General features: G+C 62.4%; 53 protein-coding genes (2 of these 53 cut by a window edge). 26 read left to right on the forward strand and 27 right to left on the reverse strand.

The genetic code is table 11. The features are described 5' to 3' along the window. The 9 genes from glyS to HY30_RS00310 form a co-directional block, all read right to left on the reverse strand. Positions 1–607 carry the start of a glycine--tRNA ligase subunit beta gene (gene glyS / locus HY30_RS00275; protein ID WP_034735785.1) on the reverse strand. 1,664 nt of this gene lie to the left of the window's left edge, so the window shows 607 of its 2,271 coding nt (coding positions 1–607); the start codon lies at positions 605–607; the stop codon falls past the left edge of the window. Between the two features lie 95 nt (positions 608–702). Then, the gene (locus HY30_RS00280) at positions 703–1,230 is read right to left on the reverse strand and encodes a hypothetical protein (protein ID WP_034735787.1); all 528 of its coding nucleotides are present in this window, start codon (positions 1,228–1,230) and stop codon (positions 703–705) included. A 95-nt stretch (positions 1,231–1,325) separates the two neighbouring features. Further along, on the reverse strand, positions 1,326–1,691 hold the full coding sequence (locus HY30_RS00285; protein WP_034735790.1) for a hypothetical protein: 366 nt from the start codon (positions 1,689–1,691) through the stop codon (positions 1,326–1,328). Between the two features lie 84 nt (positions 1,692–1,775). Further along, the gene (locus tag HY30_RS00290) at positions 1,776–2,672 is read right to left on the reverse strand and encodes a glycine--tRNA ligase subunit alpha (protein WP_034735792.1); all 897 of its coding nucleotides are present in this window, start codon (positions 2,670–2,672) and stop codon (positions 1,776–1,778) included. A 62-nt stretch (positions 2,673–2,734) separates the two neighbouring features. After that, positions 2,735–2,869 carry a hypothetical protein gene (locus HY30_RS20560; protein WP_277812943.1) on the reverse strand — a complete coding sequence of 45 codons (135 nt, stop codon included), beginning with the start codon at positions 2,867–2,869 and terminating at the stop codon, positions 2,735–2,737. 192 nt (positions 2,870–3,061) lie between these two features. Next, complete coding sequence (locus HY30_RS00295; protein ID WP_034735794.1) at positions 3,062–3,832, reverse strand: hypothetical protein; 771 nt, start codon at positions 3,830–3,832, stop codon at positions 3,062–3,064. 280 nt (positions 3,833–4,112) lie between these two features. Beyond that, entirely contained in the window at positions 4,113–4,841 is a 729-nt protein-coding gene (locus HY30_RS00300; protein WP_034735796.1) for a tRNA1(Val) (adenine(37)-N6)-methyltransferase, read from the reverse strand. Beyond that, positions 4,838–5,044, reverse strand: a complete 207-nt coding sequence (locus HY30_RS00305; RefSeq protein ID WP_034735797.1) for a putative signal transducing protein — start codon at positions 5,042–5,044, stop codon at positions 4,838–4,840. Before HY30_RS00305 ends, HY30_RS00300 begins: the two co-directional genes overlap by 4 nt. Then, the gene (locus tag HY30_RS00310; protein ID WP_051614543.1) at positions 5,044–5,511 is read right to left on the reverse strand and encodes a CC0125/CC1285 family lipoprotein; all 468 of its coding nucleotides are present in this window, start codon (positions 5,509–5,511) and stop codon (positions 5,044–5,046) included. Before HY30_RS00310 ends, HY30_RS00305 begins: the two co-directional genes overlap by 1 nt. Positions 5,512–5,694: 183 nt before the next feature. Between HY30_RS00310 and HY30_RS00315 the strand changes: the two genes are divergently transcribed. After that, positions 5,695–6,708, forward strand: coding sequence for a polyprenyl synthetase family protein (locus HY30_RS00315; protein ID WP_034735801.1), 1,014 nt, complete (start codon positions 5,695–5,697; stop codon positions 6,706–6,708). Here the strand turns inward: HY30_RS00315 and HY30_RS00320 are convergent. The 4 genes from HY30_RS00320 to HY30_RS00335 form a co-directional block, all read right to left on the reverse strand. Beyond that, complete coding sequence (locus HY30_RS00320; protein WP_034735802.1) at positions 6,705–7,739, reverse strand: glycosyltransferase family 4 protein; 1,035 nt, start codon at positions 7,737–7,739, stop codon at positions 6,705–6,707. The two genes, HY30_RS00315 and HY30_RS00320, sit on opposite strands and share 4 nt — an antisense overlap. Continuing rightward, positions 7,739–8,623 (reverse strand): 4-(cytidine 5'-diphospho)-2-C-methyl-D-erythritol kinase, encoded by an 885-nt coding sequence (locus tag HY30_RS00325; protein ID WP_034735804.1) that lies wholly within the window; start codon positions 8,621–8,623, stop codon positions 7,739–7,741. The genes HY30_RS00320 and HY30_RS00325 overlap by 1 nt, the downstream gene beginning before the upstream one ends. Before the next feature lie 9 nt (positions 8,624–8,632). Then, positions 8,633–10,393, reverse strand: coding sequence for a tetratricopeptide repeat protein (locus tag HY30_RS00330; protein ID WP_034735806.1), 1,761 nt, complete (start codon positions 10,391–10,393; stop codon positions 8,633–8,635). A gap of 64 nt (positions 10,394–10,457) precedes the next feature. Further along, complete coding sequence (locus HY30_RS00335; RefSeq protein ID WP_034736662.1) at positions 10,458–11,660, reverse strand: N-acetylmuramoyl-L-alanine amidase family protein; 1,203 nt, start codon at positions 11,658–11,660, stop codon at positions 10,458–10,460. Positions 11,661–12,088: 428 nt separating this feature from the next. Between HY30_RS00335 and HY30_RS00340 the strand changes: the two genes are divergently transcribed. Next, positions 12,089–14,755, forward strand: coding sequence for an Rne/Rng family ribonuclease (locus tag HY30_RS00340; RefSeq protein ID WP_034735808.1), 2,667 nt, complete (start codon positions 12,089–12,091; stop codon positions 14,753–14,755). Between the two features lie 79 nt (positions 14,756–14,834). On the opposite strand, the gene HY30_RS00345 is transcribed toward HY30_RS00340, so the two are convergent. From HY30_RS00345 to HY30_RS00370, 6 genes are all read right to left on the reverse strand, one after another. Continuing rightward, a complete protein-coding gene (locus HY30_RS00345) occupies positions 14,835–17,069 on the reverse strand; it encodes a 3-hydroxyacyl-CoA dehydrogenase NAD-binding domain-containing protein (RefSeq protein WP_034735809.1) in 2,235 nt (744 codons plus the stop codon). 28 nt (positions 17,070–17,097) lie between these two features. Further along, positions 17,098–18,303 (reverse strand): acetyl-CoA C-acetyltransferase, encoded by a 1,206-nt coding sequence (locus tag HY30_RS00350; RefSeq protein WP_034735811.1) that lies wholly within the window; start codon positions 18,301–18,303, stop codon positions 17,098–17,100. 27 nt (positions 18,304–18,330) lie between these two features. Next, positions 18,331–18,759: a PaaI family thioesterase gene (locus tag HY30_RS00355; protein ID WP_034735812.1), complete on the reverse strand. Its 429-nt coding sequence runs from the start codon at positions 18,757–18,759 to the stop codon at positions 18,331–18,333. A gap of 6 nt (positions 18,760–18,765) precedes the next feature. Further along, a complete protein-coding gene (locus HY30_RS00360; protein WP_034735814.1) occupies positions 18,766–19,932 on the reverse strand; it encodes an acyl-CoA dehydrogenase family protein in 1,167 nt (388 codons plus the stop codon). A 136-nt stretch (positions 19,933–20,068) separates the two neighbouring features. Further along, a complete protein-coding gene (locus HY30_RS00365; RefSeq protein WP_034735815.1) occupies positions 20,069–21,853 on the reverse strand; it encodes an acyl-CoA dehydrogenase C-terminal domain-containing protein in 1,785 nt (594 codons plus the stop codon). Positions 21,854–21,953: 100 nt separating this feature from the next. Further along, positions 21,954–22,433 (reverse strand): MerR family transcriptional regulator, encoded by a 480-nt coding sequence (locus tag HY30_RS00370; protein WP_051614547.1) that lies wholly within the window; start codon positions 22,431–22,433, stop codon positions 21,954–21,956. A gap of 224 nt (positions 22,434–22,657) precedes the next feature. On the opposite strand from HY30_RS00370, the gene HY30_RS00375 reads away from it, so the two are divergent. From HY30_RS00375 to truA, 6 genes are all read left to right on the forward strand, one after another. Next, on the forward strand, positions 22,658–26,155 hold the full coding sequence (locus HY30_RS00375) for a peptidoglycan-binding protein (RefSeq protein ID WP_034735818.1): 3,498 nt from the start codon (positions 22,658–22,660) through the stop codon (positions 26,153–26,155). 79 nt (positions 26,156–26,234) lie between these two features. Further along, on the forward strand, positions 26,235–27,530 hold the full coding sequence (locus HY30_RS00380; protein ID WP_034735819.1) for a DNA recombination protein RmuC: 1,296 nt from the start codon (positions 26,235–26,237) through the stop codon (positions 27,528–27,530). A 45-nt stretch (positions 27,531–27,575) separates the two neighbouring features. Beyond that, the gene (gene def / locus HY30_RS00385) at positions 27,576–28,106 is read left to right on the forward strand and encodes a peptide deformylase (RefSeq protein WP_034735821.1); all 531 of its coding nucleotides are present in this window, start codon (positions 27,576–27,578) and stop codon (positions 28,104–28,106) included. 58 nt (positions 28,107–28,164) lie between these two features. Then, entirely contained in the window at positions 28,165–29,118 is a 954-nt protein-coding gene (gene fmt, locus HY30_RS00390; protein ID WP_034735823.1) for a methionyl-tRNA formyltransferase, read from the forward strand. Continuing rightward, a complete protein-coding gene (locus HY30_RS00395; RefSeq protein ID WP_034735825.1) occupies positions 29,118–29,609 on the forward strand; it encodes a GNAT family N-acetyltransferase in 492 nt (163 codons plus the stop codon). Before fmt ends, HY30_RS00395 begins: the two co-directional genes overlap by 1 nt. A 2-nt stretch (positions 29,610–29,611) precedes the next feature. Further along, complete coding sequence (truA, locus tag HY30_RS00400; protein ID WP_034735827.1) at positions 29,612–30,349, forward strand: tRNA pseudouridine(38-40) synthase TruA; 738 nt, start codon at positions 29,612–29,614, stop codon at positions 30,347–30,349. Positions 30,350–30,475: 126 nt separating this feature from the next. On the opposite strand, the gene HY30_RS00405 is transcribed toward truA, so the two are convergent. From HY30_RS00405 to HY30_RS00415, 3 genes are all read right to left on the reverse strand, one after another. Next, on the reverse strand, positions 30,476–30,769 hold the full coding sequence (locus HY30_RS00405; protein WP_155839195.1) for a hypothetical protein: 294 nt from the start codon (positions 30,767–30,769) through the stop codon (positions 30,476–30,478). A gap of 100 nt (positions 30,770–30,869) precedes the next feature. Beyond that, positions 30,870–31,742 (reverse strand): hypothetical protein, encoded by an 873-nt coding sequence (locus HY30_RS00410; protein ID WP_034735831.1) that lies wholly within the window; start codon positions 31,740–31,742, stop codon positions 30,870–30,872. A 47-nt stretch (positions 31,743–31,789) separates the two neighbouring features. After that, positions 31,790–32,017, reverse strand: a complete 228-nt coding sequence (locus tag HY30_RS00415; protein ID WP_034735833.1) for a DUF6471 domain-containing protein — start codon at positions 32,015–32,017, stop codon at positions 31,790–31,792. Positions 32,018–32,120: 103 nt separating this feature from the next. On the opposite strand from HY30_RS00415, the gene HY30_RS00420 reads away from it, so the two are divergent. From HY30_RS00420 to HY30_RS00440, 4 genes are all read left to right on the forward strand, one after another. Beyond that, complete coding sequence (locus tag HY30_RS00420) at positions 32,121–33,077, forward strand: IS1595 family transposase (protein ID WP_034735835.1); 957 nt, start codon at positions 32,121–32,123, stop codon at positions 33,075–33,077. Between the two features lie 84 nt (positions 33,078–33,161). Beyond that, the gene (locus HY30_RS18900) at positions 33,162–33,710 is read left to right on the forward strand and encodes a type II toxin-antitoxin system antitoxin SocA domain-containing protein (RefSeq protein WP_051614549.1); all 549 of its coding nucleotides are present in this window, start codon (positions 33,162–33,164) and stop codon (positions 33,708–33,710) included. A 1,074-nt stretch (positions 33,711–34,784) separates the two neighbouring features. Then, positions 34,785–36,209, forward strand: coding sequence for a tetratricopeptide repeat protein (locus HY30_RS00435; RefSeq protein ID WP_034735837.1), 1,425 nt, complete (start codon positions 34,785–34,787; stop codon positions 36,207–36,209). Positions 36,210–36,375: 166 nt separating this feature from the next. After that, on the forward strand, positions 36,376–37,491 hold the full coding sequence (locus HY30_RS00440; protein ID WP_241765601.1) for an NADH:flavin oxidoreductase: 1,116 nt from the start codon (positions 36,376–36,378) through the stop codon (positions 37,489–37,491). Positions 37,492–37,500: 9 nt separating this feature from the next. On the opposite strand, the gene HY30_RS00445 is transcribed toward HY30_RS00440, so the two are convergent. Further along, the gene (locus tag HY30_RS00445) at positions 37,501–37,989 is read right to left on the reverse strand and encodes an SRPBCC family protein (RefSeq protein WP_034735839.1); all 489 of its coding nucleotides are present in this window, start codon (positions 37,987–37,989) and stop codon (positions 37,501–37,503) included. A gap of 151 nt (positions 37,990–38,140) precedes the next feature. Between HY30_RS00445 and HY30_RS00450 the strand changes: the two genes are divergently transcribed. The 11 genes from HY30_RS00450 (at position 38,141) to HY30_RS00500 (ending at position 48,775) form a co-directional block, all read left to right on the forward strand. Next, positions 38,141–38,506: an EthD domain-containing protein gene (locus tag HY30_RS00450; protein ID WP_034735841.1), complete on the forward strand. Its 366-nt coding sequence runs from the start codon at positions 38,141–38,143 to the stop codon at positions 38,504–38,506. A 131-nt stretch (positions 38,507–38,637) separates the two neighbouring features. Next, positions 38,638–41,487, forward strand: coding sequence for a [protein-PII] uridylyltransferase (locus HY30_RS00455; protein ID WP_081811983.1), 2,850 nt, complete (start codon positions 38,638–38,640; stop codon positions 41,485–41,487). 22 nt (positions 41,488–41,509) lie between these two features. Next, entirely contained in the window at positions 41,510–43,066 is a 1,557-nt protein-coding gene (murJ, locus tag HY30_RS00460; RefSeq protein ID WP_034735843.1) for a murein biosynthesis integral membrane protein MurJ, read from the forward strand. Positions 43,067–43,090: 24 nt separating this feature from the next. Then, on the forward strand, positions 43,091–44,128 hold the full coding sequence (gene trpS, locus HY30_RS00465) for a tryptophan--tRNA ligase (RefSeq protein WP_034735845.1): 1,038 nt from the start codon (positions 43,091–43,093) through the stop codon (positions 44,126–44,128). A gap of 87 nt (positions 44,129–44,215) precedes the next feature. Then, positions 44,216–44,674 (forward strand): copper chaperone PCu(A)C, encoded by a 459-nt coding sequence (locus tag HY30_RS18910; RefSeq protein ID WP_051614553.1) that lies wholly within the window; start codon positions 44,216–44,218, stop codon positions 44,672–44,674. Between the two features lie 178 nt (positions 44,675–44,852). Beyond that, the gene (locus HY30_RS00475; RefSeq protein ID WP_034735846.1) at positions 44,853–45,911 is read left to right on the forward strand and encodes a hypothetical protein; all 1,059 of its coding nucleotides are present in this window, start codon (positions 44,853–44,855) and stop codon (positions 45,909–45,911) included. Positions 45,912–45,991: 80 nt separating this feature from the next. Beyond that, on the forward strand, positions 45,992–46,573 hold the full coding sequence (locus HY30_RS20615; RefSeq protein WP_034735848.1) for a NifU family protein: 582 nt from the start codon (positions 45,992–45,994) through the stop codon (positions 46,571–46,573). A gap of 33 nt (positions 46,574–46,606) precedes the next feature. Further along, positions 46,607–47,206, forward strand: a complete 600-nt coding sequence (locus tag HY30_RS00485; RefSeq protein WP_034735850.1) for a malonic semialdehyde reductase — start codon at positions 46,607–46,609, stop codon at positions 47,204–47,206. Between the two features lie 12 nt (positions 47,207–47,218). Then, positions 47,219–47,863 (forward strand): tRNA (adenosine(37)-N6)-threonylcarbamoyltransferase complex dimerization subunit type 1 TsaB, encoded by a 645-nt coding sequence (gene tsaB / locus HY30_RS00490; RefSeq protein ID WP_034735852.1) that lies wholly within the window; start codon positions 47,219–47,221, stop codon positions 47,861–47,863. Then, entirely contained in the window at positions 47,860–48,315 is a 456-nt protein-coding gene (gene rimI / locus HY30_RS00495) for a ribosomal protein S18-alanine N-acetyltransferase (RefSeq protein WP_034735853.1), read from the forward strand. The genes tsaB and rimI overlap by 4 nt, the downstream gene beginning before the upstream one ends. 46 nt (positions 48,316–48,361) lie before the next feature. Continuing rightward, complete coding sequence (locus tag HY30_RS00500) at positions 48,362–48,775, forward strand: Fur family transcriptional regulator (RefSeq protein WP_034735856.1); 414 nt, start codon at positions 48,362–48,364, stop codon at positions 48,773–48,775. 44 nt (positions 48,776–48,819) lie between these two features. On the opposite strand, the gene HY30_RS00505 is transcribed toward HY30_RS00500, so the two are convergent. Further along, complete coding sequence (locus tag HY30_RS00505; protein ID WP_034735858.1) at positions 48,820–49,797, reverse strand: NAD(P)H-dependent flavin oxidoreductase; 978 nt, start codon at positions 49,795–49,797, stop codon at positions 48,820–48,822. A gap of 99 nt (positions 49,798–49,896) precedes the next feature. Next, complete coding sequence (locus tag HY30_RS00510; RefSeq protein ID WP_034735860.1) at positions 49,897–51,315, reverse strand: DEAD/DEAH box helicase; 1,419 nt, start codon at positions 51,313–51,315, stop codon at positions 49,897–49,899. Positions 51,316–51,567: 252 nt separating this feature from the next. Here HY30_RS00510 and treA point away from each other — a divergent pair, with 252 nt between their 5' ends. Continuing rightward, positions 51,568–53,202, forward strand: a complete 1,635-nt coding sequence (gene treA / locus HY30_RS00515) for an alpha,alpha-trehalase TreA (RefSeq protein WP_081811984.1) — start codon at positions 51,568–51,570, stop codon at positions 53,200–53,202. A gap of 133 nt (positions 53,203–53,335) precedes the next feature. After that, positions 53,336–54,841 (forward strand): flavin-containing monooxygenase, encoded by a 1,506-nt coding sequence (locus HY30_RS00520; protein ID WP_034735861.1) that lies wholly within the window; start codon positions 53,336–53,338, stop codon positions 54,839–54,841. A gap of 18 nt (positions 54,842–54,859) precedes the next feature. Here the strand turns inward: HY30_RS00520 and HY30_RS00525 are convergent, their stop codons facing one another. Both HY30_RS00525 and HY30_RS00530 read right to left on the reverse strand, forming a co-directional pair. After that, positions 54,860–55,315 (reverse strand): c-type cytochrome, encoded by a 456-nt coding sequence (locus HY30_RS00525; RefSeq protein ID WP_206741386.1) that lies wholly within the window; start codon positions 55,313–55,315, stop codon positions 54,860–54,862. Between the two features lie 57 nt (positions 55,316–55,372). Next, positions 55,373–56,290 (reverse strand): fatty acid desaturase family protein, encoded by a 918-nt coding sequence (locus HY30_RS00530; protein ID WP_034735863.1) that lies wholly within the window; start codon positions 56,288–56,290, stop codon positions 55,373–55,375. 69 nt (positions 56,291–56,359) lie between these two features. Here HY30_RS00530 and HY30_RS00535 point away from each other — a divergent pair, with 69 nt between their 5' ends. Continuing rightward, positions 56,360–57,089, forward strand: partial view of a hypothetical protein gene (locus HY30_RS00535; protein ID WP_034735865.1) — the 5' portion only. The gene runs 74 nt beyond the window's last position; only the first 730 of its 804 coding nucleotides appear in the window; the start codon lies at positions 56,360–56,362; its stop codon lies off the right edge, out of view.

Below are 57,089 nucleotides of genomic sequence, written 5' to 3' on the forward strand. Positions count from 1 at the left end.
CCAGCTGTTTTGAATAGTCCTCCCAGCCCGTCACGGTGAACGGCCCGCGCCCGTGGACACGGTGGCCCTCGGTCTCGTTGCCGCTGGCAAGGCCATCGACGTCAAACGGCACAATCGCGCCATCCAGAACGCAGAGAATCCGCTGCAGCGGGCGCACCCAGCGCAGCTCGCCTGTGCCCCAGCGCATGCTCTTCGGCCAATGGAAGCCACGAATGATCGCCGGCACAGCCTCGGCCACAACGTCCGCTGTCAGGCGGCCCGGCTTGTCCAGCATGGCAACATAGAAGTCGCCCTTCTTGGGGTCGCTGCGCACTTCTGCCTGGTCAATCGAGGTAAGCCCCGCGCCCTTCAGGAAGCCCGCAATCGCCTGCTCCGGTGAGCCGACCTTCGGACCTTTACGCTCTTCGGCCACATCAGCCGATTTCACCGGCAGGCCTGTCACATGAACAGATAGCCGACGCGGCCCGCTGGCCGTCTCCAGCGCGTCAAAGCCGAGGCCGGCCGCCTTCAGCGCGTCGCCTAGCGCCTTGCCAAGGTCAGCCTCGGCCTTGGCCTGCATGCGCGCAGGGATTTCCTCGCAAAAGATCTCGAGCAGAAGGTCAGCCATGGGGAGTCCAGCCGTTGGAAAGTGAGACTGCACGGCATAGACGCGCCTGCGCCGGGGTCAAGACTTGCGCGCCAGATCACATGGCCTGTGGCAATCTAAACGCCGCACGTTCCGGTAAAGGGCACCGCGGTCCCGCTTTCCGGCTGGGTCACCTGGATCGTGCCTTCATAGCTCTTGTACTCGAACCCGTCGCCGACCTCCGTTACTTCCAGTTGGACCATCAGGCCTCGCGCCTCATTGGCATAAAGCCATGTGCTGGTGCCTTCAGTGTCCGTCTTGGAAACTTCTTTCAGCGCCACGGGTTCGCCCTCAAGGCCCACGGCGGCGGGCGCCGGTACGCCGGCAATCTCGGTCATGAACAGCAGCGGTCCCGGTTCGCTGTCGGCGTTCACAGCGCGGAAGCTGCAATAGATTTCATTGGTGGCAGGCGTGAAGTCCGTAAGCTCCCAGGCAGAGGCCTCGTCGGCCTTCTCGATCGGCACGGGCTCCTGCGTCACACTCGGCATCTCGGCCGCTTCGGTTTCGGTCACGCTGGCGCCGGGCTCAGGCGCAGCTGTTTGCGGGCCGCACGCAGCAAGTCCGGCAGCGAGCGCAAGGGCGGATAAGGCAGATGTGAATTTCATGGGCAGGTCTCCTCTGCCCATACCTACGCTTGGACGCCCAATCCGTTTCAATCAGGAAGGGCGGGCCTCTTCCTGCGCGGCCAGATCCCGTCTCGCTAGCAATTGCCTATGGTGTCGGGGTTCCAGACATCCGATTCTATCTCAAACTGCGCCGGGGCGTAGACATAGCCCACACCTTTGGTCTGTCCGGGCGATATATAGTGCTTGCCTTCGAAACTATGCCCGCTCGTCGAGGCATTCGGCGCGAGGGTCAGGCCAAGGCAGATCGGATAGGTGTTGTTGTTCTGCGCCCAGAAGTTCCAGTAGCGGTCACCTTCGAAACTCTCTTCAAAGTCGCTGTAAATAAAGATGTTCTGGTCGTTGTATAGCGTCTCGCGCTCGAGCAAAGTCGGCTCGTACATGGTCTCGCAGCCGCCAAGGGAGAGCAGGCCAAGCGAGGCGACGAAAAGGCTGATTTTCATAAAGGTCTCCGCAGATAAGACCTGTAACGTTACTAGCAGTTTCAGGATTTGCCAATCTGAGCAAAACGTGCCGTTTCAGCCTGATTACCCTCTCGCATCTTCCTGCTCTGCCCACTGGGCCGCCGCGCCGCGCGCAAGGTCGCGCACGCGGGCAATATAGGCCTGACGCTCGGTCGGGCTGATGGCGCCGCGCGCATCAATCAGGTTGAATGTGTGGCTGGCTTTCAGCGCATAATCATAGGCTGGCAGCGGCTTGCCCGCATCGCGCAGCGCGTTCGACTGGCTCTCGCAATCAGCAAACCAGCGTTTCAGCATCTCGACATCGGAATGTTCGAAATTGAAGGCGCTCTGCTGGCGCTCATTCTCGAGGAACACGTCGCCATAGGTCAGCGGCACGGCGCTGTCCGGATCGTTGAACGGCAGGTCGTACACATTGTCGACACCGAACACATACATCGCGAGGCGCTCAAGCCCGTAGGTCAGCTCGCCGGAGACCGGGAACACGTCGAGCCCGCCGACCTGCTGGAAATAGGTGTACTGGCTGACTTCCATCCCGTCGCACCAGACTTCCCAGCCGAGCCCCCACGCGCCGACGGTCGGGTTCTCCCAATCGTCTTCCACAAAGCGGATATCGTGCACCATCGGATCGATGCCGATCTTGTAGAGGCTTGTCAGGTAAAGGTCCTGCAGATTGGCCGGGTTCGGCTTCAGGATCACCTGGAACTGGTAATAATGGCCAAGCCGGTTCGGGTTTTCGCCGTAGCGCCCGTCCTTCGGTCGCCGCGACGGCTGCACATAGGCGGCGCGCCAGTTCTTCGGCCCGAGGGCCCGCAGCACCGTGCCCGGGTGCAGCGTGCCGGCGCCGACTTCCATATCATAGGGCTGCAGGATCGCGCAGCCCTGCTCGGCCCAATAGGCCTGCAGCGTCAGGATCAGGTCCTGGAAGGATTTCGGTTTCGGTTGGGCTTTGGGCGCAGGCATGGGGCATGTCCGGAAATTGTGTATCGCCCGGACCTACAAGGCAGCGCCTTGGCGCGCAAGCGTCAGAGGCCTTTGGAGTCCGAGTGATCGGCCGATCCGGTCTTGCGTCCGGTCAGCGCCCGGTAAAACGCCGGATGCCCCAGCAGGGCGATACCGAAGCCGAAAATGACAGATCCGAATAGGAGAACGCCGAACATGATACAACGAGCCTTTCCTTGCCCTCATCCTCTACCTGAGGTGGGTAAGTGGCAAGTGTTTCCAAGTTGAATTCGGATGATGGGTCCGGGAATGGACTCGGAATACCCACGGAATTCCCGCTACTGGGCGATCGAATACCCTTCCATGACCCGTCGACGGGCCTCGGAAGGGTCACCCAAGGGCATTAGTGTTTATTGCGCCGCAGCGACCTCCGCGTCGAACTGGCCGACCTGCGCCCGCGCATTTGCCAGCGCGTTTTCCAGAAAATCACGCTGCTTCGCACTCGGTTCTGCAGCAAGCCCTACGAGGCTGACATCGATGATCCCGTTGAGATGCGAATAGATCGCCGTCGTGCCCCTATCCCAATCTCTCAGGACGTTCCGGGTCATGCCGACCAACTGGTTGTCCACTTTCGTCTTCTCCACGGCCGCCGCGACCAGGCCCCGATCGGCCGCCTGCCCGAACACGGCCGATACCGCCTTCAGGTGTTCATACCTGCCGCCGAAGAAGGGTTTATAGCTGCCCGCCTTGAAGATTTCGCCGAACGCCACCGCCTGTACATTCGCAGGCAGGCAATCGTCCCGCATGCAATCGCCCACCTGGTACAGGCCCTGCGGAGACCCGAGCAGGGCGGCTTGGGCGAAGTAGGCCATGCCCTTCCTTTTCTGGGCCGCACCAAAGGCTTCCTTGCTCCAGTACAACCAGCCGAGATTGGTGGCCGCTGCGGCGCCGCGCCAGGTGACATCGGAATAGGCCGGGCAGCGATAAGTGTCCGCGCAATTGCGGGCCGCGTCTTGCAGGGCCTTCAGGGCCGCTGCGTCACCGGCAAGCGCCTTGTCGCCCAGCGCATTCATCTCCTTTCGGGCAGCCGAATAGCCATCCGGAAACCTATCGGCCTGCGCCGCCTGCGGCAGGCACATGGCCGCGATCATGCCGAATGACACCAATATCCGCTTCATCATCTGTGCGTCCTCTTCGATCCCATAGGGTCAGGAAGGATAGAGCGACATGATTCAAAAGTAAAAATCGGGCCAAAAAGGCTCAGAAAGGGCCGCGATTACGGCGCTGCCGCTCAGAGCCCCGCCTGCGTTTCATTATCTGCCCTGAGGCGGCCGGATGCCCCATTATGGCGATCCAGCACCCCATCATGATCATCAGCCAGAACAGGACCGTAAGCATCGCAGCCTCCCAATTTGCGCGTCGATGGAACCGGATCAGTGTAGCAGAAGGCTACGCGGCGTCCTACCAGTCGATTGCCTCGCCCCGACGAATAGCTTCCAGCGCGGGGCTGGCGGTGCCATCCTCCAGGTGCGTCACCAGCGGCGTAAGCAGGCGCACGGGCCCACGTTTCAGGCCCTTGCGCCCGCGCACCAGCACCCGCCGTGCCTCCTCGCCCGGCTTGGATGCGACAGGCAGCACGGCGATGTCGCCTGTCTGACGGTCAAACCCGCTCAGAATGCGGGCCAGCTCAGCAGCGCGGTGAATCATGACGACCGGCGCCCGCGGTTTGGCGGCGAAGACCATTGCCTTGATCCAACCGGTCAGATCGAGGGATTCGAGATAGGCCTCCGCCTTGCCTTCGCCGGGAGCCGAGATCCGGCCCGGCTCGAAATAGGGTGGGTTGGCGAAAATAAGGTCGAACCGGTTCTCATGATCGCGGACCCACGCAGATGCCTCTCCTTCGGCGACCTCAACCCGCCCGTCAAAGCCGTTGAGGGTCACACCACGACGCGCCAAGATCACTGTCGCCGGCACCATTTCCACACCGGTCAGGCGCATATCGGGCATCCGGAAAGCGGCTGGCAACAAAGCGCCACCGCATCCACACCCCAACTCAAGTGCTTCACTGCCTGGCCGCTCCTGCAAGGCTGCAGCCAGCAGCAGAGAGTCGCTGCCGGCCCGGAATCCCTTCAATGGCTGAACCAGTTTTACGCGGCCCTGGTAGACCGTGTCCTGCGTCGTCGCGATCACCCGCGGTCGACTCCGGACAGGGCGTTCTCTGCCGCCCGCAATACGCCTTCGCGCACCATCACGCGGCGCGGAAAGGCGCCTATATTGCCCTCAATTGCAGACATGTGCTGGTCCGCCACGAAATATTCGATGCCCGCTTCCTGCAGCAAATGCTCAATGTACGAGAGTTTCACCAGATCATTGGTGCGGAAGACTTCCTCCATCAGGGCGCATTGCCCCGGAGATTTATATCGACCGACCGCGCATCATAGACCGATGGCCGGTCCGGCTTCTCGCCCTTCCCTGTGACGATGTCGATAACGGTGGTCACGTCCGCCCCGCTTGATCCAAGCGGGATACCAATGCCGACGCCCATGCCAACACCGCTGCCATATGATCCCCGCGATCCGCCGACACTGACCGACGAGCGCGGCCCGGAGCTGCCGGGATCCTGATCGGTGTAACCTCCAGTGATCTCGAACCAGTCACCACCTTCCTGAAGGGTGATCTCGGCCGCACGCAGCAACGCCATGTCATGCGAGCGGGCTGCATCCTTGTCGGTATAGGAAACGCGATAGCGCCCCTGTTCGATTTTCTGCGATGCATAGCCCGCTGCGCCATCGGAACGCGCAGGTCCGTAAGGCGTATGCGTTGTGCAGGCAGCGAGCAGGGCGAGAGCGGAGACGGCCATGAGTGTTTTCATGAGAGATATAAAGCGCAGAACCGGCATCTGTTCCAGCCCCACGCGCACAGCGCCTATGGCGACATGTGCAAACCTGCGCCATATAGCTGCGGCCCGGTGCCGCGTCGTCCTTGGCGCTTGCATCGCCTAAGTCTAGATAACAGCTTTGGCTGACCCAACAGGAGTAACTTCTTGACCCTCGCGCCGAGACCCAGATCCAAGGCGGCTATCGGTTCGATCGTCGAACGCATGCAGGAACTCGTTGCAGACGACCTCGCTGCGGTTGAAGTCCTGCTGGCCGAGCGCGCTGCAAGCCCTGTTGCCGTCATCCCCGATCTTTCCGGTTACATCGTCTCGGCCGGTGGCAAACGCCTGCGCCCCATGATCACGCTGATCTCTGCCCAGGCCGTCGGCAAGACGAGCCGTGCCACCCATGCGCTCGCAGCAGCTGTCGAATTTATCCACACGGCCACACTTCTTCACGATGATGTGGTTGACGAAAGCGATCTGCGGCGCGGCAAGCCCGCCGCCAAGGCGATCTGGGGCAACAAGGCCTCGATTCTCGTGGGTGACTTCCTGTTTGCCCGCGCCTTCAATCTTCTGGTCGAAACCAACAGTTTGGAAATCCTGAACCGGCTCGCCACCGCCTCAACCACGATTGCCGAAGGCGAAGTGCGCCAGCTCGCCGCCATGCAGGCGCGCGACCTGCCGACCGAAGACTATCTCGCCATCGTCGAAGCCAAGACCGGCGCCCTGTTCGAAGCGGCCGCCGAGACCGGCGCCATGTCGACAGGCAGCTCTGAACATGCCGCAGCGCTCGCCACCTATGGCAAGAATCTGGGGCTCGCCTTCCAGATCATTGATGATGTGCTCGACTATGGCGGCACAACAACGGTGATCGGCAAGTCGGTCGGCGACGATTTCCGCGAGTGCAAGATCACGCTTCCGGTCATCATTGCCCGCCGTCGCGGCTCGGATGAAGACCGCGCCTTCTGGGAACGCGCGCTGCATCCGGACACCCAGTCCGAGCAGGATCTCGCCCATGCCGTCCACCTGATCCGCGCAACGGGCGCGGCTGAGGCAACGGTGCAGGAAGCGGAAGCCTATGCGGCGCTGGCCAAGGGCGCGCTGCGCAGCCTGCCCCAGAGCGTCTACCGCGATGCGCTGGAAGATCTGGCTGATTTCTGCGTGGAACGCGCCTACTAGCGGCCTTCTTCAGCCAGTTTCCGGCCGAGCGTCAGCCGCTGCCAGATCCACAGGCCAATGCCTCCGATCCCGAGCAGGATGATGATGCGCGCGCCGATAATCGGCCCTAGGCCCAGAAGGCCCGCGCCGCACGCAAAGCTCATCGCCGCCCACAGGGCCGAGACCTTCCAGTGTGGCCACCCGTCCCGCAGCAATAGCTGATAGGCATGATCCCGGTGCGCCTCGAAGAGGTGTTTGCCAGCGCGGGCGCGCCAGATAAGGGTCAGGAACACGTCCACCAGGAAGGGCAGGATCAGGGTCACAGGCTCCCACACGGTCATCCGGCAGGCCACCATGAGGCCAGCCGCGCCCAGCAAGGCCCCCATCCCGAGCGCCCCTGTGTCGCCGGCAAACAACTTGCCGGCCATGTTCCAGGCAAGGAAGCCGAGGATCGCGGCAGCGGCGAGGGCCGCCAGATGGCTCATGATGGCTTCGTCAGCGGTATCGGGGTCGGTAATATCCAGCAATTTCAGCAGGATGGCGAAGGCGACGAGCATGATGGCCGCGCTGCCCATGGCGAGGCCATTGGCGCCGTCCATGAAGTTCGTGGCGTTCATAACGACAAACAGCCAGAGCCCGACGCCCAGTATCGAAAACCAGACCGGCAGCGGATAGCCTGCGCCCGGCCCGAACGGCATGTGGAAGTGACCGAGCCGCGGACCGAAGGCCGCCGCGAGTAGAGAAATCCCCCCCAGCAGCACGAGCTTACGCTTCGATTCCAGGCCCTTTATATCGTCATAAACACCAATGATAACAGCGAGAAGGATGAAAATCAGGAGCGACGCCAGCTCTATGCTGTAGATGGCGATCAGGTCTCCCGTCAGGCCAAGGCCAAAGGCGACCGTGGCGAAAATGGCGATGCCGCCGGAGGTCGGGACGGGGGCTTTCTGGGTCTTGCGTCCGCCGTCCGGCGCGTCCGTTACGCCGAGCCGGATCACCAGCCAGCAAAACAGGACCGAGATGATCGGCATGCCCAGAAGCACCAGGGTCATCACAGGATCGCGCCTCCCAGCAGCGTTGCGCGCACCCATGCTTCGGGTTGCTGCGCTTTCAGGAATTCGGCAGATTCCCGGGCGGCATCAAGGGTCTCGTACAGGCAGACAAAGGTGGCTCCTGAACCACTCATGCGGGTCATCAGGGGGCTTTTCGGACCGTTCAAGGTCCGTTCCGGGGACTTCAGGGCGGGATGAAGGGCAAGCGCGGGGGCTTCAAGGTCGTTTCGCTGGCCAGCCAGCCAGCCGACCAATCCGCCAAGATCGGCAAAGTCCGGCAAGGGCCCGCATTCCGTAAAATCGGCCCCACCACCTGCCGCGTCGAACGCGGCAAAGACCGGTCCGGTCGGACAGGCAATGCCGGGATTGAAAAGAATAGCGGGAATGGGTGCAGGCAGGCGCACTGGCGTGACCCGCTCCCCTTCCCCGCGCATGAAGGCAGGCTGACCGAGGAGGGCCACCGGCACATCACCGCCGAGCTGCGGCGCGACGGTGTGGGCATGGCGAGGGTTAATGTCCCAGAGGCGGGTCAGCAGGCGAAGGGCCGCCGCAGCGTCCGCAGAGCCGCCGCCAATGCCGGCTGCGACCGGCAGCGACTTTTCGAGATGAAGCGCCGCGCCGTGCCTGATGCCGGCTTCGGCCTGCAGCGCACGGGCCGCCTTGAGGACGAGATTGTCGGCTCCGGTGCCAGCTTCATCGGCGCCGGGGCCGGTGACAGACAGGGTCAGACTGTCGGAGGGCTCGACTGTCAGCCGGTCGGCGGCTTCCGGCCCGGCGAAGACGACGAGAGAGTCGAGCTCATGGCGCCCATTGGGTTTCACCGGGCCGACATGCAGGAAGAGGTTCACCTTGGCCGGCGCATATGTGCTGAATGAGGTCGGCATCGGCGGGGGTCAGTTCTGCCGGGCGACAGGCAGTGCAGACTGTGTCTCGGACTCGGCCTTCTTGAGAAGCATAGCTTCCGGGCCCGACGTCATCTTGGCCTCGATCCGCGCCCTGTCTTCCGGGCTCGGGTCAAGCTTCAGGGCCCGCTGCCACTGGAAGCGGGCTTCGGTCTTGCGGCCCATCTGCCAATAGGCATCGCCGAGATGATCGTTGAGCAGCGAGACGCCGGGCGACAGTTCCACAGCGCGCTCGAGGAACCGCGTGGCCAGCTCGTAGCGGCCCATCCGGTAGTGTGCCCAGCCAAGGCTGTCGACGATATAGCCCGATTGTGGCTCAAGCTCGACGGCGCGGCTGATCATGTTCAGCGCGGCATCGTAATTGAGGCCCCGATCAATATAGGCATAGCCGAGATAGTTCAGGATCGATGCATTCTCGGGCTGCAGGGCAAGCGCGGTCTTGAGATCGGATTCCGCCTGCGGCCAGCGATCGGTCTGTTCCAGCGTCGTGCCGCGCGCATAGATGACGCGCCAGTCCTGACGGCCTGCGGCGGCATCTTCGGCGATGACCTCGCTGAGCAGGTGTTCAGCTTCGTCATCCCGGTCGAGCGAGCGGAAGAGATCGGCCAGCTGGATCTTGAGGCCCCGGTCGGGGGAATGCTGGAGCGCTTCGCCCGCGACGGCGATGGCTTCCTGGTTGCGCCCTTCCCGGCGCAGGGCCCAGGCCATCTGACCGCGTGCCGTGGCGTAGAATTCGGATTTGTCCGGGATGCGGGAGAGGACGGCGACGGCCTCCTCGCGCCGGCCCGCATTGTCCAGAGACTGGCCCCAGAGCGACCGGGCCACCTGCAGGTTAGGGTCGAGCGCGAGGGCGAGCACGAAATAGACGCCGGAGAGGTCGTCATCAGTCTGCATCATCAGCGCCGCTGCAGGCACGTAGACGGCAAGGGCCGCACCTTCACGCGTGCTCAGGCGCGTCGGCTTGATCTTGCGACCGGCCATTATATCGGCGGACAAGCCATCAAGGCCGGCATTCTGGCCGATCTCGTCGCGAAAGACCTGAAGGATTTCAAGGGCACGGTCGCGCTGGCCATTGGCCATGAGAAGCTGTGCATGGGCATGGACCCCCACAGCCAGACGCGCGCCGGACTCCCACAGCGTTTCAAACGTGGCGAGCGCGGAGGCATCGTCCTTCTCGGCCATCTGCAAGAGGCCCATCATGTAGAGCGTTGCGCTGTCGAGGTTCGCATCACCCGAAAGACCGCTGCGCAGATAGGCCTCGGCCGCATCGGCGCCATCACTGTCAGCGATTCGCCAGGCCGACAGGCCGCGCGCGATGACCTCATTGAACGGGCCGTATTTGGTTTCGTCGAGATAGGGCGTCGCTTCGTCTTCCTTGCCGCGCACCATGGCATCCACGCCGAGGGTAAGACGCACAAGCGTTGCCTCGCTGCCAACCTGGCTGGCCCGCCTCGCAAGGCCGACGGCGGTTTCATAATCGCCTGCGAGCAGGGCCGAAAACACCGCCCGCTCGGCAATGCCGGACTTTTCAGGCGCCGTATCTATCGCGGCGGCGTAATATTCAGCGGCCGTTTCGGGATCATTGGTCATCGCGGCAAAGCGGGCGACGAGAAAGTCTCCATAGGCCTGCGCCTCGGCCGGACGGCCATTCGAGAAGAGCGCGTTGCGCAAGTCGCTCTCGGACGGCCCGCTGACGCACGACCCGGCCAGCAGGATCGCGGAAAGGGCTGAAAGGGGCCGAAAAACGTTCATATGCACAATCTCTCAGCAACCGGGCGCTGCCGCAAGGGGTTAGAACAACGCGGCAGCCCGCAATTTAGTCAGATGCGACAAGGACTTCCTGCCTGTCGAAGAACTTGTCGATACCGCGTTTGACCGCCTGCATGGATTTTTCGCGGCCGGACGAGGACTGCAGCCGCTTGGCGTCCGCCGCATTGGTCAGGAAGCCCATCTCGAGCAGGACCGCCGGCACATCCGGCGCCAGCAGGACATAGAAGCCTGCATTGCGATGCGTACTGCGCAGGACAGGACCCGCCGCCTTCAGTTCGGGCAGCAGATCCTCGGCAAAGGCAGCCGAATGGCTCTTGGTCTCGCGCTTCACGAGGTCTTCGAGGATGCTACCGACCACTTTGGAGCCGCTGGTCTCGATCGGGATCTTCCAGTCATTCTTGGAGGCCTCCTTGTCGATGCGGCGCTCGCCGCGCTCCGAGATGGTGTAAACCGAGGCACCGGAGACGTCCGGCGAGCCGGCGGCATCGGCATGCAGCGAGATGAAGAGGTCAGCGCCCCATTTGCGGGCAAGCGTGACGCGGTCTTCCAGTTCGATGAACCGGTCGTCGTCGCGCGTCAGGCGAACCGTGTAGCGCGGGTCCTTGTCCAGCAATTCCTTCAGGTAGAGCGCCGCCTTGAGGGTCACCTCGCGCTCGAGCAGGCCCTTGGCCGACTGGGTGCCGGGATCCTTGCCGCCATGGCCGGCATCGACCACGATGACATATTGCCCGTGGCCCTTGCGATTGCGCGGGCTCAGCGGCTCTGTCGGGGCCACCTCGGCGGAGGCCAGCGTGATACTGGCCTTGCGGGCATCGGATTCAGCCCGGGCGAGGCGCTGCATGTCGCGCTTGGCGATGCTGGCAAAGCGCGCCGGGGAGACGGTTTCAAGGTCGATAATGATGCGCCAGGCCGTCTCCTTGCCCGTCGGCGGCAGGGACAGGACCCGGGAAACAACCAGCGGACGGTCGAGCAGGAAGCTCAGGCGACCGCCCGAGAGGGCCCAGCTGGCCACCCCGCCCATGCCATTGCCGGCGCGCGACTGCGTTTCACCCTGAAGCGGCAGGACCAGGCTGCGTTCGCCGCCCGATTCGGCCAGAAAAGCCTGTGCATCGTGGGAAATATCGCTCCAGACCGTAATCCGCGTGGGCGCCCCGTCGCCAATCACGCGCACATCACGGATATCGGCCCCGGCATAAAAACCGAAGATAATACAGGTGCATAGCAGGATAAGAGGGCGAAAAAGGGTCATTTGGTCTGTCTGGCCGGACAAGCCGCTTGGAATGGGGATTGGTTTCCACCCTCCCTAACAGACCGAAGATTAACCCAGCATTGACTGCACATGCGTCATGTTAATGGCGCTGGCGGATATTCGCCCTTTCAATTCCCCCTGAAATTGGGCAGTATCCTGAAAGTAGCCGCATATCAGGCTATTCAACAAGTTTCCCAATGACGCGTCAGCGATCGCGCTTCACCGAAAAGGCAAGCGGGCGCCGCGCTCCGGAAAGCAGAGCAATATGTGCACGGGTGCCGTGGCCATCGTCAATTCTACCATGCCGCCTTTGGGTGCATGGGACAGGCATGGCTGCACCCTTTCCCAACAAACACAGACCGGCCTGACCGCTCGCACGAGGCGCCTTGCGCCCATGGCGGCGTCGCCGGATCATAAGGTTATGTTCCATGAGCAAACTCATGCTAATCGACGCCGCCCACCCGGAAGAGACCCGTGTGGCCATCGTCAATGGCGGCCAAGTCGATGATTTCGACTTCGAAACAACCGGTAACGAACAGCTTCGCGGCAATATCTACCTCGCAAAGGTAACCCGCGTAGAGCCATCGCTGCAGGCTGCTTTCGTTGAATATGGCGGCAATCGCCACGGTTTCCTCGCCTTCAGCGAGATCCACCCCGACTATTACCAGCTTCCGGCCGAAGACCGTGAAGCCCTCCTCAAGGAAGCCGCCGAAGAGGCCGCTGCCCAGATCGAGGATGAAGACGACGACGATATCGAGGGCGACGACGAAGCCCATGCCGACTCTGATGACAGCGACGATGGCGATGATGATTCCTCCGATGATGACGAGGATGATGGCGACGACGAGAGCGAAGACGGCGAGTCCAAGGCTTCGGCCAAGCCCGCCCGTGGCCGCCGTCCGGCCCGCAAGGAATCGCCGCGCTCGTCGATCTCCAAGCGCTACAAGATCCAGGAAGTGATCCGGCGCCGGCAGGTGATGCTGGTGCAGGTCGTCAAGGAAGAACGCGGCAACAAGGGCGCAGCGCTCACCACGTTCCTGTCGCTGGCAGGCCGCTATTCGGTTCTGATGCCCAACACGCCACGCGGCGGCGGCATTTCCCGCAAGATCGTCAATGGCGCTGACCGCAAGCGCCTGAAATCCATCGTCGCCGAGCTGGATGTGCCCGATGGCATGGGCCTGATCGTGCGCACGGCCGGCGCCAAGCGCACCAAGGCCGAAATCAAGCGCGACTATGAATACCTCTCGAAACTCTGGGAAACCATTGTCGAGAAGACGCTGACCTCCGAAGCGCCGATGCTGATCAATGCCGAAGGCGGCCTTGTGCACCGCGCCATGCGCGACATGTTCGACAAGGAGATCGAGGAAGTCTGGGTGCAGGGCGACGAGGCCTATCGCGAAGCGAAAGATCTCGCCAAGCTGATCATGCCGAGCCAGGCCAAGAAGGTTCAGCAGTGGAAGGAAGACGATCCGCTGTTCGTATCCGAAGCGGTCGAAGACCAGCTGGATTCCATCTATTCGCCGACCGTTCAGCTGAAATCCGGTGGCTATCTGGTGATCAACCAGACCGAGGCGCTGGTGGCGATCGACGTCAATTCCGGCAAGTCCACCAAGGAACGCAATATCGAGCAGACCGCCGTGCGCACCAACCTGGAAGCAGCTGAAGAAGCCTGCCGCCAGATGCGCCTGCGCGACCTGGCCGGTCTCGTCGTGATCGACTTCATCGACATGGACGAGAACAAGAACAATCGCGCCGTCGAGAAGAAGCTGAAGGAATGCCTCAAGGTTGACCGCGCCCGCGTCCAGCATGGCCGCATCTCACAGTTCGGCCTGATGGAAATCTCCCGCCAGCGTCGCCGCCAGGGCGTGCTGCAGGCGACATCCGACCCGTGTGAAGCGTGCAACGGCACAGGGCGTCGCCGCTCCATCCCTTCGGCAGCCCTGCAGCTGATCCGCGCCATCGAGGCCCGCGCCTCGACGGGCGGCCTGAAAAGCATTTCGGTGAAGGCGCCGACCGATGTTGCGCTCTACATCCTGAACCAGAAACGCGAAGCGCTGATCGAGATCGAGCGGATGGCCGGCTTTGCCGTGTCGATCCATTCCTCCGAAGACCTGCTGCCCGGCGACTTCATGATCGATGCCGAGCGCGACCCGAACTCGAAACCGAAGAAAAAATCGCCGCCGCGTTCGCTGTCCAAATCCACCAAGCCCGCCGTCTCCGACGAGGATGATGACGAGGATATCGAGGACGAGGATGACGAGGCCGTCGCCGAAACGGATGACGAAGCCGAGGACAAGGCTGAAGACACGCAAGGCAAGCCGCGCAAGCGTCGCCGTCGCCGGGGTGGCCGCGGCCGCAACCGCGACAGCCGCGACACGGGCCTCGAAGTGATCGATGGCGAGACCCCGCCTGCCGCCGCAGCTTCGGATGAAGACAGCGACGATGACGAGGATGAAGACGGCGAAACCGGCACGACGCCGGAAGCCCGCTCGGACGATAGCGAAGAAGCCGGCCGCAAGCGCCGTCGTCGCGGCCGCCGCGGTGGACGTCGCCGTCGCCGTTCGGGTGGTGAGGACCGTGCCGAGGGCGTACAGGAAGGCGCGCCAACCGATGGCGGCGCCTATCTCGATGGCCTCTCGGCCAGCGCCCCGGAAATGCTGGACGCCGAAGCGCCAAGCGAAGCCAAGCCTGAAGAAGCCCCTGCGCCCAAGGCCAGCGAGCCGGAGCCAGCCAAGGCCGCCGAAACCGAGCAGGACTCCGCTGAAGCAGAGACCGACGAAGACGTGAAGGCCGAGAAGCCGAAGCGCGCCCGTCGTTCGCGCGCCAAGCCGAAGCCAGAGGCCGAGGCCCTTGCGGCCGAGGCCGCCCCGGCGCCTGTCGAGACCAAGGCTGCGCCCGAGCCAAAGCCGGAACCCAAGCCTGCACCGGACGTGACGCCTGCGCCTGTGGCCGAAGCGGTGAAGGAAACCGTCGCGGCTGAAGCCGCCCGGGCACCTGAACCAAAGCCGGAACCCAAGCCCGAACCGGCGAACGCAGAGGCCAAGGATACCGGCACCAAGCGCAAAGGCTGGTGGGCCCGCGCCCGCGGCGAATAAGGCCCCACCAACGCGCAGAAACAAAAAGGCCGGAGCATCATTGCTCCGGCCTTTTCCTTTTGGTGCTTAGCTGGCGCCCTTAGGCGGCGGCTTTGGCTTTCTCGCCGCCGGGAGGGAAGCGGTCGTAGAAGCCTTCGCCCTTGGCGGCCATGTCGCGCAGGAGGTCGTTTGGACGGAAGCGTTCGCCATATTTGTCGGCAAGGCGGTCAGCCTCTTCGACGAATGGCTTGATGCCCCAGATCAGGTCCATGTAGCTGGCGCAGCCGCCCGTGTACGGCGCAAAGCCCCAGGCCAAGATTGAACCAATGTCGGCATCGCGTGCGTCGGTGATGACGCCTTCTTCGAAGCAGCGGGCGACTTCAATGGCCTGACGCACGAGGAAGCGATGGGTCAGCTCTTTCTTCAGCGCAGGCGGGCACTCGTCCACCTTGACCTCGATCATCTTGTTGATGTCGGGCCAGAGGCGTTCCGGCTTGCCCTTCTCGTTATAGTCGTAGAAGCCCTTGCCGGCCTTGCGGCCGACGCGGCCCTGGTCTTCGACCAGCCAGGCGAGGAACTGCGTGCGCTCGTCGCCCTGGACGTCAGCGCCCATGGCTTCCGCCGTGGCGCGCGTGACCTTGAGGGCCGTGTCGATGCCGACAGAGTCGGTCACCTCGAGGGCGCCCATCGGCATGCCGCACTGACGGCCGACATTCTCGATGATCGCAGGCTTGATGCCTTCGGCCAGCATTTCCATGCCTTCGCGCGTGTATGTGCCGAAGCAGCGCGAAGTGTAGAAACCGCGGCTGTCATTGACGACGATTGGCGTCTTGCGGATGGCCAGAACGTAATCGATCGTCTTGGCGAGCGTCGCTTCGCTGGTTTCCTTGCCCGAGATGATTTCGACAAGACCCATACGCTCGACCGGCGAGAAGAAGTGGATGCCGATGAAGTTGGCAGGACGCTTGGATGCCTTGGCAAGGCCGGTGATCGGCAGCGTGGACGTGTTGGAGCCCATGACGGCTTCCTCGCCAAGCTGCTCTTCGGCCATCTTGGTGATCTTGGCTTTCAGCTCTTCGTTCTCGAACACGGCTTCGACGACAAGGTCAGCGCCTTTCACATCGTCATAGGACGTAGTTGGCGTGATCAGCGCGAGCAGGGCATCGCCCTTCTCCTGCGTGAGCTTGCCGCGCGAGACATCCTTCTCGACGAGCTTGCGGGAATAGTCCTTGCCCTTCTCGGCATTCTCCATGGAGACATCGACCAGCACAGTCGGAATGCCAGCCTTGGCCTGGACATAGGCAATACCTGCGCCCATCAGGCCAGCGCCGATGACGGCGACCTTCTTGAGCTCGTATTTCGGATAGCCCGCCGGGCGGTTGCCACCCTTGGAGAGGGCCTGTGTCGACAGGAAGAGCGAGCGAATCATGGCTTTCGCCTCGGGCCGCTGCTGCGTGTTGATGAAGTAGCGCGTCTCGATGCGCAGACCGGCGTCGATCGGCACCATGATGCCTTCATAGACACAGGACAGGATGTTGAGCTGGGCCGGATAATTGCCATAGGTCTTGGCGTGGAGCATAGCGTTGGCCATGGTCATCACCTGACCGGCGCCGGGAGCGCGGTGCGGAACGCCGCCCGGAACCTTGAAGCCTTTTTCATCCCAAGGGGCTTTCGCTTTCGGATTGGCCTTCACCCAGGCCTTGGCCTTGGCGACGGTTTCCGACGATGGCGCGAGTTCATTGACAACGCCCATGGCGAGCGCCTTCTCGGCATCGAAGCTTTCGCCCTGGAGGATCAGCGGCAGGGCCGTCTGCACACCAACGAGGCGTGGCAGGCGCTGCGTGCCACCAGCGCCCGGCAGGAGACCGATCTTGGCTTCCGGCAGGCCGAACTGCAGCTTCGGATTGTCATTGGCCGCAACGCGGTAATGACCGGCCAGCGCCACTTCGAGACCGCCGCCAAGGGCGAGGCCGTTGAGCGCAACCGCGACAGGCTTGCCGCAGGTTTCGAGCTGGCGAAGCGTCTTGTTCAGCGAGAAGCCCGCATCGAACTGGGCCTTCTTGGTTTCGGCCTCGCTCTTGGGCTCGGACGATCCGCCGCTGCCGGCGCGGTCGCCCATTTCGCCGAGGTCGGCCCCGGCACAGAAGCCGCTGGCCTTGCCCGAGGAAATGACCAAGCCCTTGATCGCGTCATTGGTCGCGACTTCCTGCGTGAAGGCGATGATGTCGGCAACGGCCTTGCCGGTCAGCGTGTTCATGCTGCGGCCGGGCACGTCGAACACGGCATGGGCAATGCCGTCCGCGTCGATGTCGAATGAGAATGTTTCGAGTTTCATGTCTGTCTTCCAGTAATTCGGGTAAGGATTAAACGCGCTCGATGATGGTAGCGGTGCCCATGCCGGCGCCGACGCAGAGCGTGATGAGGGCGGTTTCCTTGCCGCTGCGCTCAAGCTCGTCGACCATGGTGCCCATCAGCATGCCGCCAGTTGCGCCGAGCGGGTGGCCCATGGCGATGGCGCCGCCGTTCACGTTCATCTTGTCGTGCGGGATATTGAGGTTGTGCATCATCAGTAGGACGACCGACGCGAAGGCTTCGTTCAGTTCATAGAGATCAATGTCTTCCGGGTTCATGCCGGCCTTTTTCAGGGCCTTGAGCGACACGTCCGTCGGGCCGGTCAGCATGATGCCGGGCTCGGAACCGATGGAAGCCATGGCGCGGATGCGGGCGCGCGGCTTCATGCCGAAACGCTCGCCCATTTCCTTCGTGCCGAACAGGACGGCCGAGGCGCCATCCACGATGCCCGACGAGTTGCCGGCGTGGTGGACGTGGTTGATCTTCTCAAGCTCGGGGTAGCGCTGCTTGATGACTTCATCGAAGCCCATGGCGCCCATGCCGAGGAAGGATGGCTGCAGCGCGGCGAGCGACTGCATGTCGGCTTCCGGGCGCATGTGCTCGTCATGGTCGAGGCGAATGCCGCCCATCTGGTCCTTCACGGGAACGATGGACTTGGCAAAGCGGCCCTCTTTCCAGGCGCGGGCGGCGCGCTTCTGGCTCTCGACGGCGAAGGCATCGACGTCATCGCGGGAGAAGCCCCACTTGGTGGCGATCGTGTCGGCCCCGACGCCCTGCGGCGAGAAGTAGGACTTGATGGCGATTTGCGGGTCGGACGACCAGGCACCGCCAGCAGCGCCCATCGGCACACGGCTCATGCTTTCAACACCGCCGCCGATGGCCATGTCGGCCTCGCCGGTCATGACTTTCGAGGCGGCCATGTTGCAGGCTTCAAGGCCGGAAGCACAGAAGCGGTCGACCTGCACGCCGGCCGTCGTGTCGGCATAGTCGGCGTTCAGCACCGCGATGCGGGCGATGTCGCCGCCCTGCTCGCCCACCGGCGAGACGCAGCCGAAGACGACATCGTCGACCATGGCGGTGTCGAGTTCGTTCCGGTCACGGATCGCCTGCAGGACTTGCGTGCCGAGGCTGAGCGCGGTGATTTCGTGGAGGGAGCCGGAGGACTTCCCTTTGCCGCGCGGGGTGCGGACGGCGTCATAGACATAGGCTTCATTCATGGGAGAGGCTCCTTGTAAAACGTGGGATCATGGGGCCGGTGAATTCACCGGGTTAAGCGTGAGGCTCGCGGCGCAGCGGGCTGCTTCCTTGCCGCGGGAATCGAAAAGTTCGGCCTCGGCGAAAACCATCGCGCGGCCGATATTGCGCAGGCGTGCGACCACTTCGATGACGCCGACACGCACGGGTCGCAGGAAATGCGTGTGGAGATCGACGGTAGACGGCAGGGCGCGCTTGCCCGCCTTCATGCCGGTCAACATGCCAATCGTATCATCCATCATGGCGACGAGATACCCGCCCTGGATCACACCTGCGGGATTGGTGAATTCCTGCCGGCCTTCAAAGCGCACACGCGTCTCCCACTTCTTCATGTCGAGCGACAGGAGCTTGAAGCCGAGAGACGTCGAGGACGGGCTCGGCTGCGGGAAGACTTCCGTGATGCGTTTGCTATCGGGCATATGTGGCTAGAGCGTCCTCGCGATGAGCATTTTCATGACTTCGTTGGCGCCGCCATAGATGCGCTGGACGCGGGCGTCGGCATACATCTGGGCGATCGGATATTCGTCCATATAGCCGAAGCCGCCATGCAGCTGGAGGCACTCGTCGATGATCTTGCACTGGAGATCGGAGATCCAGTATTTCGACATGGAGGCTGTTGCGGCATCAAGTTCGCCCTTCAGCAGCAATTCTGTACAATGATCTGCAAACACTTTTGCGACAGTCGCTTCGGTCTTGGCTTCGGCGAGCTTGAACTGCGTATTCTGGAAATCGAAGATCGTCTTGCCGAACGCCTTGCGCCCTTTGACATATTCGACGGTCTCGTGGATCGCGCGCTCGATCATGCCGATGCCCTGAAGGCCGATGATGTGGCGCTCCTGCGGCAGTTTCTGCATGAGCTGGATGAAGCCCTTGCCCTCTTCCTCGCTGAGCAGGGCAGACGCCGGCACGCGCACATCATTGAAGAACAGCTCGGACGTGTCAGCTGCATGCTGGCCGACTTTCTCAAGGTTGCGGCCGCGCTCGAAGCCTTCAAGGCCATCGGTCTCGACGCAGAGGATCGAAATGCCCTTGGCGCCCTGTGTCGGGTCGGTCTTGCAGCAGACCAGGATCAGGTTGGCCGTCTGGCCATTCGAGATGAAGGTCTTCGAGCCATTGATGATATAGCTGTCGCCGTCTTTCTTCGCCGTGGTCTTCATGCCCTGAAGGTCAGAGCCTGCGCCCGGCTCGGTCATCGCGATGGCGGTGACGAGTTCGCCGGTGCAGATTTTCGGCAGCCAGCGCTGCTTCTGGTCTTCGGTGCCATAGGCGGTGATGTAAGGCGCGATGATCGCGTTGTGGAGCGTGATGCCGAAGCCGTCGACGCCCTTCCATTGCTGCTGTTCAATGATGATGGCCTCGTGGCGGAAATCACCGCCCGCGCCGCCGTATTCTTCCGGCACAGACGCGCCGAGCAGACCCATTTCGCCCGCCTTGGTCCATATCTCGCGCGGCACGATACCGGCCTTGCGCCATGCCGGCACGTGCGGCGCACATTCCTTTTCGAAGAATTGCGCGACGGCATCGGAGAAAATGTCCATTTCCTCGTCATTGCGCCAATTCGACTTCGGCACATTCAATGGACTCTCGCGCATCACTTATTCTTCCCTTTGATTTTGGTGCGGCAGTTGCCGCTTACGTTCACGTAAACATGTAAGAAGCAGACCACCGCTTGCACAGTGGTCACGCTGCGTCAGGGACGTGCACATTGCTGCGCACGTCCCGTCAGAATCAGAACTGGTCGGCCGACAGGGCCATCATCGACTTGGCGCCGGTCTTGACCTTGGCGAGATGCGCGGCGGCATCGGGCAGCATGCGGTCGAGGAAGTATTGGCCCGTCATCAGCTTCTCGGCATAGAACGGATCGCCTTCGGCCTTCTTCTCAAGCGCGACCTTGGCCATGCGGGCCCACATGTAAGCCAGCGCCGTGAGGCCGAAGAGGTGCAGATAGTCATGGCTGGACGCGCCGGCATTGTTGAAGTCCGACATGCCGTTCTGCATCAGCCAGTTCGTGCCTTCCTGCAGCTGGGCGCGCACGGTGGAGAGGCCCTCGATGAAGGGTTTCAGTTCGGCATCGTCGCCCGCCGTGCCGATGAAATCGTCAAGCTCGGCAAAGAAGCTGAACACGGCCCGACCGCCATTGCTGGCAAGCTTGCGGCCGACCAGGTCGAGCGCCTGAATGCCGTTGGTGCCTTCATAGATCATGGTAATGCGGCAATCGCGGACATATTGCTCAAGGCCCCACTCGCGGGTGAAGCCCGAACCGCCATGCACCTGCAGGCCGACATTGGCGCTCTCGAACCCTTTGTGGGTCAGGTAGGCTTTCACGACCGGCGTCAGCAGGGCCATATAGTCCCCTGCCCTCTCGCGGACTTTTTCGTCATTTGACTTGTGCTGCAGGTCGCCCTGGAAAGCAGTCCAGTAGGCGAAGGCACGGGCGCCCTCGATAAAGGCTTTCTGGTCGAGCAGCATGCGGCGCACGTCGGGGTGGACGATGATCGGGTCAGCCACTTTTTCCGGCGCCTTGGCACCATTGAGCGAGCGGCCCTGAACGCGGTCCTTCGCGAAATCGACGGCATTCTGGTAGGCAATCTCGGCTTGCGAGAGGCCTTGCAGGCCGACACCGAGGCGCGCTTCGTTCATCATGACGAACATGGTGCGCATGCCCTTGTGTTCCTCGCCGACGAGCCAGCCGGTCGCGCCGTCATAGTTCATGACGCAGGTCGCGTTGCCGTGGATGCCCATCTTCTCTTCAAGGCCACCGCAGGAACAGGCATTGCGCTCGCCCAGCGAGCCGTCTTCCTTGACGATATATTTGGGCACCACGAAGAGCGAGATGCCCTTGATGCCTTCCGGAGCGCCCTCGATCCGGGCAAGCACAAGGTGAATGATGTTTTCGGTGAGGTCCTGCTCGCCGCCGGAAATCCAGATCTTCTGGCCGGTAATCTTGTAGCTGCCATCGGCCTGCGGCACGGCCTTTGTCTTGATCAGGCCGAGATCTGTGCCGCACTGCGGCTCGGTCAGGTTCATCGTGCCGGCCCATTCGGCAGAGGCCATTTTCGGCCCGTACTTCTGCTTCTGCTCTTCCGAACCGCCCGCCATCAGCGCCTCATAGGCGCCGCCGGTGAGGCCCGGATACATGCCGAAAGCCATGTTGGCCGAGGAAATCATCTCGCCCCAGGCCAGACCGACGACCTGCGGCAGGCCCTGACCACCCATGGCGGTGTCCTTGGTCAGCAGCGGCCAGCCATTCTCGACCAGCATCTTGAACGCTTCGGGAAAGCCGTCCGGCGTCTTGACGCTGGCGTCGTCATTGCGCTTGCAGCCCTGCACGTCGCCGACATGGTTCAGCGGGAACAGCACTTCCTTCGCAAACTTGCCGCCCTCTTCCAGGATCGCATCGATCAGGTCGGGTGTCGCGTCCTCGAAGCCGGGCAGATTGGAATAGTTCTGGAGCTGGAGCACTTCATGAAGAATGAATTGCATGTCGCGGACAGGGGCGTCGTAACGGGGCATGTAGGCTTCCTTGTAAACAAAAATGGCAACTGGCGATCAGTCTAGAGCAATCGTCTAGAAAGGTCGTTCCAGTTGCCAGAACCTCGGATTAGGAGGTGGATCAGACTTCGTCGAGCTGGCGACGGGCGACCGCTTCATAGGCCGCGACCTGACGCTTGCCTTCTTCGTTTGGACCGACCTTCTGGATCAGGTCCTCAAGCCAGAGGATGCCCTTGCGCAGTTCGGTCAACGCCGTGTCGATGTCTTCACGCTGGACTTCCAGCTCTTTGACCTGCTTCCGGAACTTGTCGAGCATCATGTACTTCTGAGCCCGTTCGCCGTCGTCCAGCACGTAAAGATCGAGGATTTCACGAATATCCGCCAGTGGCAGGCCGAGACGCTTGAGGCGCACGATAATCGTGAGGCGAGCACGGTCCCGGTTCGAATAGACACGGGTCATGCCATCGCGCGCCGGGTGCAACATGTCCTTGTCTTCATAGAAGCGAAGGGCACGTGGCGTCACACCATATTCCCGGGCAAGCTCGGAAATCGTGAAGGTGCGGCTGTCGGCGGCGGAAATATGTGATGTCTTGTGATGCATTTGATCAGCTTAGACCACGGGTTACGCGAACGTCAACGTCAACTTTACGCGAACGTACGGGGAAACTTGCCCCTTGGTAAACGGAAAACGCCATCGGTTACCAAATTGCACGTAAATATTTACCTTTAACCTCGCTTTAAGACCAAGCCTGTCATCACAGTAAACGAGTGTGAACGAATCGGCCCTTAACGTTAATAACCGGGCCGGCTGAGGGAGTATCGGGGATGAACCAGACAGGCCCCTGGAGTGTCAAAGGCATTGACCAGCGCGCGCGCGATGCGGCGCGCGAAGCCGCCAGTGCGGAAGGCCTCACCCTTGGTGAATACCTCAACCGCCTCCTGATGTCCGATGATTACGCCCTGCCGAACGAGATCTCGTCACTGTATCGTCCGCAAAGCCGCAACCATTCCGAGATGGCGCCCCCGCCGCAGGCTTCGACCGCCTCGTCGACGCTGGACCGCCTGACCCGCCGGATCGAAGCCGCCGAAGCGCGCTCGACCCTCGCGATTACGGGAATGGACCACACTGTGCTCGGCCTCGTCGCCAAGCTGGAACAGGCCGAAGGCAACAGCAACGCAGTTGTCGGCCATGTCGAAAACCTGATTGAGGAGCTGCGCGGCACGCATGAAGCGCTGCAGGCCAAGGTCCGCCGGCTGGAAGAGGATGACTCAGCCCAGCACAATCTCGACGCCCTGAAATCGCTGGAAGACGCGCTCGGCAAGCTCGCCACGCATGTCTATGAAGAAAGCGAAATGACGCAGAACGACACGCAGGCCATCAAGGGCCGTGTCGAATCCGGCTTCGCCGAGCTGACCGACCGTGTCGAAGGTATGGAGACGAAAGTCCAGTCGACCCTCTCCGAAGCGGCGGCCCGTGTCGAGAAGGCCGTTCAGGACGCCGAGAAGCAGTCCAAGGGCGCCGCCAGGGAAGTGGCCGAGCGCCTGTCAGCCGTAGAGGCCGATGTCTCCGGCGCGCTGGAATCCATGGAAGGCACACTGCTGCGCATCCAGGACCGGCTCAACCGGGCCGAAACGACCACCGATGCCGCCCTGAAAAGCCTGGAATCCACATTCACAAGCCTCGACAGCCGTATCGAGGCCGTCGCCCAGGCTTCCGACCCCGAACTGGCTGACCGCCTGCGCGCCGAATTCGAGGCCAAGTTCGAAGACCTGACGAAGTCGGTCCGTGAAACGGTCGACCAGGCCCGTCTGGAACTCGCCGACGAGATCTCCCGTGCCGCCGAGGGTTATGACGGCACGGCCGTAACCACGATCAAATCCGAGCTGACCGATGTGCAGAAGCGCCTCGCCGCCACGGAAGAGCGCCAGACGCGCGCGATGGAAACCGTGTCGAGCCAGGTCAACCGCATCTCGTCCAGCTTTGACGAGCGTATCCGCGAAGTTGAAGCCCGCGACGATACGGCCGCCACCGAAGCCATGCGGGCCCAGTTCGAACGCCTCGGCGAAACGGTCAGCGCCCGGATCGACACGCTGGCAGAGCGCGTCGACCAGCGTGTGACCGAAAGCGAAACCCGGAGCGCCGATGCGATCGAGCAGATCGGCGAACAGGTCGCGACCGTTGCGTCGCGCCTGCAGAAACGCCAGGACGACGCGGTCAAGGCCATTGCGACGCATATGGAAGAGAACCGCAAGCGCACCGATGCGCGCCTGTCGGATGCCCTCTCCAACGTGTCCGACCGGCTCGAACAGATCCAGAGCCAGTCGACCTCCGCCCTGTCGCCTGTGCAGCGCGCGATTGCCTCGCTGGCAACGCGGCTTGAAAGCCTCGAGGAATTCACCTCGCCGCCCTATGCCGATCCCGGCGGCGCCGACGCGCTGCCCGATGCCCCTGATTTCGCTGCGCCGCCTGCCGCTGCGCATATACCACCGCAAGCCCGGGCGGCGGCGGCCTTCATGCCTGGCCTGCCGGATGCGGAGGATGAAGACGACGAGGATTTCTTCGCCGCCGCAGATGATCCGCTGGCAGCGGACACGCAGGACGCCTTCACCGATCCGACCGACACATATGCCGATGACGATGATGACGACGAGTTCTTCGAAGCCGGCATCCAGGGCTGGAATGCCGCGCTGGAAACCGCCCGCAAGCCGGACGCGCCCGGCATGGAGCCGCCGGTTGACGACGTGCCCCTGTCAAAGGCCGCGATTGGCCCTGAAGCCTATTTCGATCCGCTGTCCGAGCTGGACGGTATTGATGGCGTGCATGATAGCCACACGGAAGCCCGCGCCTCCGACATCTTCGATACCGATGATGACGAAGACGACGATTTCCTCGAAGCCCTGATGACAACCGCCCTGCCCGAACCTGAACAGGACAAGGCTTTGGCGGACGAACTGGCGCCTATCGCCATTCGCGAAGACGACACCAGCGACTATATCGCCCGCGCCCGGCGCGCCGCGATCAGTGCAGCCGGCAATCCGGCAACCGCAGCCCATCGCCGCGACCGCCGCAGCACGGACACGCCCGCCTACCGGACGCAGGGCAGCGCCAGCAAACTGCCGCTTTATGCGGCGGCATCGGCTGTCGTGATCACGGGCGCCGCCGTTGGTGGCTATCTTTATATTCGCGGCAAGCAGGCGGCCCCGGCCGTGGTGGCATCCGTCGACACCTATGTTGATCCGGGTGCGCCGGAAATCGTGGAAGCGCCTGTTTCGGCGGTCGAGGCCGCGAGCGAAGCGGCTGCGCTGGCCGAGGCGCCGACCGAGGATGCGATGCTGCCGGAGCCCCTCCCGGCGGGTGCAGCGGATGCTGACCTGTTCGATGCCGAGGAGGCCGCTGCTGAACTCGCCCCTGCCGCAAGCGCACCCGTCGAGGCCAAGGCTGCCCCTGCTCCTGCACCCAAGCCCGCCGCCAAGGTGATCGCCGCGACGGCCAGCTTCCCGGCCATTTCGCCTTTCGTCTCGGTCGAGAGCGCAGCGGCCGCTGGCAACCATATCGCCCAGTACCAGCTGGCGCAGGACCGGATTGCCGCTGGCGACTATGCCGCTGGCGCGTCGATGATGCGCAAGTCGGCCACCAAAGGGCTTCCGATTGCCCAGTATGGCCTCGCCAAACTGCACGAAAAGGGCATGGGCGTGCCGAAGGACCTGTTCCTCGCCCGCGACTGGACCCAGAAGGCCGCCGAGGGCGGCAATGTGAAAGCCATGCACGACCTCGCCGTCTACATGGCCGAGGGCGAAGGCGGCTCGCAGAGCTATGCCGGCGCCGTCGAGTGGTTCCGCAAGGCCGCCGAGTTCGGCATTGTCGACAGCCAGTACAATCTGGGCATTCTCTATGAGCAGGGCCTCGGCATCAGCCCGAACCTGACCGAAGCGCTCTTCTGGTTCGAAGTGGCCGCCAAGAGCGGCGATGCCGGCGCACCGGCAAAGGTCTCCGAGCTGAAGGCCCGCGTCTCACCGGAAGCCGCCGAGCAGGCGCACAATCGCGCCATGGAATGGGAAGCCTCGCGCGACAATGCGATCAGCAATGGCCGCTTCGGCGCCCAGCCCTGGAACACGGGCAATCCGCTGCAGGTTCAGGGTGTGCAGGTGGCGCTGTCCTCACTCGGCTACAATATTGGTACGCCGGACGGTGTGGTCGGCGCGTCCACGTCGCAGGCGATCCGCGCCTATGAAGCGGCGAACGGCCTGCCGGTGACCGGCACGATTACGGGCGACCTGATCGACAGCCTGAATGCCCGCGCCTCCGGATCGACCAACGGCTGAACCCGCCCGGTTGCGGATGAGGCGTGACAGCCGCGTTCGTTCTAGATATGTTCCATGAGAATCGTGGCAGGATATCTGAATGACACCTCTGATGATCACAGGCGCACTGGCCGCCGTTTTCCTGATCGGCATGATCGTGCTGGGCTTCATGGCCTATATGCAGGCTGGACGGGCAGGCCTTTTGCAGCGCGAGCTGGGCGAAACGAAACAGGCGCTGCGCACGCAGCAGGAAGTGGCCCGCCAGGCCGAAATCGCGCTGGCCGAAACGCGGGCCCGCAGCGCCGAAGACGAACGCAAGTTTGCCGAGATGGCGCAGGGCGTGCTGCAACGGGCGAACACCGCATTCCTTGAGCGCGCCGACGAGACATTCAAGCGTCACCGGGAAGGCGCGCAGGGCGAGCTGAAAGAGCTGATGAAGCCCATCGGCGAGAATTTCGACGCCTTCAAGAAACGCGTCGATGATCTTGAGAAAGTGCGCACCGAGGACAAGTCGCTCCTGTCTGAACAGGTCAAAGCCATCGGCGAAAGCCTGCTGCGCAACACCGCCGAGACCGGCAAGCTGGTCAATGCGCTGACCGCCCCGAAAGGTGGCGGCCGCTGGGGCGAGATGACATTGCGCAATGTGATGGAGCAGGCCGGACTCTCGGCCCATTGCGACTTCAGCGAACAGGTCCATGACGAAACCGAGGAAGGCCGCCAGCGGCCGGACGCGATCATCCGCCTGCCGGGCGACCGCCAGATCGTGATCGATTCCAAGGTCTCGCTCGCCTCCTACATGGCGGCCGTGGAAGCCGAAGACCCGGCGCAGAAGATCCTCCACCTGAAGGCGCATGCGACCAGCGTTCAGCGGCACGTCAACACGCTGGCCTCGAAGGACTATCAGTCAAACCTCGGCAACCGGTTCGATTATATCGCCATGTTCATTCCGGGGGAGAACTTCTTCGCCGCAGCCCTGCAGGAGGCCCCTGACCTCATCGAGCGGGCGATGTCGAAACAGGTGATTGTCACCACGCCGACAACATTGATCGCGCTGGCCAAGACAGTTGCGCATCTCTGGCGCCAGCATCACCAGAACGAGAATGCCATGGCGGCCGCCGAGCTTGGCGCCGAACTCTATGGCCGGATGGGCGTGATGCTTGGCCATATCGAGAAGCTGGGCAAGGCGCTCAACGGCTCGGTCGACCATTTCAACTCGGCCATGGGATCGTTCGACAAGCGCGTATTACCCACGCTGCGCAAGTTCGAGGACATGGAAATCGCTCCGCCGAACAAGCCGCTGGCCGAGCCGAAACAGATCGAAAACCGGGCCAATACGCCGGAACCGGTTGGCGAGCTGGACTTCGGCACGACGAAAAAGGCCCTTCCGGCGGAATGAACCGCACCAGTTGACCAAACGCCCTACCCTACATATCTGACTGTCATGGCCATTCGCGAGATCCTCACCGTACCCGACCCGCGCCTCAAGGAGGTGTCGAAGCCTGTTGAAGGCGGCGTCACCGACGAGATTCGCGCGCTGATGGATGACATGCTGGAAACCATGTATGACGCGCCGGGCATTGGCCTGGCCGCGATCCAGATCGGCGTGCCGCTGCGCGTGATCGTCATGGACCTTGCCCGTGAGGACGAGGAGCCGAAGCCGCGCTATTTCGTGAACCCGGAAATCCTCGAAACCGTCGAGCAGACCCAGCCCTATGAAGAGGGCTGCCTGTCCGTGCCGGACATTTTCGACCAGGTGGAGCGCCCGGAGGGCTGCCGCATCCGCTATATGGATTATGATGGCAACACGGTCGAGGAATGGGCCGAGGACCTATATGCGGTCTGTATCCAGCACGAGATGGACCATCTCGAAGGCACCCTGTTCATCGACTATCTGTCGCGCCTGAAGCGCCAGCGGGCCGTCGACAAGGTGAAGAAGGCGAAGCTGCGCAGCCTGCGCGAAGACGCCGCCTGAGCCGCAAGCGCCAATCTTTCCTTTATTGCCTGCGCCGGGCGCGCTAGACCCCCGCACCATGACCAACCCCCTCCGCCTTGCCTTCATGGGCAGCCCCCAGATTGCCGTTGATGTGCTCGCCGCGCTGGTCGCTGCGGGCCATGAGATCGCGTGCGTCTATTCCCAGCCGCCGCGCCCCTCGGGCCGGGGCAAGAAGCTGACGCCGACGCCGGTGCAGGCCTGGGCGGAAGAGCATGGGCTGGACGTACGCACGCCGAAGAGCCTGAAACAGGCGCCGGAGCAGGAGGCGTTTGCGGCGCTCGGCCTCGATGCCGCCGTGGTGGTGGCCTATGGGCTGATCCTGCCGCAGGCCATTCTCGATGCGCCGCGCCTTGGCTGTCTCAACATGCATGCCTCGATCCTGCCGCGCTGGCGGGGCGCTGCGCCGATCCAGCGGGCAATCATGGCGGGCGACACGGAGACCGGCATTGATGCGATGCTGATGGATGCCGGGCTGGACACTGGCCCCGTGCTGGCATCGGCGCGCACGCCGATCACAACGGCGACGACGGCGGGGACGCTGCACGACCGGCTGGCGGAACTGGCCGCCGAGCTGGCGCCGCGCGCGCTGGCCGGGCTGGCGGATGGATCGCTCAAGCCTGTAGCGCAACCGGAGAGCGGCGACACCTATGCGAGCAAGCTGACATCGGCGGACCAGCCGATCGACTGGTCGCGGCCAGCTGCCGAAGTAGACTGCCAGATACGCGGCCTCTCCCCCTTCCCCGGTGCCATTTGTCACTGGACGCCGGAGGGCGAGGCAGAGCCCGTGCGGCTGAAGCTGTTGATGAGCGAAGCAACGGGCGCCTCGGGTGGGGCGGCGCCCGGCACGGTACTCGACGACCGGCTGCTGGTGGCGTGCGGCGATGGCGGGGCAGTGCGCATCAGCCAGCTGCAGCGGCCCGGCAAGGGCCCGATGACGGCGGAGGTGTTCCTGAACGGTACGCCGATTGCGCCCGGCACGGTGCTGACCTGATGAGCGTGTGGATCCGCCCGGCCCATGATGACGAGATTGACGCGATCGCCGCGCTGAACACGGCGGCGTTCGGCCAATCGGCCGAGGGCAAGATCGTGCGCAGGCTGAAGCGGGACGGCGACAGCGTGCTGTCCCTGATTGCGCATGATGACAGCCAGATTGTGGGGCACGTGCAGTTCTTCCGCATTCAGATTGACGGCGTGCCGCTGGCCGTGGGGCTTGGGCCGATGTCTGTTTTGCCCGCGCGGCAGCGGCAGGGTGTAGGCAGCGGGCTGGTGCGCACCGGGCTGCTGGCGCTGGAAGGCGCGGGCGAGACGCGCGTGTTCGTGCTGGGGCACCCGGACTATTATGTGCGCTTCGGCTTTTCCGCCGAGATGGCATGCAACTTTGCTGCGCCGTGGAACGGGCCGGCCTTCATGACGCGGGCGCTGACCGATGCGGCGCCGGCATCGGGCACGCTGACCTATCCCGCAGCGTTCGAGGCAGGTTGAGCATGGCGCGTTACAAGCTTCTCATCGAATATCATGGCGGGCCCTATCAGGGCTGGATGCGGCTGCCCGGAAAGCCGACGGTTCAGGGCGCGCTGGAAGAGGCCGCGGCGGCGCTGGATGGCGGGCCGGTGGAGATATATGGCGCAGGGCGCACGGACAGCGGCGTGCACGCGATGGGACAGGTGGCGCATTGCGACTTTGCGATTGACCGGCCCGGCAAGGTGGCCGACGCGCTGAACGCGCATTTGCGGCCCCATCCGATTGCCGTGCTGAAGGCGGAGAAGGTGGACGAAGATTTCCACGCGCGGTTCAGCGCCAGGGCGCGCCACTATCGCTTTGTCATCATCAACCGGCGCGCCAACCTGACGGTTGAGAACGGGCTGGCGTGGCGCATCTCGCCGAAGCTGGATGCCAAGCGGATGCATGAGGCGGCACAGGTGCTGCTCGGCACGCATGATTTTACCACGTTCCGCGATGTGGAATGCCAGGCGCGCAGCCCGGTCAAGACGCTCGATAAGTTTGATGTCGCCCGCTATGGCGACCGGATCGAATGTACGCTCTCGGCGCAGAGCTTCCTGCACCGGCAGGTGCGCTCGATGGTCGGCTCGCTGGTGGAAGTGGGGCGCGGCAAGCGCGATGCGCGCTGGCTGACGCAGATACTGGAAGCGGCAGACCGCACGGCCTGCGGGCCGGTCTCACCGCCGGACGGGCTGTATCTCGAAAAAGTGGATTACGACTGAGTGAGCCCCCCGTCCATGGACCCCTGCCTTCGCAGGGGTCTGCGGCGTAACATGACACGTTGCACGTGCGGCGCCTGTGAGGGCGCTTGGGGGTGGGTTTCGGGTTTTCGGGAGTTGGATTGCGGGTCAGGTGTCCGGGATGGGCAGTGTTCGACCCAGCCCGGCGCTTGCGCCTGGGCCTGCTGCGGGGCAATCGCGGTGCGCTTGCTGATCCCTGCGCAGCATGCGCCGGGGATACGGAACTTCTGGAATTTCAGTTGAAAGCGCTGCCGCCAGCCGCGGCGAGACGGGAACGCTGATGCTGCGCGGCCCCTGCCCCGGCGCGTCGGATATGGCGTCCACATAGATAGTACCCCAGCGGTCGACGGAGATCAGCAGGCCCTGCCCGCTCTCCTTCATCCAGCGGTTCAGGTTCCACAATTGCAGCCATAGCCATGGCCAGAAGACCGGACTTATGTAGCAACCACACCAAAAACGAGCCGCAGCCGCGCTGCCCTAGGGGGCGGGGATGATTAGGGGGCTATGCGCCGGTCTTCTCGTTGTCGTATTCGGAGGCGTCCTTGATCTTCCGAAACATGGCCTTTCCTTCTTTCACCCGAAACATGCTTTCGAGATTGCCGGATTCCTTCACGACCGCGTAGAAACTAAATTCAGTTTCGTACAGGTGCCCAAAGACGTCCCTGTACGTCACCCTCCCATCGACCTCCATGCGTTCGACACCATACTGTTCAGCCCAACTTTCACTCAAGGCAGTCTGAATTTCGTCTTTGCGTTCGTAGGGAAAAGCCAAAAACATTGGCTCTCCAGTGGCGGGCATAACACTATCCACTTTCTTTTCTCCCGTTGGCACGGATTGGAAGCGTGTTCGCAATGGGGCAAGTGCGTTGGCGGTATGAGCTTTGATTGTCAGAGTGGCAGTGGGATTCACCTCCAAGGCTGGTGTGGCCCCGCTGTTCTCGATTTTTATTCGGATGGAAGCGATGTAGCGGCCCCGGATATTGAGGAGCCTCTTCTTGGTGCCGTTGGGATCAGGAAGAATGAAGGCAGCCGAAGACACCCAAACGTAAGCCTTGACTTGGTTCTCACCCACAGCCCTTTGGATTCCGGATTGCTTCCGCATCTCAAAGAGGTTCTCGTAGACCAGAGCGATCCCGACCATACTAGCGAGCAAGCCAACTACTCCCATAGCCATCAGAACTATTGTAGCGCCCGCAACATCTTGCTGGGCGCGCAAATCCTGGTGTGTGTGCTTTTGATCGTAGGTGGTGGAGGACTTGTCCAGCAGGCACTCCACTTGCTCAACGAGCGTCGTGAAAGTCCGGCATTCCATTTGATATTCGGAGTAGCTGGAATTGCTTCGGGCAGCATTCTCGCGCTGTTGAGCATTATCCATTTGGTATAGCGCGTACCAGATAAATACGCCGACTATTACTAGCAGAGTTATCCCTGAAGCCGAAGTGTATCCACGTTTGCGGCTTCCAAACATTGCAGCATAAATGCGGCTGTGAACTTTCCTCGGCTCAGTTTGTTCCTGATGTTCGCTTCCTTCTCCCATACGCCTATGGCCTCCAGCCTCTCGACTAACTGACTATAGGTGATTCCCTTCAACTTGAGTTGGGCTTTGAGAAGGTTTGCCGCCTTCTCTTCCCATTCGTTCCTGTCTGCCATGTATCTCTCCTAGTGAGGAATGCACTATAAGCGATACATTTGCCCTTGTCTACGATACCAGTATGTACTATATACGATACATACACACTGGAAACGATGACAAATGGCACAGCACTTCCTCCTCTCAGCAGCAGCGCGCACCCTCTCGCTTCGCCAGATCTACAAGGCGGGTGAAGATGCAGCCTATGCGACGTTCTGCACGCTCCGCTGGCCGGAGACGGCTGGCGAAGCTGTTTGTCCTGACTGTGGCTGCTTTGAAGTCTACAAGATCACCACGCGCCGCACGTTCAAGTGCAAGGCCTGCTATCGTCAGTTCTCTGTCACGTCTGGCACGATCTTCGCCAGCCGCAAACTTTCGTTCTGCGACCTGCTCGCTGCAGTCTGTCTGTTCGTGAACGGCTCCAAGGGCCGCTCCGCTGTCCAGCTGAGCCGGGAGCTTGGCGTCCAGTACAAGACGGCTTGGGTCATGGCCCACAAGCTTCGCGAGTCCATGCAGGACGAATACGAAGGTCAGAAGGTTGCTGGCGAAGTCGAGATTGATGGCGCTTATTTCGGTGGCCACATCCGCCCCGCCAACCACCGCAAGGATCGCGTTGACCGTCGCCGCAGGCGCTACCAGACCGGAACCCGCCGCGTGGTCATCGTCGCCCGTGCCCGTGAAGGCCGCACGCTCACCTTCGTGACACGCAACGAAGCAGATGGCGTTGATCTGGTTGCCCGCACTGTAACCGCTGGTTCGATCATCTACGCAGACGAAGCCTCGCACTGGGATCACCTGTCACGCGGTTACGCGATGGGCCGGATCAATCACGAGGAAAGCTATTCCAATCTGGACGGCACCCACACGAACGGCGCTGAAAGCTTCTTCTCACGCCTTCGCCGGATGGTTCGCGGCCAGCACCACTTTGTCAGCCCGAAGTACCTTCACCAGTACGCTAACCACGCCGCTTGGCTGGAAGATCACCGCCGCGAGAGCAATGGCGATCTGACGATGCGTCTGGCTGGAAATGCAATGGCTGCGCCTGTTAGCCGTCAATTTGCTGGCTATTGGCAAAGGTAGGAATGTTCGCTACAGGCGAACATTGAAATCACTGGAAATTATTAATCCATTGATTCTTAACGAAGAATCTATATATTGAAGCCTGTGGAAAAACGTATTCGTTTCAAGTTTGCTGCCGAAAAGGCCCTTGCCGCGATCCATTATATGGTTTGCGAGAGTCCCGGTATTGATCTGCACGGCATGATGAAGACCTGCTACTTTGCAGACAAGTCCCACCTTGAGAAGCACAAGCGGCCAGTGTTCGGCGCAACATACAGAGCAATGCGATTTGGCCCGGTTCCACTCGAAATTTACGAGATGGCGAAGGGTGAGTCTTATTGGCTAGCAGAGCTTCAAGTAGACAGTCTCCCGTGGAGGCTCGATGGCTACAAACTGCACCTCGCAGATACACAGACAAATTCGTGTGCACCGGACTTAGGCGCACTGTCTAAGACCGACATCGATGAGATACAATCCGCTCTGCAATTAGCCTGCTCGTTGTCGTTTGATGCGCGCACAAGAGCTACACACGGTGACGACTGGCAGCGAGCAGAGCTTGGGATTATGCAATACGAGGATATGATTCCAGAATCTCCTAATAAGGGAGAGCTAGTGGCATATCTTAGAGAGACGGCGCATAACCTGCGACTATGATTGCGGCGGGTCAGATTGTTTGGGTTTACGATGGCGTAATTCGACCGCCCGGCAATAAGATGTATGTGTGTCTTTGTCCCCAAAATGGTCTTTACTTCAGAATAAACTCTTTGGGGCATTGGCCGGGTTCGGTGCCAATTTCACAATCCGATCACCCATTTCTGGACCATGACAGTTTTATCGAGTGCAATGGTCCACTAGAGGTCGATGACTATTCGATCGAGGAAAGCTTGCGTGTCGATGGCGTTCTGGGGGAATTGCGCCCTACTCTAAAGACGTTGATTATTGAAGTGGTGAGCGCATCTCCGTTATTACCCGAAAACTACAAGACCCTTATCATCACTGGTCTATCTTAGGCCGCCATCCAAACTAGCGCCCGTCCGCACATTTTGACTGTGCTGACATTCCCCTCCCGCCTATCCGCCCTCAAGCACTTGCTAATCCGCATAGTAGCCCGCGCCACATACTCCGCGTCTCTCCCCACATACACCCGCTCTGCAATCTCCCTACTCGTGAGCGGCCTGTCTGCGGCTTCCAGCACGTCCAGACATGCGCGCCTTAGTCCGCCATTGCGAAACACCCTGACGCTCTCAGCGGGCATGATAGAGGCAATCTCGCCCTCATAGCCCAGCACTCGCAGCGTGCGGTCCAGCGCCTTTATGTCCGCAGAGCGTCCGCCCTCGCGTAACAGCTCTATGCGCTTGGTGAGAAGCCCCAGGATTGTCACGTTGTAGGATCGCGTGCGCTGGGGGCGAAGTTTTCCAGAAGGCTGTAGCGTCAGTTCCATAGACACAGAATCCGACATCTGACAGAATCTTGGAAGGCGTGAAGTTGGTGCGTCTGCTACATAAGTCCGCAGAAGACGACATGGACGTGCGCATAAAGATGAGCGTGAGCCGGGTGCATGGCGCGCAGTATACGCGCAGTGGGAGGGGGTGGGGAAAAGTGGGGGCATTTCCGACGGGAAAGCATCGAATGGATGGATTTCATAATATCAATTTAAGATAGATTAAATCCCGCGCGTTTAGAGGAGTCTTCAGCCGCGCCCAGGACGGCCCTGTTAGGGATTATGCCATGACCAGCCTGTCGTTTCCCCCTCCTGTGAAGCAATTCCTGGCTGCAATTGTCGCCGCCTCGATTTTGACGGCCTGCACCCAGAGCGGCGCTGGAGACTTTGCGGCCAACGTGACGGAGACAGATTGGGCCGATGAGCCTTACTCCGTCATTCTTTCACGGGTGGACGATGTTCCCGCCTTTCGGGAAGCCCTTGAAACCGGCAAGAAGATTCGTTCGGCAAATGAGCAGACCGTGATTGGCCTCGCAAAAGTGTATGGCTGGCGCATCGAGCAGGATGTGTCTGCTGGCCTGGCCATGCTGGAGACAGCCTGCGACCGCGACCAGATGAGAGCCTGCCAGAGCATCGGCTGGGTCATCGCACAACAGAACAATCCGCAATCGGTTTCGAGGCGGATGGGTTACCATTCGCGTGCCTGCGAAGGCGGCGTGGTACTGGCCTGCGCCGGGCTGACAGAAGCTTATGCCAACGGACACGGCACCGAGAAGAGCGTCGAAAAGGCGCTGGCCTACGCGGAGATATCCTGCCGCGACATGAGCACGCGCGGCTGCGCCAATGCCGCCAGCTACCTTATTGCGGTGCTGCCTGACCAGGCCGAGGCCAAGCTGAAGCAGGCGTGCGATGTGGATAATATTCACGCTTGTGAAAACCTGGGGCTAGCCTTGCTGAAAGGTGTGTATGGTGAAGACAGGGTGGCTGAAGCAGCAAAGCCCTATGAACGCGGGTGTCTGGCGAGTTCCGCCCAATCGTGCACCCAGCTGGTCAACGGTATGATCACGGACAAACTGACACCGGCCGATGCCAACAGCGTCTTGCTGATGTCAGAGACACTCTGCAGGGCCGGGGCGACCGAAACCTGCCTTCAGCTGGCCTATCACTTCGGACGCGCAGGCGCCGCCCCACATCCGGCCCGAAGCTTTCGCGCGGCCAATGCAGGATGCAACCAGGGCGACATAACAATGTGCAGATGGCTCGCAGAAGACCATCGCGACGGGGTCGGGACACCGAAAAACCTGGAGAAGGCGCAGAGCTTGTACGCGTGGCTCTGTGAGAACGGGGAACTTGTGAATTGTCAGGATGCCGCTGAACTGAAGCTCCTTCTGACCAACGCCAAAGCCCCGGAAGAGACCGGAACGACCACTTGTGATTTTGGCGATGCAGAAGCCTGCCGCACGCTGGCATGGGAATATGCGACGGGCGATAAACGCGCGCAGGACACGGCGCGGGCAACCCAACTGTTCCAGGCAGGCTGTGACAAGGGCAACGCAAACAGCTGTATCGATCTCGGTTCGCTCAATGATTGGGCGATGTTTGGGGTGGCCGAAGACAAGGAAGCGGCGCGGGAACTTTACGTTCGCGCATGTGACATGGGCTCCAAGGACGGGTGCGACCTGCTCGACCAGTCGCTCAGCGCGGCCCGATAGAAGGCCGCCCCGGATCCAACGTTTAGCGCCGCTAAACCAACACGATATGTTGCCTTGGGCGGGGACGGGCCCATGTTGCGTGGGTCGGCGCTGAAGCGTGCGGCGTTTGCAACCGATCTGACCACATACGAGGCCCATGATGACAACCGCTCCCCTGTTTGAAACAATGACCCTTCCCCATGGGCCCGCGTGGAAGAACCGCTTCATGCTGGCGCCGCTGACCAATACGCAGAGCCATCCCGACGGAACGCTGTCGGACGAGGAATATCACTGGCTGACCATGCGGGCCGAAGGTGGGTTTGGCCTGGTCATGACGGCGGCGGCCCATGTGCAGGCCGTGGGACAGGGCTTTCCCGGCCAGATCGGCGCGTTTGACGACAAGCATATCCCGGGCCTGACGCGGCTGGCCGCCGGGCTGAAGGCGAAGGGCGCGGTCTCGTCGCTGCAGCTGCACCATGCGGGCGACCGTTCGCCGGCCGATCTTGTCGGCGTGCCGGTAGGCCCGTCGGACGAGGCGGACAAGGGCGTGCGCGGCCTGACGCTGGCGGAAGTGGAACAGCTGCGCGATGATTTCATTGCGGCGGCTGTGCGCGCGAAAAAGGCCGGGTTTGACGGCGTGGAAGTGCATGGCGCGCATGGCTATATCATCGCGCAATTCCTGTCGGCGGAGATCAACAAGCGCGAGGACGCCTATGGCGGCAGCCTGGAGAACCGGGCGCGCCTGCTGTTCGAGATTGTGGATGGCATTCGCGCCGCGACGGGGCCGGACTTCCAGCTTGGCCTGCGCCTGTCGCCCGAACGCTTCGGCCTTGACCTGAGCGAGATGCTGACCGTGACGAAGCGCGTGTTTGCCGAGCAGGTGATCGACTTCTTCGACCTGTCGGCCTGGGACGTGAACAAGGAGCCCGCCGACGATGCCTTCGCGGGCCAGACGCTGGTGTCGCTGTTCACCGCGCTGGACCGGGGCAGGATCCGCCTTGGCGCGGCGGGCAAGATCATGGACGCGGAGACGGCTGTCAGCGTGCTGGAAGCGGGATGCGATTTCGTGGTGATCGGGCGCGGGGCGATCCTGCGGCATGACTTCCCCGAGCGCGTGCGCCGGGATGTCGCCTATACGTCGCCGCCTTTGCCCGTGCCGGAAGCCTGGCTGAACGCACAAGGCCTCAGCACAAAGTTCGTGGACTATATGCGCAGCTGGCCGAACTATCTCGCCAAGGACGGCGACGATACGAGCGCCTATGACGACCTTCAGGTGAAGCTGGAGCCTGACACCGTCAGCTGATGCGGGGGGCTAGAGGCCGAAGCGGGCCTTGTCGCCGGCGATCAGGGCCTCAAGCTTCGGCAGGCCGGCCCTGATGCCGCCGGCGAGCTGTTTGCTGACAAGAAAGCCGAGCGGGAAGATCGCGCTGACGCGGCCCGTCCAGCGCAGTTCGCAGCCGCCGAGCACGTCGACGATCTCATAGTCCTCGATGCCGGCGGAGATGGGCAGGCTCGACTTGTCGAAGCGGAAGGCCATGCGGCGGCCTTCTTCCCAGAGGAAGAAATATTCCTCGATGACCATGTCGCCGATCTCGACGGTGCGGGTCGTGCCGTCCCGGAAGGGCTGGGGGCTGGTCCAGGTGACCTTGGTGATGGGCAGCCATTCGGTCCAGGCCTCGGCATCGAGCAGGGCAGCCCAGACGGCGCTGGCGGGGAACGGGAACTTGTGCGCGATGGTGCCCTTGGCGCCTTCGAGATAATGCTCGGCGACCGGTTTGTGCTGTTTCAATGCCTTGGCCATAAGTCATGCCCTCCCCTGCTTGGCGTCGTGAAAAACTATGCTGGTGGAGCGGCGTGCTTGTCAAAGGCGCAGGCGGGATGCCGTGGCGTCAGTGCGCGAGGCGCCTGCGACGGGCATCGACAGGCCTGAAAGCCGCGACTAGGTTTGCTCCATGATCAAGCTGACCTTCTGCCTTCGCCGCCTGCCGCACCTCAGCCGCGAGCAGTTCCAGACCTATTGGCGCGAGCAACATGCGCCGCTTGTCGCCAAGCATGCCGAGACGCTGGGGGTGCTGCGCTATGTCCAGCTGCACACCGGGCATGAGGCGCTGAACACAGGCATTGCCGGCTCGCGCGGTGCGCCAGCGGAATATGATGGCGTGGCCGAGCTCTGGTTCGAGAGCGAAGAGGCCATGGCGGCCAATACGAGCGAGGCCGCAGCGGCCGCCGGGCGCGAACTGCTGGAAGACGAACGGAAATTCATCGACCTCGCCAACTCGCCGCTCTGGTTCGGCGACGAGCATGTGATTGTGGGCTGAGGCGCTGGCCGGCTGAGTTACCATATTTGAAACCGGTTTGGCCTAGACCCATCTTTGACGGGGTCACTCCTGCCCCCGAACCCGGAAATGTGGCCATGGTCGGCAGCGCCGGAGCTGCTATAGGATAGTGCATGAACGTTACGTCGAACCCTGCAAGCACCGGCCCAAGCCTTGTCGACACCCGCAATTCGGCGCTGCGCCGGCCCGGCCGCTGGCGCATCTCCAACATCATTGACGGGCGCGCGCTGCGGGTGAAGCTGACAGCCGCCGCCCAGCACCATCAGGGCGACGCACAGGCCGCGCGCAAAGTGGTGATCGACCATCTGCACGCCGCCCTCTTCCGCGGCCGCATGATCGCGCAGGAGCGCCTGCAGCAGGGCGCCGACGGGCTCGACACCGCGCGCCTGCTTTGCGCCGTGCAGGATGAAGTGATCAGCGCGCTTTATGATTATACGACGACGCATGTGATCCGCGCCCGCAACCCCACAGAGGCCGAGCGTATCGCGGTCGTGGCGACCGGCGGATACGGACGCGGCGTGATGGCGCCCTCTTCCGACACGGACCTCCTGTTCCTGCGCGCCTACAAGGTGAGCCCGCATACCGAGAGCGTGATCGAATACATGCTCTACGCGATGTGGGACATGGGGCTGAAAGTCGGCCACGCGTTCCGCACGCCGCAGGACTGCGTGAAGCTGGCCGCCGAGGATGTGACGATCAAGACATCCATGCTGGACGCGCGTTTCATCTGCGGCGACGAGGCGCTGGCGACGGACATGTTCGAGCTGTTCCAGCGCGAGGCCGTGAAGGGCAAGGATGCCCAGTTCATTGCCGACAAGCTGGCCGAGCGCGATGCACGCCATGCCCGCCATGGCGATGCGCGCTATGTGGTCGAGCCGAACCTCAAGGAGGGCAAGGGCGGCCTGCGCGACCTGCAGACGCTCTACTGGATTACCAAGCACATGTATGGCGGGCGCACGCTGGAAGACGTGATGCAGAATGGCCCGTTCACGCCGCACGAATATGCCATCTTCATCCGCGCCGCGAAATTCCTCTGGACCGTGCGCTGCCATCTTCACTTCGTGACAGGGCGTCCGGAAGAACGGCTCGGCTTTGACCTGCAGCCGGAGATCGCGTCCCGAATGGGCTACCGCGACCGGGGCGAGCAGCAGGGCGTGGAGCGCTTCATGAAGCGCTATTTCCTGATCGCCAAGGATGTCGGCAGCCTGACGCGTATCCTGGCCGCGAAACTGGAAGCCGACCACAAGAAGAAGCCCGAAGGCCTGCGCCGTTTCCTGCCGATCCGCGCGCCCCAGGCGCTGAAGGAAAACGGCTTCATCATCGACAATAACCGTATCAATACGGTCGACGAAGACGTGATGGCGTCCGATCCGCTAAACATGCTGAGGCTGTTCACGATTGCCCGGCGCGAGGGCAAGGACATCCACCCCGATGCCCTGACCGCGCTGACCCGCAACCTGCGCGCCATGAATGACAGCGTACGCGAGACACCAGAGGCCCGCCGGCTGGTGCTGGAATCCATCATGGGCGGCGACCGCCCTGGACAGGTGCTGCGCTGGATGAACGAGTCCGGCCTGCTGGGCCGCGTGATGCCGGAGTTTGGCGGCATCGTCGCGCAGACGCAGTTCAACATGTACCATCACTATACGGTGGACGAGCACACGATCCGTGCCGTGGAATACATTTCCGACATGGAGCATGGGCGCGGCGAGACGATCAAGCTGGTCAGCGAACTGTTCCCGATGCTGGAAAACCGCCGGGCGCTCTACATGGCGATGCTGCTGCACGACACCGGCAAGGGCAAGGGCGACCAGCAGATCGAGGGCATGAAGACGTCGCTGCGCGCGTGCCAGCGCCTTGGCCTGCCGGAGGCCGAGAGTGAACTCGTGGCCTGGCTGGTGGGGCATCACCTCGAAATGAGCGAAACGGCCCAGAAACGCGATATTTCCGATCCGCGCACGGTCGCGAAATTCGCGGACCTTGTCGGCTCGCTGGAGCGGCTGCGCCTGCTCTACATTCTCACCGTGGCCGACATCAAGGCCGTCGGCCCGGCTGTGTGGAATGCGTGGAAGGGCCAGTTGCTGGCCGACCTTTACAATAACACTGCGGCGGCCCTGCGCGGCGGACGCACTGACGAGGCCGGCGTGCTGGCCGAACTGGAAGCGCGCGCCGAGCGCCGCCGCGAAGCCCTGATCGACCGGGTTGGCAAAGTGCCGGCGCTGATGCTGGAAATGGAAACGGCCTACTGGACGGGTTTCGATCTCGATGACCTCGCCTGGCAGGCCCGCGTGCTGAATGACGAACAGGAAGTGGTGGCGCACCGCTATCTCGCCGATGGCGGCGCGGTGGCGATGATCGTGTCCGGCGCTGACCGGACGGGCCTCTTCGCAGACCTCGCCGGAACGCTCGCGCGGCTCGGCGCCAACGTGGTCTCGGCGCAGGTTTTCACCAGCAACCGGGGCCGTATCGTCGATATCTTCATGCTGCAGGATGCGAGCAAGGGCGCCTTTGCTGCCGGCGATGCGCCGCGCATGGAACGGCTGGAAAAAGCCATGCGGGACGCGCTCGCCGACAATGCCATCAAGGGCGAAGTGAATGCGCGGGCCGGACGGCGCGAGGCGGCTTTTCTTGTGCAGCCTTCGGTGCAGATCCGCGACGACCTTTCGGCCGACTATACGGTTATCGACATTGCCGGGCGCAACCGGCCGGGCCTGCTGCATGAAGTGGCCGACGTGCTGGCCGACATGAAACTGTCTATCCACTCGGCGCATGTCGGCTCCTATGGCGAGCGTGTGTTCGATGCCTTCTATGTGCAGAATGCCCGCGGCCAGAAAATGGGCACAAAAGCCCGCAAGGATACACTCAAGGAACGTCTTTTGGCCGTATTGGGGCGCGAAGAACCGGATGCACCGCAAACCCCGGCCCGGAAACTGAAACGCTCCCGCGCCGTGGACAGCTTCTGAGAATTCACCCAAGGGAAATTGCATGAGCGTCGCGCGCAACACTCTCGTGCAATCGTCCCTGACGCTGGCCAGCCGCGTGCTGGGCATGGTGCGCGATATCCTTCTGGTGGCGACGATCGGCGCCGGGCCTGTCGGCGATGCCTGGGCGACGGCGCAGCAATTCCCGAACCTGTTCCGCCGCATCTTTGCCGAGGGGGCTTTTGCGTCCGCTTTCGTGCCGACCTATGCGCGCACGCTGGAGGCCGAGGGGCCTGAAGCGGCCCGCGCCGTGGCGCAGGAGGCGATGCGCGTTCTGTTTGCGGCGACGGCGGCCCTCACCATCCTGGCGCAGATATTCATGCCCTGGGTGCTGCTGCTGATCCATGGCGGACAGGCCGACGACCCGGAACACTATAATCTGGCCGTACTGCTGACGCGGGTGACGATGCCCTACCTGACCTTCATGGCACTGGCGGCGCTCTTGTCAGGTGTGCTGAACTCATCGGAGCGGTTCATCCTGTCGGCTGGCGTGCCGACCCTATTGAACCTCTGCCTGATCCCGGCGGCGCTGATCAGCGATGACCCGGTAACCACGGCCAAGGCCGCCTCCATTGCGTATTTTATCGCAGGCGTGTTGCAGGCAGGTGCCCTTTGGTGGGGCGTCAGCCGCCAGAAAGTGCATCTCAGCCTGCTCGGCCTGCCGCGCCTGACCCCGGCGGTGAAGAAGGTGATGATGCTGGCCCTTCCCGGCACGTTTGCGGCCAGCGGCACGCAGATCAACATCATTGTCAGCCAGTCGCTCGCGAGTTTCGAAGTGGGCGCCAAGAGCTGGCTCTATGCGGCTGACAGGCTCTACCAGCTGCCGCTCGGCCTTGTCGGCGTGGCCGTGGGCGTCGCGATCCTGCCGCGCCTGTCGCGGGCCGCGCGGGCGCTGGACGATGATTCCAGCCGGGCGACGATGGACGAGGGCATCGGGCTTGCCATGGCGCTGACCCTGCCGGCGGCGGCTTCGCTGCTGATTGCGCCGGTCTTCCTGATCGATGCCTTCTTTGCACGCGGCGAGTTTACCACGTTCGATGCGCTGCAATCAGGCAATGCCCTGTTCCATTTCGCCTGGGGCGTTCCCGCCTTTGTGCTGATCAAGGTGCTCGCGCCGGCCTTCTTTGCCCGCGAGGACACGAAAACGCCGATGCGCTATGCACTCGTCTCCGTCTTCATCAATACGGTGCTGGGCGCGGGCCTGTTCTTCTGGATGAAGGCCAACGGCATGCAGGGCTTTGTCGGCCTCGCGATTGCGACCAGTGTGGCTGCTTGGGTCAATGTCACCCTCCTCTGGACGACGCTGGTGCGGCGCGACTGGTACAGGCCGGGACCGAAACTGGCCTCCGGCGTGATAAGGGCGCTGCTCGCCACGGCGGCCATGGCTGCGGTCGTCCTCTACCTGCTACGCATCCTGCCGAGCGTGGAGACGCATCTCTATGGCAGCAAGGCGCTTTCGGCCGGTGTGATCGTGCTGGCAGGCGGCGTGACCTATGCCGTGGCGGCCCTGATCACGGGCGCCGTACGGATCAGCGACATCCGCCGCACTATGCGACGTTGATCAAACGCGCTATTGGCCCTGCCCATGACTGATACGACCCCTGCCTATACCGGCCCCGAGCGCGTTTTCTCCGGCATCCAGCCCACGGGAAACCTGCACCTTGGCAACTATCTCGGCGCGCTGAAAAAGTTCGTCGATCTTCAGGAAGCGGGCCACGACTGCATCTTTTCGGTCGTGAACATGCATGCGATCACCCTGCCCGTGGGCCGCGAGGCGCTGCTGGACCAGACGCGCCAGATTGCGGCCGCCTTCCTTGCGTGCGGTATCGATCCCGACAAATCGATCATTTTCGCGCAATCGGCTGTGCCCGCGCATGCGGAACTCGCCTGGGTGTTCAATTGCGTCGCCCGCATGGGCTGGGTCGAGCGGATGACGCAGTTCAAGGACAAGGCCGGCAAGGATTCCGAGCGGGCCTCTGTAGGCCTGTTCACCTATCCCGTGCTGCAGGCCGCCGATATCCTCGCCTACAAGGCGACACATGTGCCCGTCGGCGAGGACCAGAAACAGCACCTTGAGCTCAGCCGCGACATCGCCGACCGGTTCAACCGCGAATATGACGCGCCGGGCTTCTTCCCCCTTCCCGAGCCCATGATCAAGGGCCCCGGTGCGCGGATCATGAGCCTGAAGGACGGCACGAAGAAGATGTCCAAGTCCGACCCGTCGGACCTGTCGCGCATCAACCTTGTCGATACGTCCGACGAGATCTCCAAGAAGATCAAGAAGGCCAAGACCGACCTAGAGGGCGACATGCCGAGCGAGGTCGAGGGCCTGAAGGGGCGGCCGGAAGTCGAAAACCTGGTCGGCATCTATAGTGCGCTGTCGGGCGAGAGCGTCGAGGCCGTGCTGCGCCAGTTCGGCGGACAAGGCTTTGGCGTGTTCAAGCCTGCGCTGGCGGATGTGACGGTGGCGCACCTCGCGCCGATCACCGCGCGCTATCGCGAAATCCTTGCGGATCCGGCGGGCATCGACCGCGCGCTGGCCAAGGGCGCCGAGAAGGCACGTGCGATTGCTGCGCCGATCATGGACGAAGTGCGGGATATCATCGGTTTCTGGCGCGGCTAGTGCCTCCCTGCGGCGGCATGCACCCTTCCCCTACTGTCGCATCAGGCCTAGCGTTAAACCAGAATAATTCCCCCGGAAGGATATCTCATGAAACGCCTCTCCCTCGCCGCGACGCTGATTGGTTTTGGCCTGCTGGCTGCCTGCTCAAGCCCCGTGCCTGAAGGCGAAAGCGCGCTTGAAGTGTCAGACGCCTATATCGTCATGCCGGCCGGCGGACAGGGTATTGCTAGCGGCGGCATGGTGGTGAAGGTGCGCGGCGCCGACGAGATGCTGGTCGGGGCGACCACCGATGCGGCCGACAGTGTCGAGATCCATACCATGTCCATGGAGGATGGGGTTATGCGGATGCGTCAGGTGGAATCGCTGCCTGTCACCGAGAAAGAGCCCCTCGTGCTGAAGCGCGGCGGCAACCACCTCATGTTCTTCGGCTTCGACAAAAGTCTCGCCGTGGGCGATTCGGCCGACGTGGTGCTGACCTTCAGCAATGGTCAGGGCAAAGAACAAATGCTGGTCACAACGGCCCAAATCATTGGCCAGGCAGACTGACTGCCATTTTTTTGAGCAATCGCTGAGCAAAAAAACCAAAGCACACCAAGGGCTTTGGCAACTGACTTGCAATCAAAATTGCGGGTTGCCTAGATTTAACTGTTAAGGGACTGTTAATAGGCTTTAATTGCCCGCATAGTGTCGTAGGGGCAACAGTTTCAGCGTTTGGATGTAGAGTATGGCATTTGATAGTCGCCTGCCAGCGGCCTACCAGGAGGAAGGGCCCGTCGTGACCCGGATCGGTACCGACCATCTCGTGACTTTCGACTATGCCGAACCCAGTCCGATCATGTTGTTCTTCCAGCGCTGGTGGCGCCGCTCCATCCTGATGCTGAAGGTCGGTACGGTTGTTGGCGCCGTGCTCGCCTATCCGGTCATGACCGTGATGTCGCACAAGATCGACGACAGCGACGTGGTTCTTTCGTCAACGCAGGCCTGGTCCTCGCCGGAAGCCGGCGTTGCCATCAACAAGATTGCCCGCGAACTGGAAGGCACCGGCTGGGCCGGCGACCGCGCCAGCTGGCACCCGCAGGCCCGGCTCACCGCGATGCCCGCCTGGCAGAAGGCCACCGCTGATGCGCTGGCCGAACATGCAAGGCTGCTGGCCGTGATGAGCCCGGTCAATGGTGAGCCGGACGCTGATCTCACCGCTGCGGCCCGCCTGCTGCACGGCATGCCGGGTGACGACATGCGCCCCCGCCTGACGTCGGCTGCCGAGGCGCTGAACCGTTTTGACACACGCTCTGCCCGGGGCCTCGCCACCCAGCCCGACAGGATGGAGCTGCTCAAGGCCGAATCCCGCCTCTTTGCTGGCTGGGCCGAGACCGACCTCGCCGACCTTTCCGCCCAGATCAACGCGGAGACGGTCGAATGGCCAGCCAGCCGCCAGGACATCATTGCCTTCTATGGCGCCAAGGCCCGCGCGCATGTCGCCCGCGAAATGCTGCTGGCCTCTGAGCGCGCCGATCCCCGCTTCAGCCGCATGCCCGATGTGCAGGCAGCCATGACGAAGGCCAAGGAGGCCTGGGGCCACGCAGCGCACATGAAACCGCTGATCGTTTCCAACCAGCCCGGCGACGGCATGCTGATGGCCAATCACCTGGCCGGCATGGGATTCTACCTGTCCGAAGCCAAGGCTGCCACACTGGAACTGGCTAATGCGGTTGAGGCCCTGCCGGCAGAAGACGTCGAATCCGTCGCCTCGCTGGACGCTGGCCTGGGCGTTGCGGCCCCCTGAACGCGGCTTTCCCCTTGAACACATAGCATCGTCGGGCCATCTGGACCCTTAGATAGCCATGTGAGAGGGGCCTGAAGCCCATGTTCATCCAGACCGAGCCGACCCCGAACCCGGATACCGTAAAATTCCTGCCCGGATTGCCCGTTGCGGGCGATCTCGGCCCGTTCGACTTCCCTGATATCGGCAGCGCCCGCATGAGCCTGCTCGCGCGCGCCCTCTTCCAGGTGGACGGCGTTGACCGCGTGTTCCTCGGCAGCGATTTCGTGTCGATCAACAAGGACCCGGATCGCGACTGGAAACACGTCAAACCGATGGTGCTGGCCGCGATCATGGACCATTTCATGGCCGGCCTGCCCGTTGTCGAGGATGGCGCTATTGCCTCTGGCGGGGAGACCGGTGATGACACGGTCTACGAAGGCGAAGCGGCTGAAATCGTTGAAGAGATCAAGGAATTGATCGAGACGCGCGTGCGCCCGGCCGTTGCCCAGGATGGCGGCGATATTATCTTCCACCGCTTCGAACCGGAGACAGGCATTGTGCACCTGTCGATGCGCGGCGCCTGTGCCGGGTGTCCCTCCTCGACAATGACGCTGAAGCAGGGCATCGAAAACATGCTCAAGACCTATGTGCCGGAAGTCACAGCCGTCGAAGCCGTCCTTTAGGACACTTACAACACGATAGAAGGACACCTCGCCATGGCTCACCCGGTCAACGACCACGCCCTTGACGTCATCTTCCGCGATGCACGCAGCCAGAACGGCTTTCTCGACAAGTCGGTGCCCGAAGTGCTCGTCCGTGCCGTTTATGACCTCGCCAAAATGGGCCCGACCAGCGCGAATTGCTGCCCGGCCCGCTTTCTCTGGATCACCAGCGACGAGGCCAAGGCCCGCCTGAAGCCTCACATGAGCGGCAACAATACCGATAAGACGATGGGCGCGCCCTATGTCTGCATCATCGCCTACGACCTGAAATTCCAGGAAAAAATTCCGAAACTCTTCCCGCATGCCCCCGAAGCAAAAGACTGGTTCAATTCCAATCGCGACGAGACCGCCTTCCGCAATGGCACGCTGCAGGGCGCCTATCTGATGATTGCGGCCCGCGCGCTCGGCCTCGATTGCGGCCCGATGTCCGGGTTTGATGCCGATGGCGTCAACAAGGAATTCTTCGAGAGCCAAGACGGCGAGATGCAGCATTGGCGCGCCAATTTCATCTGCAATATCGGCCATGGGGACAAATCCAAGCTGTTCGACCGCAGCCCGCGTCTCGACTTTGAAGAAGCCTGCCGGGTTCTCTGATCCCGCACAAAAATGCTGGTTCTCGCTCTCAATACCGCCTCTGCCGCTCTCGAAGCGGCACTGGTGCGCGACGGTGATATTCTCGCCGACGCGCGCGAGGACATGGCGCGTGGCCAGGACAGGCAACTGCCGGGCTTCGTGGAGCGCCTGCTGGCGGAAGCGGGCGTGACGCTGCAGGACGTTGATCGCATCGCCGTGGTGACCGGTCCGGGCAGCTTCACAGGCATCCGCATCGGCGTCGCCTATGCCCGCGGCCTGGCGCTGGTAACCGGCGCACCCTGCATTGGCGTGACCAGCCTTGAAGCGGCCATTCCGGCCGGCATGGAAGGCAACACGCTCGGCGCGCTGCAGGCACAGAAACGCCCACCGGACCAGACATGGTGGGTGCAGGGCCTTGAGGGCGATGAGGGCATATCGACGCCCGTGGAAGTGAGCCTTGATGCGCTGAAGGCCATGCTGGAGGGTTTCCTGGTGCCGATCTTCATGGATGGCGCCGAGGCGCTTGGCAGGCTGGCAGACGGCCTCGACATACGGCCGATGCGGCCCTCCGCGATTACCGCCGCGCTGAAGGCGCCCGCCTTTGACGCTGGCAGCCATCCCCCTGCCCCCGTCTATGCCCGCGAGCCGGACGCGACCCTGCCGGGACAAAAGTCATGACCCAGCCCGTCGTGGTGCTCCGTCCCGACGACGCCGGACGGGTCGCCATGCTGCACGGGACCGGCTTTGCCGATCCGTGGAGCCCCGCAGCCTTTCGCGACCTCCTGTCGGAGAGCACAACGCTGGGACTTGGCGCAGAACGCTCTGGCACGCTTGCCGGCTTTGTGCTCGTGCAGACTATCCTGGACGAAGCTGACATCCTGACAATTGCCACGGCGCCAGACTTCAAGCGCATGGGGATCGCCGCCCACTTGCTGAAAAGCCTGATGTCGCGGCTGGGCGAGCGCGGCATTTCCCGCATCATGCTGGACGTGGCAGAGGACAACCTGCCAGCCCGGAGCCTCTATGAAGGGCTCGGCTTCAGCGAGGACGGCCGCCGCCCCGGCTATTACACGACCGGACGTGATATTCCGGTCGCTGCCGTGCTCATGTCGCGGTCGCTCGCGTTATGAGCGCTACCATCTGGACTTCCCGCGCCACTGGGGGCAGATAAGTGAAATGGACAGACTAGAAAAACTCTGCGCTGAAAAAGGCCTCCGCATGACGGAGCCGCGACGCGTTATCGCGCGCATCCTGTCGATGTCGGATGACCATCCCGATGCCGAAGAGCTGCACCGCCGCGCCAACACGATGGATTCCTCGATTTCACTGGCGACTGTCTATCGCACCGTGAAGCTCTTCGAGGACGCAGGCATCATCGAGCGCCATGATTTCCGCGACGGGCGCGCCCGCTACGAGGAAGTGCCCGACGAGCACCATGACCACCTGATCGACATCAAGACGGGCGGCGTCGTGGAATTTCATTCCGAAGAGATTGAAGCCCTGCAGATCGAGATCGCACGCAAGCTCGGCTACAAGCTGGTCGATCACCGTCTGGAGCTTTACGGGATACCGCTCAAGGACGGCGAGTAGGCCGACCGCCTCCCCCGCCGGGGAGAGGCGGCGCAGCAGTAAAACTAGTTCTTGAGGAAGCCGCTGAGGCGCTTGTTGATGATCTCTTCGGCCTCGGCCATGATCCGGTCGATCAGTTCCTTACAGGTCGGGATATCGTGGATGAGGCCGGCGACCATGCCGCAGCTCCATGCGCCGGCGTCCATTTCGCCATCCATCATGATGCGCGGATAGACGCCTGCCACTTCCTCGGCAATGTCCTTGAACTCGAGCTTCGAGCCGAGTTCCTTTTCCTTCACCAGCAGGCGTTCCACGGCGGCATTGGTCAGCACGCGTTCGGTATTGCGCAGCGGGCGCATGACGAGGCGCGTGTCCAGTTCGCTGGCCGCGACGATGGCGTCCTTAACGTTCTGGTGCACGGGGGCTTCCTTGGTGGCGATGAAGCGCGTGCCCATGTTCATGCCTTCGGCGCCCATGGCGAGCGAGGCAACGAGGCTGCGCCCGTCAGCCTGACCGCCCGAGGCGACGAACGGGATATCCAACTCGTCAGCCGCGCGTGGCAGAAGGATCATGTTCGGGATGTCATCTTCGCCCGGGTGGCCACCGCACTCGAAGCCATCAACGCTGACTGCGTCACAACCGATCGACTGGGCTTTGAGCGCGTGGCGCACGGCGGTACATTTGTGGATGACCTTGATACCGTGTTCCTTGAGGATCGGCAGGACCTGCACGGGATTGTTCCCGGCGGTCTCGACGGCCTTCACGCCGCCATCGATGATGGCTTTCACATAGCCCGGATAGTCCGGTGCGTTGACGACCGGCAGGAAGGTGAGGTTTACACCGATTGGCTTGTCCGTCATGTCGCGGCAGCGGGCAATCTCGTTGGCAAGATCTGCCGGGGTACGCTGCGTGAGCGCCGTGATGATGCCGAGACCGCCAGCGTTTGATACCGCCGCCGCCATTTCGGCAAAGCCGACAAAGTGCATGCCGCCCTGGATGATCGGGTGCTCGATGCCGAACATTTCGGTGATACGGGTTTTCATGGGTCGCCTCCAAATACGATTTTGCGCCATCCTTGAACAAGGACGGCGCAAGTCGCAAGGCTTACGATGGGTAAAGGGCGGCTGCCCCTCGCCCCTTCCCTAGCTGGACGCGGGCGACCATGAACCACGGCTGCGCGCCGCTGCCGGTGTGGCGCCGCCGCCATTGCCGGACCGCTGGCCACCGGGCTTGCCACCCTGTTTGCGGCCACCATTGCCGCCGCCGGAGTTCGGCTTGCCGCCGTGTCCGTGGGCACGCGGCTTGCCACCCCCACCGCCACCGCTGCGAGCATGGCCGCGACCGCCACCACCGCCGCCCGGACGGCTGCGTCCGCCATTGCGTTGCTGCTTGTGCGGGCCTTCTTCTTCCGGCTGCGACAGGTCGAGCGCCGTGCCGGCTGGCGGATCAAGGCGCGCAATGGACTTGCCGGTCAGCTTTTCGATATCGCGCAGGTAGGCGCGTTCATCATTGCCGACCAGCGAGATGGCGATACCGGTCTTGCCGGCGCGGGCCGTACGGCCGATGCGGTGGACATAGGATTCGGAGATGTTCGGCATGTCGAAATTGATGACATGGCTGACGCCATCGACATCAATGCCGCGTGCGGCGATATCGGTTGCGACCAGGATCGGCGCCTTGCCGCTCTTGAAAGCGTCGAGGGCGCGAATGCGCTGGTTCTGGCTCTTGTTGCCATGAATGGCTTCGGCATAAAGGCCGTCATTGGCGAGGTGTTTCACCACCTTGTCGGCGCCATGCTTGGTGCGGGTGAAGACGATCGCGCGGTCCATGTCGTCAGCCGAGAGCAGCTCCGACAGGAAAGCGGGCTTTGCATTACCCTTGATCATGTAGACGGCCTGTTCGATGCGCTCGACAGGGCGCGATTCCGGCGTCACGGCAATTTCGACCGGGTCACGGAGGAAATCGTCAGCAAGCGCGCGGATCGGCTTCGGCATGGTGGCCGAGAAGAGCAGTGTCTGGCGCTTCATTGGCACGGCAGCCATGACCTTGCGGATGGCCGGCATGAAGCCGAGATCCATCATCTGGTCGGCTTCGTCGAGCACGACGGCGGTCGTGTCAGCGAGGCTGATGGCTTTGGTATCCATATGGTCGAGCAGGCGGCCGGGTGTGGCGATCAGGAAATCGACGCCGCGCGACATGGCCTTGATCTGCGCACCGGGCTTCACGCCACCGACAACGACAGCAACGCTGGGGCGCATGTGGCTGCCATAGGCACGAACGCTATCGGCAATCTGGGCGGCCAGTTCGCGGGTTGGCGCGAGGATAAGGACGCGGGCCGTGCGAGGCGCAGGGCGCGATGGCTTGGTGGCCAGCAGGCTCAACAGCGGCAGCACGAAAGCAGCGGTCTTGCCGGTGCCGGTCTGGGCGATGCCGACAACATCCTGGCCCTTGAGCAGAACGGGAATGGCTTGCGCCTGGATTGGGGTCGGCGTGGTGTAGCCCTCAGCTGTAATGGCTTTGAGGACGGGCTCGGCGAGGCCGAGTTCGGTAAACTGGGTCAAAATGACTCTTTCATGTTCGTGCGCACAAAACAGGGCACAATGCCCCGGCGCGCGGATGGCTCTAATTGTAAAGGAAGCCTTTGGTGATCGGCATCCCGGTTCGTTTGCGCACTCGACGCGAAACCGGATAGGCTTACGATCAATGCGAGAGCAGCGGCACGCCTTTAAGGGGCGCTGTCCCTGCTGAGGCAGCCTATGGCACGCTTTGCTGCGCCGCACAAACGAATTTGTGAGTGAAAGGGTTAACGCGGAATGAGACACGACTGGATACGACGCTCCGCGTTGGCATTGGCCCTGCTGGGCGTTGCCTGCAATGTGACACCGCAAAAGGCGGCCGAGACAGCCTCCGACACTGCACCGCCCTCTATCCTGTTCGGTGATCTCTATAGTGATGCGGCCAAGGCCCGCATCCATCCGGACACGAAGACGCTAGCCGATGCCGTGCCCCTGCGTGCGCCAGCCGATATCGTGGCGGACTATGACAAGCAGAAGCCGCTGTCGGAGACCGCGCTGCGCAATTTCTTCGATGCCAATTTCCGTATCGACCCGCCAGTTGAAACAGTGGCACCGCCTGAGGGCCTGTCCCTGCGCGACCATATCGCCGCGCTCTGGCCGCTGTTGACGCGCACGACGAAAAAGGCCGAGCCGGGCAGCTCGCGCCTGCCCTTGCCGGAGCCTTACGTGGTACCGGGTGGACGCTTCACCGAGATCTATTACTGGGATTCCTATTTCACCATGCTGGGCCTTGGGCCCGATCAGGCGGGGCTGCGCCGTCATATGGTCGATGATTTCGCCTACATGATCCGCACCTATGGCCATGTGCCGAATGGCAGCCGCACCTATTATCTCAGCCGCTCGCAGCCGCCCTTCTTCTATCTCATGGTCTCGCTCCTCTCGCCGAACGATCCGGCCAGGGCCTGGGCGGAATACCTGCCTGAACTGAAAGCCGAGCATGACTTCTGGATGGCGGGCGAGACAGACGCCGCGCCGGGCGCACCGTCGCTGCGCGTGGTGAAGCTGGCTGATGGCAGCCTGCTGAACCGCTATTATGACGGGCGCGACGTGCCGCGCGATGAATCCTATGGGGAGGACCTTGCGGTGGCCGCAGGCAGCAGCCATCCGGCGTCGCAAGTCTATCGCGATATCCGCGCGGCCGCAGAGAGCGGATGGGATTTCTCATCGCGATGGTTCGTGGACGGCAAATCCCTGACGACCATCCACACGACGGATGTGGTGCCACCGGACCTGAACAGTCTGCTCTACGGCCTTGAAAAGGCAATCGCTGCTGGCTGCCTCGTAGCGGATGATCCGGCCTGCGCCATTACCTATGCAGCGAAGGCCGACAAGCGCCGCGCCGCGATCAATGCCTTGCTCTGGAATGCGGACAGCGGCCTCTATGACGATCTCGACTGGAAGACGGGCAAGCTGCTCGGCCATGTCACAGCCGCCGGGATCTACCCGCTCTTCACAGGCGCCGCAGACGAAACAAAGGCGGCCGAGGCTGCATCAGCCACCCGTGCGCACCTCCTGCAGCAGGGCGGCATCGTCACCTCCACGATCGATACGGGACAGCAATGGGACGCGCCAAATGGCTGGGCGCCGCTGCAATGGGTGTCAGTAACAGGGCTATGCCGCTATGGCGACGCGGCGCTGGCAGGCGACATCGCCCGGCGCTGGGTCTCCACCGTCTCGCGCGTCTATGACGGCACGGGCCGCCTGCTGGAGAAATACAATGTCATGGACGCCGTGCCGGGTGGCGGCGGGGAATATGCCTTGCAGGACGGATTCGGCTGGACCAATGGCGTTACAATCGCCCTGATGGATGCGATGGCGGGGCCAGGCGAGGCTGACGCGGCCTTTACCTGCCCTGTTGTGACGGGCCCCTGACGCAAGGGCAGTGCGGCGTCTGCGCCCCTAAGGGATTTTCCGGAGTGTACAGGTGCGCCCGTTTGCGCTTCCATGCCGGCAAGAGAGCAGGCCCCGCGCAGGGCACCGCACCACAGGGACGGAAACGAAGACAATGGCAGACACACAGACACTCGAAAACCGCTCAAGCAGCACAGACACCGAGCATTTCGATGTGCTGATCGCGGGCGCCGGCATTTCAGGCATCGGCGCGGCCTATCACCTGAAGACGCAGACACCGGGCAAGAGCTTTGTCATTCTCGAAGCGCAGGAAAGCTTTGGCGGCACATGGCTGACGCACAAATATCCGGGCATCCGTTCCGACAGTGACCTTTATACGTTCGGCTATCGCTTCAAGCCGTGGACTGGCCAGCCCATCGCCGCGGCCGACAAGATCCTGACCTATATGCGCGAGGTCATAGACGAGAATGATATCACGCCGCACATCCGCTACAGCCACAAGATCCTGTCGGCGAGCTGGTCGTCGCAGGACAAGCAATGGACCGTTGAAGCCAGGCGCTCCGACACCGGCGAGATCGTCCGTGTCACGGCCAACTTCCTGTGGATGTGCCAGGGCTATTACGACCATTCCAAGGGCTTCACGCCGGAATGGGAGGGCATGGACGAGTTCAAAGGCCAGATCGTGCACCCGCAGACATGGCCGGAAGACTTGGACTATAAAGGCAAGCGGGTGATCGTTATCGGCTCTGGCGCCACGGCCGCGACTGTCGTTCCTGCCATCGCTGCTGACTGCAAGCACGTCACCCTGTTGCAGCGCTCCCCGACCTATTTCATTCCCGGTCGCAATGAGAACGAACTGGCCGACGAGCTGCGCAAGCTGCAGATCGACGAAACATGGATTCACGAGATCGTGCGCCGCAAGGTGCTGTTCGACCAGAACGAGTTTACGCGCCGCGCAACCGAAGAATCAGATGTCGTGAAGGAAGAGCTGCTCGCGGGCGTGCGCGAGTTCCTCGGGCCCGACTTTGACGTCGAGAAGCATTTCACGCCTGCCTACAGGCCGTGGCAGCAGCGCATCGCCTTCGTTCCGGACGGCGACCTCTTCCAGGGGATTGCCAGCGGCAAGGCAAGCGTCGTGACGGACCATATCGAGCGGTTCACGGAAAAAGGCATCCTGCTGAAATCCGGCGAGGAACTGGAAGCTGATATCATCATCACCGCGACGGGCTTCAACCTCTCCGTCCTCGGGGGCATTCCGTTCACTGTGGATAACAAGCCCGTCGATTTTGCTGACACGGTCACCTATCGCGGCATGATGTTCACGGGTGTACCCAACATGGCCTGGGTGTTCGGTTATTTCCGCGCCAGCTGGACCCTGCGCGTGGACCTGATGGGCGACTTCATTGCCCGGTTGCTGAATCATATGGACGAAAAACATGTCCGCCAGGTCGAGGTGGCCCTGCCGCCCGAGGATGAAGACATGGAGCGCAAGCCCTGGATCGACGCCAGCAATTTCAATCCGAATTATCTGATGCGCTCCATGCACCTGATGCCGAAACGCGGCACGAAGCCCCAATGGCAGCACAATCAGGATTATTGGTCGGAGAAGGACGAGTTCCCGAAGATCGATCTAGAGGCCCCGGAATTCATCTATTCCTGACGCAGCCGCGCCGCCGGCCTAGAGGTCGTGCGGCGCCTGGATGCTCTCGATATAGGTCAGCAGCGAGTCGATATGCTCCGGCTCGAACTCGAAGATCGGCATGTCCGGATGGCCAACCATGATGCCTTCGGCCAGCGGCTCGGCGAGATCCTCGATCGGATAATGTTTCGACAGGTCGCGGAACGGGATCGCGTCGGGATGCGGGCTGTCGCCTTCCGTGCCAACGGCATGGCAGGTCGCACACACCGTCTCGGCAATCTCGCGGCCCTGCCCCAGTTTTTCCTCCGGCGAATTGGCAAAGGGCGCATCGGGGCGCTCGGTGGGTTCGGGCACGGGCAGCGATGGCTCAATCGGTTGGGCGGCCTCGGGCTCTGGTGTGGCGGAAGGCTCTGGCGCAGGCGCCTTGTTGCAGGCGGCAAGCAGGCAGGCCGCGGCCAAGGCGGGCGCGAGGAATGTGGGTCTGCGAATCATCATGGGGTCTCCTGCATTCTCAGAAGACCCTAGACCGACAAGCCCGCAAGGGACAGGGCGTCAGGCCGCGACAGCACCTTTGGCCTCATCGTGGCGCACCGCGCGGCGCAGTACGTCGAGATAGCCATGCGATATACAGTCATGGTCGCGGTAATAGCCGCGCGAGGAGAGCAGCTTGTGCAGGCGTGGCAGATTATAGCCTGGCACGGCGGCAAAATGATGGTGCTCAAGGTGATAGTTCACCTGGTTCGGCGCGATCAGCAGCCGCTCCCACCATGAGGCGAGCGTCGTGCTTGTATTGTCGCGCGGATCGAGGCTGTCACGGTTCAGCGCCACGCCATGCTCGCCGATCTGGCGCACGCGGGTCAGCACGGGATAGACGAAAATCTCTGCCGCCCACCACATCAGATAGGCCCAAGGTGCGCCGACAGCCGTCAGCACGGCCAGCAGGCCGATATGGAAGGCCAGCCAAGGGTAATGCTTCTTCAGCTTGAAATTCTTGAGCTTCATCATCGTATCGCGAAAGCCGGTGCGACCGGTCACATCGCGCATCAGCTTGCGCTTCAGGCTGTCTTTCGACACCGGATAATTCTTCACGAAAATCTTGTCCGGGTCCTGGTCGGTGCCGGCATATTTGTGATGCTTCAGGTGATAGGTGCGATAGGCATAGACCGAGATGTTCATCGGCGCGCCGCACAGCCAGTGGCCAATGAAATCATTGCCTTTCTTGCTGCGCACGAAAGCATGGTGGGCACAGTCATGGTTGAGAATGCCAAGGCCAAGCTGGCGCCCGCCGAGGAAGATGATCGCGGCCAGAATGGTCAGCGGATTGGTCCAGATGATCGGCACGGCAAAGGCTGCCACGATGAGGGCCCAGTTGAACGCGAGCGAGGCGATGGCCTTTACGTCCGAAGGCGTTGACAGGTCGCGCAATTCTTCCTTCGTGAGGGCCTCTGACAGGCGTACAGCTTCGGTCATGCTTGGGTCTCTTCCCTTCGACTTCTTTATCTTTTTGTCTTTGTAACACAAATATGCACAATACGTCAAATGCCGTTACGTTTTAAACCCACCGCAGCCGAAGACGTCTCCGCGCGCACGCTAGTCCTGTCGCTGATGAGCGTGCCGGGACGACGGCCGCAGACGCTGGCCTATCTTTCCCGCGCGGGTGGCCTGTTCGGCATGGAACCGACCGCGATCCGCATGGCGGTGACCCGGCTTGTGAAGGAAGGCCTGCTCGAAAGCGTCGAACGAGGTGTCTATGCGACAGGGCCGAAGGCGGCGGCCTTCACCGCCGAGATCAGCGACTGGCGTAATGCCCCTGCCCGCACCCGGGTCTGGAATGGCGGCTGGATCGGCGTGCTCACCAACCATCTTGGCCGCACGGACCGGAAAGACCTCCGAGCCCGCATGCGCGCCCTGCGCCTCTACGGCTTCGCGCAGGCCGAGGCCGGCCTCTGGGTGCGGCCCGATAATCTGCGTCTGTCCCTTGGCGATCTGCGTGCCGCGCTTTTACGGATCGGCCTGCAGGACGACGCCCTGCTCATCGCGATTTGCGAGACTGCCCTGCCCGCCAGCGCAGACTGGCGCGATCTCTGGTCCACCAACGACCTGAAAACGACCTATGAAGGGGCTATCGCCGCCATGCAGGCGAGCCGCAAGGCAGCCGCCAGACTGCCTGCCGACGACGCCGCCCGCGAAACGCTGCTGATCGGCCAGTCCGTCATCCGCACGATCAACCTCGACCCCCTCCTGCCGGAAGACATTGGCGACGCTGCCC

Source organism: Hyphomonas chukchiensis, from assembly GCF_000682695.1.
GTDB lineage: Bacteria > Pseudomonadota > Alphaproteobacteria > Caulobacterales > Hyphomonadaceae > Hyphomonas > Hyphomonas chukchiensis.

Coding starts and splice junctions, on each gene's coding strand:
- HY30_RS00280 (WP_034735787.1), bottom strand. CDS start 1,230: ATGAAATTCACATCTGCCTTATCCGCCCTTGCGCTCGCTGCCGGACTT.
- HY30_RS00285 (WP_034735790.1), bottom strand. CDS start 1,691: ATGAAAATCAGCCTTTTCGTCGCCTCGCTTGGCCTGCTCTCCCTTGGC.
- HY30_RS00290 (WP_034735792.1), bottom strand. CDS start 2,672: ATGCCTGCGCCCAAAGCCCAACCGAAACCGAAATCCTTCCAGGACCTG.
- HY30_RS20560 (WP_277812943.1), bottom strand. CDS start 2,869: ATGTTCGGCGTTCTCCTATTCGGATCTGTCATTTTCGGCTTCGGTATC.
- HY30_RS00295 (WP_034735794.1), bottom strand. CDS start 3,832: ATGATGAAGCGGATATTGGTGTCATTCGGCATGATCGCGGCCATGTGC.
- HY30_RS00305 (WP_034735797.1), bottom strand. CDS start 5,044: ATGGAGGAAGTCTTCCGCACCAATGATCTGGTGAAACTCTCGTACATT.
- HY30_RS00310 (WP_051614543.1), bottom strand. CDS start 5,511: ATGGCCGTCTCCGCTCTCGCCCTGCTCGCTGCCTGCACAACGCATACG.
- HY30_RS00320 (WP_034735802.1), bottom strand. CDS start 7,739: ATGACCCTGGTGCTTCTGGGCATGCCGATCATCTCGGTCCTGTTTTGC.
- HY30_RS00325 (WP_034735804.1), bottom strand. CDS start 8,623: ATGCCGACCTCATTCAGCACATATGCGCCGGCCAAGGTGAACCTCTTC.
- HY30_RS00330 (WP_034735806.1), bottom strand. CDS start 10,393: ATGAACGTTTTTCGGCCCCTTTCAGCCCTTTCCGCGATCCTGCTGGCC.
- HY30_RS00335 (WP_034736662.1), bottom strand. CDS start 11,660: ATGACCCTTTTTCGCCCTCTTATCCTGCTATGCACCTGTATTATCTTC.
- HY30_RS00340 (WP_034735808.1), top strand. CDS start 12,089: ATGAGCAAACTCATGCTAATCGACGCCGCCCACCCGGAAGAGACCCGT.
- HY30_RS00345 (WP_034735809.1), bottom strand. CDS start 17,069: ATGAAACTCGAAACATTCTCATTCGACATCGACGCGGACGGCATTGCC.
- HY30_RS00350 (WP_034735811.1), bottom strand. CDS start 18,303: ATGAATGAAGCCTATGTCTATGACGCCGTCCGCACCCCGCGCGGCAAA.
- HY30_RS00355 (WP_034735812.1), bottom strand. CDS start 18,759: ATGCCCGATAGCAAACGCATCACGGAAGTCTTCCCGCAGCCGAGCCCG.
- HY30_RS00360 (WP_034735814.1), bottom strand. CDS start 19,932: ATGCGCGAGAGTCCATTGAATGTGCCGAAGTCGAATTGGCGCAATGAC.
- HY30_RS00365 (WP_034735815.1), bottom strand. CDS start 21,853: ATGCCCCGTTACGACGCCCCTGTCCGCGACATGCAATTCATTCTTCAT.
- HY30_RS00370 (WP_051614547.1), bottom strand. CDS start 22,433: ATGCATCACAAGACATCACATATTTCCGCCGCCGACAGCCGCACCTTC.
- HY30_RS00375 (WP_034735818.1), top strand. CDS start 22,658: ATGAACCAGACAGGCCCCTGGAGTGTCAAAGGCATTGACCAGCGCGCG.
- HY30_RS00380 (WP_034735819.1), top strand. CDS start 26,235: ATGACACCTCTGATGATCACAGGCGCACTGGCCGCCGTTTTCCTGATC.
- def (WP_034735821.1), top strand. CDS start 27,576: ATGGCCATTCGCGAGATCCTCACCGTACCCGACCCGCGCCTCAAGGAG.
- fmt (WP_034735823.1), top strand. CDS start 28,165: ATGACCAACCCCCTCCGCCTTGCCTTCATGGGCAGCCCCCAGATTGCC.
- HY30_RS00395 (WP_034735825.1), top strand. CDS start 29,118: ATGAGCGTGTGGATCCGCCCGGCCCATGATGACGAGATTGACGCGATC.
- truA (WP_034735827.1), top strand. CDS start 29,612: ATGGCGCGTTACAAGCTTCTCATCGAATATCATGGCGGGCCCTATCAG.
- HY30_RS00410 (WP_034735831.1), bottom strand. CDS start 31,742: ATGGATAATGCTCAACAGCGCGAGAATGCTGCCCGAAGCAATTCCAGC.
- HY30_RS00415 (WP_034735833.1), bottom strand. CDS start 32,017: ATGGCAGACAGGAACGAATGGGAAGAGAAGGCGGCAAACCTTCTCAAA.
- HY30_RS00420 (WP_034735835.1), top strand. CDS start 32,121: ATGGCACAGCACTTCCTCCTCTCAGCAGCAGCGCGCACCCTCTCGCTT.
- HY30_RS00435 (WP_034735837.1), top strand. CDS start 34,785: ATGACCAGCCTGTCGTTTCCCCCTCCTGTGAAGCAATTCCTGGCTGCA.
- HY30_RS00440 (WP_241765601.1), top strand. CDS start 36,376: ATGACCCTTCCCCATGGGCCCGCGTGGAAGAACCGCTTCATGCTGGCG.
- HY30_RS00445 (WP_034735839.1), bottom strand. CDS start 37,989: ATGGCCAAGGCATTGAAACAGCACAAACCGGTCGCCGAGCATTATCTC.
- HY30_RS00450 (WP_034735841.1), top strand. CDS start 38,141: ATGATCAAGCTGACCTTCTGCCTTCGCCGCCTGCCGCACCTCAGCCGC.
- HY30_RS00455 (WP_081811983.1), top strand. CDS start 38,638: ATGAACGTTACGTCGAACCCTGCAAGCACCGGCCCAAGCCTTGTCGAC.
- murJ (WP_034735843.1), top strand. CDS start 41,510: ATGAGCGTCGCGCGCAACACTCTCGTGCAATCGTCCCTGACGCTGGCC.
- trpS (WP_034735845.1), top strand. CDS start 43,091: ATGACTGATACGACCCCTGCCTATACCGGCCCCGAGCGCGTTTTCTCC.
- HY30_RS18910 (WP_051614553.1), top strand. CDS start 44,216: ATGAAACGCCTCTCCCTCGCCGCGACGCTGATTGGTTTTGGCCTGCTG.
- HY30_RS00475 (WP_034735846.1), top strand. CDS start 44,853: ATGGCATTTGATAGTCGCCTGCCAGCGGCCTACCAGGAGGAAGGGCCC.
- HY30_RS20615 (WP_034735848.1), top strand. CDS start 45,992: ATGTTCATCCAGACCGAGCCGACCCCGAACCCGGATACCGTAAAATTC.
- HY30_RS00485 (WP_034735850.1), top strand. CDS start 46,607: ATGGCTCACCCGGTCAACGACCACGCCCTTGACGTCATCTTCCGCGAT.
- tsaB (WP_034735852.1), top strand. CDS start 47,219: ATGCTGGTTCTCGCTCTCAATACCGCCTCTGCCGCTCTCGAAGCGGCA.
- rimI (WP_034735853.1), top strand. CDS start 47,860: ATGACCCAGCCCGTCGTGGTGCTCCGTCCCGACGACGCCGGACGGGTC.
- HY30_RS00500 (WP_034735856.1), top strand. CDS start 48,362: ATGGACAGACTAGAAAAACTCTGCGCTGAAAAAGGCCTCCGCATGACG.
- HY30_RS00505 (WP_034735858.1), bottom strand. CDS start 49,797: ATGAAAACCCGTATCACCGAAATGTTCGGCATCGAGCACCCGATCATC.
- treA (WP_081811984.1), top strand. CDS start 51,568: ATGAGACACGACTGGATACGACGCTCCGCGTTGGCATTGGCCCTGCTG.
- HY30_RS00520 (WP_034735861.1), top strand. CDS start 53,336: ATGGCAGACACACAGACACTCGAAAACCGCTCAAGCAGCACAGACACC.
- HY30_RS00525 (WP_206741386.1), bottom strand. CDS start 55,315: ATGATGATTCGCAGACCCACATTCCTCGCGCCCGCCTTGGCCGCGGCC.
- HY30_RS00530 (WP_034735863.1), bottom strand. CDS start 56,290: ATGACCGAAGCTGTACGCCTGTCAGAGGCCCTCACGAAGGAAGAATTG.